General features: G+C 56.8%; 46 protein-coding genes and 1 riboswitch (1 of these 47 running past the window's edge). Of the genes, 38 read left to right on the top strand and 8 right to left on the bottom strand.

Features of this window, described 5'->3' with window-relative positions:
• A protein-coding gene (gene rpoC, locus HMPREF1153_RS06880) for a DNA-directed RNA polymerase subunit beta' (RefSeq protein WP_232208240.1) crosses the window boundary here: on the top strand, nt 1-3,963 show its 3' portion. The gene continues 93 nt to the left of window position 1, outside the view; the window shows 3,963 of its 4,056 coding nt (coding positions 94-4,056); its start codon lies beyond the left edge, outside the window; it ends in the stop codon at nt 3,961-3,963.
• Between the two features lie 73 nt (nt 3,964-4,036).
• Here the strand turns inward: rpoC and HMPREF1153_RS06875 are convergent, their stop codons facing one another.
• Both HMPREF1153_RS06875 and HMPREF1153_RS06870 read right to left on the bottom strand, forming a co-directional pair.
• The gene (locus tag HMPREF1153_RS06875) at nt 4,037-5,275 is read right to left on the bottom strand and encodes an aspartate aminotransferase family protein (protein ID WP_232208239.1); all 1,239 of its coding nucleotides are present in this window, start codon (nt 5,273-5,275) and stop codon (nt 4,037-4,039) included.
• A gap of 112 nt (nt 5,276-5,387) precedes the next feature.
• A complete protein-coding gene (locus HMPREF1153_RS06870; protein ID WP_037370147.1) occupies nt 5,388-7,337 on the bottom strand; it encodes a peptidase U32 family protein in 1,950 nt (649 codons plus the stop codon).
• Nucleotides 7,338-7,595: 258 nt separating this feature from the next.
• Between HMPREF1153_RS06870 and pheS the strand changes: the two genes are divergently transcribed.
• The 13 genes from pheS (at nt 7,596) to pepD (ending at nt 24,793) form a co-directional block, all read left to right on the top strand.
• The gene (gene pheS / locus HMPREF1153_RS06865; protein WP_009646181.1) at nt 7,596-8,624 is read left to right on the top strand and encodes a phenylalanine--tRNA ligase subunit alpha; all 1,029 of its coding nucleotides are present in this window, start codon (nt 7,596-7,598) and stop codon (nt 8,622-8,624) included.
• A gap of 17 nt (nt 8,625-8,641) precedes the next feature.
• The gene (pheT, locus tag HMPREF1153_RS06860) at nt 8,642-11,074 is read left to right on the top strand and encodes a phenylalanine--tRNA ligase subunit beta (protein ID WP_009646220.1); all 2,433 of its coding nucleotides are present in this window, start codon (nt 8,642-8,644) and stop codon (nt 11,072-11,074) included.
• 19 nt (nt 11,075-11,093) lie between these two features.
• On the top strand, nt 11,094-11,342 hold the full coding sequence (locus HMPREF1153_RS06855; RefSeq protein ID WP_009646223.1) for a cell division protein ZapA: 249 nt from the start codon (nt 11,094-11,096) through the stop codon (nt 11,340-11,342).
• Nucleotides 11,343-11,522: 180 nt separating this feature from the next.
• The gene (cobI, locus tag HMPREF1153_RS06850; protein WP_009646204.1) at nt 11,523-12,224 is read left to right on the top strand and encodes a precorrin-2 C(20)-methyltransferase; all 702 of its coding nucleotides are present in this window, start codon (nt 11,523-11,525) and stop codon (nt 12,222-12,224) included.
• A 14-nt stretch (nt 12,225-12,238) separates the two neighbouring features.
• Nucleotides 12,239-13,195, top strand: a complete 957-nt coding sequence (locus HMPREF1153_RS06845; RefSeq protein WP_009646249.1) for an ABC transporter substrate-binding protein — start codon at nt 12,239-12,241, stop codon at nt 13,193-13,195.
• Complete coding sequence (locus HMPREF1153_RS06840; RefSeq protein ID WP_009646211.1) at nt 13,192-14,202, top strand: FecCD family ABC transporter permease; 1,011 nt, start codon at nt 13,192-13,194, stop codon at nt 14,200-14,202. The genes HMPREF1153_RS06845 and HMPREF1153_RS06840 overlap by 4 nt, the downstream gene beginning before the upstream one ends.
• Nucleotides 14,202-14,984 carry an ABC transporter ATP-binding protein gene (locus tag HMPREF1153_RS06835; protein ID WP_009646216.1) on the top strand — a complete coding sequence of 261 codons (783 nt, stop codon included), beginning with the start codon at nt 14,202-14,204 and terminating at the stop codon, nt 14,982-14,984. Before HMPREF1153_RS06840 ends, HMPREF1153_RS06835 begins: the two co-directional genes overlap by 1 nt.
• Before the next feature lie 110 nt (nt 14,985-15,094).
• On the top strand, nt 15,095-16,000 hold the full coding sequence (locus HMPREF1153_RS06830; protein ID WP_009646243.1) for a LysR family transcriptional regulator: 906 nt from the start codon (nt 15,095-15,097) through the stop codon (nt 15,998-16,000).
• A gap of 34 nt (nt 16,001-16,034) precedes the next feature.
• The gene (smc, locus tag HMPREF1153_RS06825) at nt 16,035-19,580 is read left to right on the top strand and encodes a chromosome segregation protein SMC (protein ID WP_009646248.1); all 3,546 of its coding nucleotides are present in this window, start codon (nt 16,035-16,037) and stop codon (nt 19,578-19,580) included.
• A 28-nt stretch (nt 19,581-19,608) separates the two neighbouring features.
• The gene (gene ftsY, locus HMPREF1153_RS06820) at nt 19,609-20,532 is read left to right on the top strand and encodes a signal recognition particle-docking protein FtsY (protein WP_009646257.1); all 924 of its coding nucleotides are present in this window, start codon (nt 19,609-19,611) and stop codon (nt 20,530-20,532) included.
• 123 nt (nt 20,533-20,655) lie between these two features.
• On the top strand, nt 20,656-22,473 hold the full coding sequence (gene typA, locus HMPREF1153_RS06815; RefSeq protein WP_006193030.1) for a translational GTPase TypA: 1,818 nt from the start codon (nt 20,656-20,658) through the stop codon (nt 22,471-22,473).
• 200 nt (nt 22,474-22,673) lie between these two features.
• A complete protein-coding gene (locus tag HMPREF1153_RS06810; RefSeq protein ID WP_009646252.1) occupies nt 22,674-23,234 on the top strand; it encodes a cell division protein SepF in 561 nt (186 codons plus the stop codon).
• 110 nt (nt 23,235-23,344) lie between these two features.
• Nucleotides 23,345-24,793, top strand: coding sequence for a beta-Ala-His dipeptidase (gene pepD, locus HMPREF1153_RS06805; protein WP_009646185.1), 1,449 nt, complete (start codon nt 23,345-23,347; stop codon nt 24,791-24,793).
• Nucleotides 24,794-24,817: 24 nt separating this feature from the next.
• Here pepD and HMPREF1153_RS06800 read toward each other — a convergent pair whose 3' ends face one another.
• On the bottom strand, nt 24,818-25,948 hold the full coding sequence (locus HMPREF1153_RS06800) for an acyltransferase (protein WP_009646200.1): 1,131 nt from the start codon (nt 25,946-25,948) through the stop codon (nt 24,818-24,820).
• A gap of 210 nt (nt 25,949-26,158) precedes the next feature.
• Between HMPREF1153_RS06800 and murI the strand changes: the two genes are divergently transcribed.
• Genes murI through HMPREF1153_RS06780 form a run of 4 tightly spaced genes read left to right on the top strand, consistent with a single transcriptional unit; the run spans nt 26,159 to nt 28,425 of the window.
• Nucleotides 26,159-26,929 carry a glutamate racemase gene (gene murI / locus HMPREF1153_RS06795; RefSeq protein ID WP_232208237.1) on the top strand — a complete coding sequence of 257 codons (771 nt, stop codon included), beginning with the start codon at nt 26,159-26,161 and terminating at the stop codon, nt 26,927-26,929.
• A 53-nt stretch (nt 26,930-26,982) separates the two neighbouring features.
• On the top strand, nt 26,983-27,375 hold the full coding sequence (locus tag HMPREF1153_RS06790; protein WP_009646268.1) for a thioesterase family protein: 393 nt from the start codon (nt 26,983-26,985) through the stop codon (nt 27,373-27,375).
• A complete protein-coding gene (locus HMPREF1153_RS06785; RefSeq protein WP_009646215.1) occupies nt 27,372-28,124 on the top strand; it encodes an AzlC family ABC transporter permease in 753 nt (250 codons plus the stop codon). The genes HMPREF1153_RS06790 and HMPREF1153_RS06785 overlap by 4 nt, the downstream gene beginning before the upstream one ends.
• Nucleotides 28,114-28,425 carry an AzlD domain-containing protein gene (locus tag HMPREF1153_RS06780; RefSeq protein ID WP_006193038.1) on the top strand — a complete coding sequence of 104 codons (312 nt, stop codon included), beginning with the start codon at nt 28,114-28,116 and terminating at the stop codon, nt 28,423-28,425. The genes HMPREF1153_RS06785 and HMPREF1153_RS06780 overlap by 11 nt, the downstream gene beginning before the upstream one ends.
• Before the next feature lie 57 nt (nt 28,426-28,482).
• Here HMPREF1153_RS06780 and HMPREF1153_RS13165 read toward each other — a convergent pair whose 3' ends face one another.
• The 4 genes from HMPREF1153_RS13165 to hypF all read right to left on the bottom strand — a co-directional run bounded on the left by HMPREF1153_RS13165 (nt 28,483) and on the right by hypF (nt 34,097).
• On the bottom strand, nt 28,483-29,337 hold the full coding sequence (locus HMPREF1153_RS13165) for a methyl-accepting chemotaxis protein (protein ID WP_009646240.1): 855 nt from the start codon (nt 29,335-29,337) through the stop codon (nt 28,483-28,485).
• Nucleotides 29,338-29,440: 103 nt separating this feature from the next.
• Nucleotides 29,441-30,289, bottom strand: coding sequence for a methyl-accepting chemotaxis protein (locus HMPREF1153_RS13160; RefSeq protein WP_009646258.1), 849 nt, complete (start codon nt 30,287-30,289; stop codon nt 29,441-29,443).
• A gap of 216 nt (nt 30,290-30,505) precedes the next feature.
• On the bottom strand, nt 30,506-31,705 hold the full coding sequence (hydF, locus tag HMPREF1153_RS06765; protein ID WP_009646214.1) for a [FeFe] hydrogenase H-cluster maturation GTPase HydF: 1,200 nt from the start codon (nt 31,703-31,705) through the stop codon (nt 30,506-30,508).
• A 28-nt stretch (nt 31,706-31,733) separates the two neighbouring features.
• Complete coding sequence (gene hypF, locus HMPREF1153_RS06760; RefSeq protein ID WP_009646262.1) at nt 31,734-34,097, bottom strand: carbamoyltransferase HypF; 2,364 nt, start codon at nt 34,095-34,097, stop codon at nt 31,734-31,736.
• A gap of 261 nt (nt 34,098-34,358) precedes the next feature.
• Between hypF and HMPREF1153_RS06755 the strand changes: the two genes are divergently transcribed.
• On the top strand, nt 34,359-36,245 hold the full coding sequence (locus HMPREF1153_RS06755) for a glutamine synthetase (RefSeq protein WP_037370139.1): 1,887 nt from the start codon (nt 34,359-34,361) through the stop codon (nt 36,243-36,245).
• Nucleotides 36,246-36,300: 55 nt separating this feature from the next.
• Here HMPREF1153_RS06755 and HMPREF1153_RS06750 read toward each other — a convergent pair whose 3' ends face one another.
• The gene (locus tag HMPREF1153_RS06750; protein WP_009646205.1) at nt 36,301-36,564 is read right to left on the bottom strand and encodes a hypothetical protein; all 264 of its coding nucleotides are present in this window, start codon (nt 36,562-36,564) and stop codon (nt 36,301-36,303) included.
• 139 nt (nt 36,565-36,703) lie between these two features.
• Nucleotides 36,704-36,878: riboswitch (cobalamin riboswitch) on the top strand.
• A gap of 232 nt (nt 36,879-37,110) precedes the next feature.
• Between HMPREF1153_RS06750 and HMPREF1153_RS06745 the strand changes: the two genes are divergently transcribed.
• The 19 genes from HMPREF1153_RS06745 to HMPREF1153_RS06655 all read left to right on the top strand — a co-directional run bounded on the left by HMPREF1153_RS06745 (nt 37,111) and on the right by HMPREF1153_RS06655 (nt 57,144).
• Nucleotides 37,111-39,309: a methylmalonyl-CoA mutase family protein gene (locus HMPREF1153_RS06745; RefSeq protein ID WP_009646267.1), complete on the top strand. Its 2,199-nt coding sequence runs from the start codon at nt 37,111-37,113 to the stop codon at nt 39,307-39,309.
• A complete protein-coding gene (gene scpA / locus HMPREF1153_RS06740) occupies nt 39,309-41,504 on the top strand; it encodes a methylmalonyl-CoA mutase (protein ID WP_009646212.1) in 2,196 nt (731 codons plus the stop codon). Before HMPREF1153_RS06745 ends, scpA begins: the two co-directional genes overlap by 1 nt.
• 5 nt (nt 41,505-41,509) lie before the next feature.
• On the top strand, nt 41,510-42,694 hold the full coding sequence (gene meaB, locus HMPREF1153_RS06735) for a methylmalonyl Co-A mutase-associated GTPase MeaB (RefSeq protein WP_006193052.1): 1,185 nt from the start codon (nt 41,510-41,512) through the stop codon (nt 42,692-42,694).
• Nucleotides 42,695-42,697: 3 nt separating this feature from the next.
• Nucleotides 42,698-43,267, top strand: coding sequence for a peptide-methionine (S)-S-oxide reductase (locus tag HMPREF1153_RS06730; RefSeq protein WP_009646231.1), 570 nt, complete (start codon nt 42,698-42,700; stop codon nt 43,265-43,267).
• 167 nt (nt 43,268-43,434) lie between these two features.
• The gene (gene cbiD, locus HMPREF1153_RS06725) at nt 43,435-44,538 is read left to right on the top strand and encodes a cobalt-precorrin-5B (C(1))-methyltransferase CbiD (protein WP_009646255.1); all 1,104 of its coding nucleotides are present in this window, start codon (nt 43,435-43,437) and stop codon (nt 44,536-44,538) included.
• Nucleotides 44,538-45,146 carry a precorrin-6y C5,15-methyltransferase (decarboxylating) subunit CbiE gene (cbiE, locus tag HMPREF1153_RS06720; protein ID WP_009646225.1) on the top strand — a complete coding sequence of 203 codons (609 nt, stop codon included), beginning with the start codon at nt 44,538-44,540 and terminating at the stop codon, nt 45,144-45,146. Before cbiD ends, cbiE begins: the two co-directional genes overlap by 1 nt.
• Nucleotides 45,143-45,730, top strand: a complete 588-nt coding sequence (gene cbiT, locus HMPREF1153_RS06715) for a precorrin-6Y C5,15-methyltransferase (decarboxylating) subunit CbiT (RefSeq protein WP_009646264.1) — start codon at nt 45,143-45,145, stop codon at nt 45,728-45,730. The genes cbiE and cbiT overlap by 4 nt, the downstream gene beginning before the upstream one ends.
• A 13-nt stretch (nt 45,731-45,743) precedes the next feature.
• The gene (gene cobM, locus HMPREF1153_RS06710; RefSeq protein WP_009646273.1) at nt 45,744-46,502 is read left to right on the top strand and encodes a precorrin-4 C(11)-methyltransferase; all 759 of its coding nucleotides are present in this window, start codon (nt 45,744-45,746) and stop codon (nt 46,500-46,502) included.
• A complete protein-coding gene (locus HMPREF1153_RS06705) occupies nt 46,499-47,551 on the top strand; it encodes a cobalt-precorrin 5A hydrolase (protein ID WP_009646183.1) in 1,053 nt (350 codons plus the stop codon). Before cobM ends, HMPREF1153_RS06705 begins: the two co-directional genes overlap by 4 nt.
• A complete protein-coding gene (gene cobJ, locus HMPREF1153_RS06700) occupies nt 47,539-48,279 on the top strand; it encodes a precorrin-3B C(17)-methyltransferase (RefSeq protein WP_006193062.1) in 741 nt (246 codons plus the stop codon). Before HMPREF1153_RS06705 ends, cobJ begins: the two co-directional genes overlap by 13 nt.
• A complete protein-coding gene (cobK, locus tag HMPREF1153_RS06695; RefSeq protein WP_009646226.1) occupies nt 48,276-49,040 on the top strand; it encodes a precorrin-6A reductase in 765 nt (254 codons plus the stop codon). Before cobJ ends, cobK begins: the two co-directional genes overlap by 4 nt.
• Nucleotides 49,041-49,049: 9 nt before the next feature.
• A complete protein-coding gene (locus tag HMPREF1153_RS06690; RefSeq protein ID WP_006193064.1) occupies nt 49,050-49,682 on the top strand; it encodes a precorrin-8X methylmutase in 633 nt (210 codons plus the stop codon).
• 12 nt (nt 49,683-49,694) lie between these two features.
• Complete coding sequence (locus HMPREF1153_RS06685; RefSeq protein ID WP_009646208.1) at nt 49,695-51,101, top strand: cobyrinate a,c-diamide synthase; 1,407 nt, start codon at nt 49,695-49,697, stop codon at nt 51,099-51,101.
• Nucleotides 51,094-51,651: a bifunctional adenosylcobinamide kinase/adenosylcobinamide-phosphate guanylyltransferase gene (gene cobU / locus HMPREF1153_RS06680; protein WP_009646213.1), complete on the top strand. Its 558-nt coding sequence runs from the start codon at nt 51,094-51,096 to the stop codon at nt 51,649-51,651. The genes HMPREF1153_RS06685 and cobU overlap by 8 nt, the downstream gene beginning before the upstream one ends.
• A gap of 259 nt (nt 51,652-51,910) precedes the next feature.
• A complete protein-coding gene (locus HMPREF1153_RS06675) occupies nt 51,911-53,446 on the top strand; it encodes a cobyric acid synthase (protein ID WP_009646238.1) in 1,536 nt (511 codons plus the stop codon).
• Nucleotides 53,440-54,405, top strand: coding sequence for an adenosylcobinamide-phosphate synthase CbiB (cbiB, locus tag HMPREF1153_RS06670; RefSeq protein ID WP_009646206.1), 966 nt, complete (start codon nt 53,440-53,442; stop codon nt 54,403-54,405). Before HMPREF1153_RS06675 ends, cbiB begins: the two co-directional genes overlap by 7 nt.
• 29 nt (nt 54,406-54,434) lie before the next feature.
• The gene (locus HMPREF1153_RS06665) at nt 54,435-55,262 is read left to right on the top strand and encodes an adenosylcobinamide-GDP ribazoletransferase (RefSeq protein ID WP_009646242.1); all 828 of its coding nucleotides are present in this window, start codon (nt 54,435-54,437) and stop codon (nt 55,260-55,262) included.
• A gap of 170 nt (nt 55,263-55,432) precedes the next feature.
• Nucleotides 55,433-56,506 carry a threonine-phosphate decarboxylase CobD gene (gene cobD, locus HMPREF1153_RS06660; RefSeq protein WP_071530763.1) on the top strand — a complete coding sequence of 358 codons (1,074 nt, stop codon included), beginning with the start codon at nt 55,433-55,435 and terminating at the stop codon, nt 56,504-56,506.
• 8 nt (nt 56,507-56,514) lie between these two features.
• A complete protein-coding gene (locus HMPREF1153_RS06655; RefSeq protein WP_009646241.1) occupies nt 56,515-57,144 on the top strand; it encodes a histidine phosphatase family protein in 630 nt (209 codons plus the stop codon).
• The last annotated feature ends 527 nt before the right edge of the window (nt 57,145-57,671 follow it).

Raw genomic sequence — 57,671 nt, 5'->3', positions numbered from 1 at the left:
CCCGAGCGCGACGGGCTCTTCTGCGAGCGCATCTTCGGACCGACGCACGATTGGGAATGCCACTGCGGCAAGTACAAGAGGATTCGCTTCAAGGGCGTCGTCTGCGACCGCTGCGGCGTCGAGGTGACGCGCGCCAAAGTGCGTCGCGAGCGCATGGGCCACATTGAGCTTGCTGCTCCTGTTTCCCATATCTGGTACTTCAAGGGCATACCGAGCCGCATGGGACTCATCTTGGACATTTCCCCGCGCGCGTTGGAAAAGGTTCTCTACTTCGCTTCCTACATCGTCCTTGACCCAGGCGATACGCCGCTCATCAAGAAGCAGCTCTTGACGGAGAGCGAATACCGCGATAACCGCGCCAAATATGGTAGCGCCTTCCGCGTCGGCATGGGTGCTGAGGCCGTGAAGGAGCTTCTCGTGGAGCTCGATCTCGATAAGATGAACGAGGAGCTCAGGAAAGACTTGCGCGAGGTCAGCGGACAGCGTAAGATTCGCGCGATCCGCCGCCTGGAAGTCGTCGAGGCATTCCGCAAGTCGGGCAATCAGCCCTCATGGATGGTGCTCGACGCCGTTCCCGTCATTCCACCTGAGCTTCGCCCCATGGTGCAGCTCGACGGCGGACGCTTTGCGACGAGTGATTTGAACGATCTCTACCGCCGCGTCATCAACCGCAACAACCGATTGAAGCGTCTCCTCGATCTCGGTGCGCCGGACATCATCGTGCGCAACGAGAAGCGCATGCTGCAGGAAGCCGTCGACGCCTTGATCGACAATGGCCGCCGCGGCCGCCCCGTCACGGGACCGGGCAACCGCCCGCTGAAGTCGCTTTCCGACATGCTCAAGGGCAAACAGGGACGCTTCCGTCAGAACCTTCTCGGCAAGCGCGTCGACTACTCGGGACGCTCCGTTATTGTCGTCGGCCCTGAGCTAAAGCTCCACCAGTGCGGTTTGCCGAAGGAGATGGCGCTCGAACTCTTCAAGCCTTTCGTCATGAAGCGGCTCGTGAGTTCCGCTCTCGCACAGAACATCAAGAGCGCCAAACACATGGTTGAGCGCGCACGCCCAGAGGTCTGGGATATGCTCGAAGAGGTCATCAAGGAGCATCCTGTCCTCCTGAACCGTGCCCCGACGCTGCATCGTCTCGGCATCCAAGCGTTTGAGCCTGTGCTGACGGAAGGCCGTGCACTGAAGCTCCATCCGCTCGCGTGCACGGCGTACAATGCCGACTTCGACGGCGATCAGATGGCGATTCATCTGCCGCTGTCGGCAGAGGCGCAGGCAGAGGCGCGCATCCTCATGCTCGCCGCGAACCACATCCTTGCGCCGAAGGACGGCAGACCGATCATTGTGCCGACGCAGGACATGGTGCTCGGCTCCTACTATCTGACGATCCTGCGTCCTGGCGCCCTAGGCGAAGGCAAGATCGTCACGGGCATCGAGGAAGCGCTTTTGATGTATCAGCATCAGGAGCTTGCGCTGCAGGCGGAGATCCAGGCGCGCATCGAGGGATACGGCCTTGTCAAGACTTCGCTCGGGCGCATGATCTTCAACGAGATCCTGCCGCAGGAGCTTCGCTATTACCACAAGGATGAAGAGACGGGGCAGTGGTGCCTCGGCATCCGTATGGACAAGAAGCAGCTCGGCAAGCTCGTGGCAAACTGCTTCGACCACTTCGGAGCAGCACGTACGGCCGTCGTCATTGACGACGTCAAGAACCTCGGCTATCACTATGCGTGCCTTGCGGGCATGACGGTCGCGATTTCCGACATCATCGTGCCCGAGAAGAAGCAGGACATCCTCGCGGCGACGAAGAAACAGGTCAACGGCATCGAGCGCCAGTTCAGCCGTGGTTTGATCACGGACGAAGAGCGCTACAACAAGGTCATCGCGCTTTGGACGCAGGCGACGGACGATGTGACGGACGCCATGATGGACAACATGGATGCCTTCAACCCCATCTTCATGATGGCGGATTCGGGCGCGCGTGGCAACAAGCAGCAGATGCGTCAGCTCGCCGGCATGCGCGGCCTCATGGCCGACCCGTCGGGCAAGATCATCGACCTGCCGATCACGGCGAACTTCCGCGAGGGTCTTACGGTTTCCGACTACTTCATCTCCTCGCACGGCGCGAGAAAGGGTCTTGCCGATACGGCTCTTCGTACGGCGGACTCGGGCTACCTCACGCGCCGTCTCGTCGATGTCGCACAGGACGTCATCGTGCGCGAGGACGACTGCGATGTGGAGAGCATCAACTTGCTGCGTGAGCGAGCACGCCTCGCGGAGTCGGCGGCAGACGCCATCGAGATCCTCGATGAGCAGCTCGTCGGCCGCCTGACGGCAGCGGACATCATGAGCCCTGCGACGGATGAACTGCTGCTGCCGAAGGACACGGTGCTGACGGAAGGCGATTTGGAACTTCTTGCCGAGGAAGATGTGCATGAGATCGTCCTGCGCGGCTCTTCCCTGACATCCGAAGCCATCATCAGCAGCACGATGGTCTCGGAGAAGATTGCCCTTGGCGAGCCGGACGAGGCGCGCCGTGCGGAAATCAAGCACGCTATGATTCACGAAATGCTCGGCAAGGAAACGCGCTATGCCGTCACAGACAGCGAAGGCACGGAGATCGTTCCCGCCGCCGTCGATTTGACTGAAGAGCAGATCGAAGCCATCCTTGCGAGCGATGCCAAGGAGCTCAAGGTGCGCAACAACAATGTGCGCGGCATCGAGGTCGAAGCCATCAAGGAAGGCAACGGCATCATTGAGTCGTTGGAGGATCGCATCACAGGCCGCGTGCTGGCAGAGGACATCTTCAATCCCGAGACGGGCGAGAAGGTCGCTTCGCTCAACGATGCGATCGACGAGGCGCTTGCCAAGAAGATTGCGGCGGTGCGCGAGCGCGTGTCCATCCGCAGCGTCTTGACATGCAAATCGCAGTTCGGCGTCTGCGTCAAATGCTACGGACGCGATCTCGCGAACCAGACGGAGGTCGAGGTCGGCGAGGCGGTCGGAACGATTGCCGCGCAGTCCATCGGCGAGCCGGGCACACAGCTCACGATGCGCACGTTCCATACGGGCGGCGTTGCGGGTGAGGACATCACGCAGGGTCTGCCGCGCGTTGAAGAACTGTTTGAAGCGAGAAAGCCCAAGCACCATGCGATCATTGCTGAGATCGAAGGAACGGTTGAGATCACGGATACGGGCAAGGGCATGAGAAAGCTCCTGATCGTTCCCGAATCGGGCGAATCGCGCGAGTACGCGATTCCCTACGGTGCACGCCTCGCCCTGCACGACGGCGACCATCTCATGCCGGGCGACCGTCTGACGGAAGGATCGATCAATCCGCACGACATCCTGCGCGTCTGCGGTCTGCGCGACACGCAGCGCTACCTTGTCTATGAGGTGCAGAAGGTCTACAAGTCGCAGGGCGTTGAGATCAACGACAAGCACATCGAGGTCATGGTGCGTCAGATGCTGCACAAGGTGAAGATCGAGGAGGCGGGCACGACGAGTTTCCTGCCCGGCGAATACGTCGACATCAACTCCTTTGAAGCGGCGAATGCCGTCGCCATCGAGGCCGACGGCGAGCCTGCCGTCGCGAAGCCGATTCTCCTCGGCATCACGAAGGCGTCGCTCGCGACGGATTCCTTCCTGTCGGCAGCCTCTTTCCAAGAAACGACGCGCGTTCTCACGGACGCTGCCATCAAGGGCAAGGTCGATCCTCTGATCGGTCTGAAGGAAAATGTCATCATCGGCAAGCTGATTCCTGCCGGAACGGGCATGGGACGCTACCGCAACATCGCGGTTGTCGATCCGAACCCGCCCGCGCCTGAGCCGCCCGAAGGCGACGGCGAGGAAATGGCGGCTGAGTCCGAGGAAACGTTGACGGAAGAGCCGACGCTCAATGCGGAAGAAGCTGTCGAAGAGAAGGAAGACAAAGCGACAGAAGAAAATATCAGCGCTTGAGAGCGATTTTCCTGTAAAAAAATCCCGCGAGTTTTGGCACTCGCGGGATTTTTTATGTGGAAGACTGCTGTTTCTACAACTTGAACTTCACCAACACGTGCTCAAGGGCATTGAGCACGTCGTTGATATTCTCTTCCGTGATGATGAGCGGCGGCTGGAACGCCATGACGTTTCTGGCGACGCCGTTCTTGCCGACGATGAAGCCGCGATCTTTGAGCTCTTCGAGCACTGTGTCCAGCTCTTCAGGGGCGGGGCGCTTGTCGCTGTGGACGAATTCTGCGCCCGTCATAAGGCCGAGGCCGCGGATGTCGCCGATGATCGGGTGGCGCTTCTGAATTTCGGCGAGTCCCTTGCGCAATTGTTTGCCGCGCGCTTCGGCATTTTCGGCGAGGTGATGCTCCTCGATGTAGTTGAGGACGGCGAGTCCTGCCGTACTCGAAACGGGGTTGCCTCCCAAGGTTGAGGCGCCGGGCTTCGTGTAGCTGTCAGCGACCTTGGCACTCGCGATGAAGGCGGAGATGGGCTGTCCGTTGCCGAGCGCCTTGGCGACGCACATGATGTCGGGCACGACGCCCGCGTGCTCGATGGCGAACATCCTGCCCGTGCGAGCAAATCCCGTCTGTACCTCGTCCGCGATGAAGAGACCGCCGTAGGACGAGATGATTTCTTTGACGCGCTGGAAGTATCCTTTAGGTGGCACGATGATGCCGGCGTTGCCCTGGATGCTTTCGGCGATGAAGGCGGCGGGCCTGCCGCTCGTCGCCGTCCGGATGATCGTCTCGACCTCATCGGCGCAGGCAAGGTCGCATTCTGGATGCGTCTTGCCGAGCGGACAGCGGTAGCAGTAGGGGTTCGGTGCAAACTGGATGCCGCCGACAGGGTTCGGATCGGTGCGCCACATGCCGATGCCCGTAAGGCTCATCGTGAGCTTTGTGCGCCCGTGCAGACCGTTTCGGAGTGCGATGAACTCGCTGCTTCCCGTGTGAATGGTCGCGAGCAGCGCAGCGCCCTCCGTCGCTTCCGTGCCCGTCGAGCAGAAGAAGCTCTTCTGCAGGTCGCCGGGCGTGATCTCGGCGAGTTTTTCGGCGAGGTTCACGAAGTTCTCCGTCAAGTAGATGTTGCAGACATGCTGCAATGTTTCGACCTGCTTTGTGACCTTCTCCGTAATCTCGGGATTGCAGTGGCCGCAGTTGATGACGGAAACACCCGCGAAACAGTCGAGATACTTCCTGCCCTCGCTGTCGAAGAGGTACTGCATGGAGCCGCGCACGATTTGGCGCGGCTCACGGTAGAAGTGGCCGAGACAGGGCATGATGTACTTCTTCTTCTTTTCGAGGATGGCTTCGGCACCGATGTATTCTTTCAAATAATGACCTCCTTAGGGGAGCGTGAACGAAATGAGCGTTGGATTCATCCGCGCTTTTTTAGATCGAATCCTTTGACTCGCGGAAACGGTAGATGCCGAGACCGAAAGCGCGCGGACTCTTTTCGGCGAGTGCGGCGAGCGCGGATTCATCGAAAGCCTTTTCCCCGCGCGAGAGCGCATCGAGCGCCTCGCGGTACGTCTTCGTGACGAGAGAGACAAGCGCAGGCGCGTAGTCCTGCGCCTCAATGCGGTAGGAGGCGATGCCGTTGAACTTCTCAAGGTACGGATAAAGACACAGATCCTTCGCGAAGTAGAGGTGGTTGCGCCCGAACTGGTCGATGCGGATGGAATGAACCTCGCCCGCCCTGTCGCGCAGTGCATAGCGGCGATCGAGAAATTCGGGATTCTTCAGCGGGTCGTAGTTGCCCAAGGACATCTCGGGCAGGTTGTGATCGAGGATCATGGATTCGTAAGAGCCATGCACGACCGTTTCGATGGGAAGTTCCGAGGCTTCAACGAGGCTTCGAAGCTGCTCGAAGGAAAGCTCGAAGGAGGATGCCGCCATGGCAAGACCGTTTTCCTTGAGGAACTTCGCGGCGAGATGGTTGAAGAGGTTGAACGAGAGATCGGCCTGCACGGGCAGGCTCGTGATCGTCTGGGCGAGGCGCAGCGAGCCGAGGTTGCTGACGAGGACACCTGCGGGCTGCAGGCGTTCGAGTGCCGTGAAGAACTGCTCGAGCTCGCCGCATTCGCGGCGCATCGTTGTGCGCGGCGTATTGACAAAGACCTTTGCGCCCGATTCATTCGCCGTTTCGATGACAGATTCGATGTCCGTGAGCCGCCACGGCTTCTTCGGGCGGAATGCCTCGCCGCCGACGTAGACGGCATCGGCGCCGCTCTCGATGGCGGCGCGTGCGCCTTCGATGTCGCCGACGCGCACCGAGAGACGGCGATGGGGCGCATTCTCGCGTGCGATGGGGCGCTCCGCCTTCAGAATGTCGTCCTGGAAGCCCGGCTCCTTCACGGCCTCGCTGAAGAAGCGAGGTTCTCGCGTGCCGTCAAAGCCGATGTCGCGTGCTGTCGTCGGCCCTAAGGCGAACGTCGTCGTGAAGTCGCGCGCACGGTTGTCGAAGAGGTCGCGCCAGCCCGCTTCGTCGACTTGGTAGCCGAAAGGATCGGCGATGTAGCTGTCAATCGCCTTGCGGTAGGTGCGCACGATGCGGCGGATGAACTCCGCCGGGCGCATGCGTCCCTCGATCTTGAAGGAGTGAACGCCTGCCTGAATGAGCTCGGGGATGTTGCGATACATGCACATGTCCTTCAAAGCGAGCTTGTACGGGCCTTCGCTCTCGGCATCCAAGACCTCGCCCGTCTCCTCGTCGATCAGCTCATACGCCCAGCGGCAGGGCTTCAGACAGCGGCCGCGGTTGCCGCTCTGACCGAAGAGCACGCCCGAATGGATGCACTGGCCGCTCTCGGACATGCACATGTCGCCGTGCATGAAGTATTCGACTTCGAGCCCCGTGCGTTCCTTGAAGAGGCTCAGTTCAGAGAGCGTCATCTCGCGCCCGACAACGATGCGCGTGATGCCGTATTCCTTGAGTTTTTCAATTGCCGCCTCGTTGTGCGTATTCATCATGACCGAGGTGTGCAGCGGGATGTCGATGCCCAGTTCCTTTTTCAGCTCAAGCACGGCGAAGTCCTGCACGAGGATCGCGTCGGGGCGGATCTCCTGCAGGTAGAGCAGATATTCGCGCAGGGCGGGAAGCTCTTCCTCGCTGATGAGATTGTTCAAGGTGATATAGAGCTTGACGCCGTGTTCGTGCGTAAAGTCGACGGCTTTTTTCAGCATCTCGTTGTCGAAATTCGTATCGCCGTGGTGCATGCGCATATTGAAGTGCTTGCCGCCCAGATAGACGGCATCCGCGCCCGCCTCGACAGCCGCGACGAGGGCATCCCAGGTGCCGGCTGGTGCGAGAAGCTCCACGCAATTACGGGTTAATAGCATATTTTTTTCATGCTCCTTTGCTCATGATTTTTCCGTTTAACGTATAGTATACCATATTTCTAGCCTTTCTGGCGAATTTCCGTAAAAGATTTGCCTTTTCTTCCCTTCTGTAATATACTTTTATCAGTATTGCAACAATAATGAACGGCTGGGCGCGATGCCCCGAAGTGCTTGGGGGCGGCGACACGAACCTTCGCCCCTTGGCGGGGGCGGAGGTTTTTGCTTTGCCGTTTTGCAGCTTGGGAGGTCATTTCATTTATGGAAGGCAAGATAGCGAAGATTCGCGAGGACGCCGTTGCAGCCATCGAAGCGGCGGGCGTGACGCTCGCAGATCTTGACGGCATCCGCGTCAAGGTGTTCGGCAAGAAGGGCGAGCTGACGGCGATCCAACGCGGCATGGGAAAGCTCGACACTGCGGAGAGACCGCGTCTCGGGCAGATCGTCAATGAGGCGCGCGCGGCGATTGAAAGCGCGTTGGAGAAGAAGCGTGCGGCGCTTGCCGAAGAGGCGCTTGCCGCGAAGCTTGCAGGTGAGAAGATCGACGTGACGCTTCCCGGGCGGCGCGAGCCTCTGGGGCATCTGCATCCTCTGACGGTCACGATGGAGCGCATCAAGAGCATCTTCATGGCGATGGGCTACAGCGTCGAAGAGGGGCCGGAAATCGAACGTGACCACTACAATTTCGAGGCGCTGAACTTGCCCAAGGATCATCCGGCGCGCGATATGCAGGATTCCTTCTACATCACGGAGGACATTCTCATGCGCACGCATACTTCTCCCGTGCAGGCGCGCACGATGCAGGCGCACGAGCCGAATTCGCCGATCCGGATGATCGCTCCCGGCAGGGTCTATCGCCGCGACGATTACGACGCGACGCATTCGCCTATGTTCACGCAGGTCGAGGGTCTTGTCGTCGACAAGGGCATTCGTTTCTCTGACCTCAAGGGAACGCTCGAAGACTTTCTGCGTCAGATTTTCGATGAAAAGGCTCGCGTGCGCTTTCGTCCGAGCTTCTTCCCATTCACCGAGCCGAGCACGGAGGTTGACATCTCGTGCGTCATGTGTCACGGTGAGGGTTGCCGCGTCTGCAAGGGCACGGGCTGGCTAGAGATCCTCGGTGCGGGTATGGTGCATCCGAACGTCCTCAAGATGAGCGGCTACGATCCCGAGAAGGTCGCGGGCTTCGCCTTCGGCATGGGGGTCGAGCGCATCGCCATGCTTTCCTACGGCATCGACGATCTGCGGCTCTTCTATGACAACGATGTGCGCTTTTTGCATCAGTTCTGAGGGGGAGGAAAAGTTTCATGCAGGTATCGATCGAATGGCTTCATGACTATATAGATTTCAAGGAGACGGCGGAAGAACTCGCCGACAAATACACGATGGCGGGCGTGCCAGTGGAGAATGTCGTGCGTGCGGACAGAGGACTGGACAAGGTCGTCACGGGACGCATCGAACAGCTTGAGCCGAACCCCGATTCTGACCATCTTCTCGTCTGCCGGATGAATGTCGGGCAAAAGGAACTCGTCACGATTCAGACGGGCGCGGACAACGTGCATGAAGGCGATATCGTTCCCGTTGCGCTCGTTGGCGCACATCTGCCAAACGGCTTGAAGATTGCGAAGGGCAAACTGCGCGGCATCGTGTCGAACGGCATGCTTTGCTCCGCCGGCGAGCTGAAGCTCGATGAATCGAATCTGACAGAGGAGCAAAAGGACGGCATCTACATCCTGCCGCCCGATACGCCCGTAGGGATTCCGGCGAGCAAGGTGTTGGGACTCGACGGCGTCGTCCTGGAATTCGAGCTTACGGCGAACCGCGGCGACTGCTTCAGTGTCTTGGGGCTTGTGCGCGAAGCCGCCGTGCTCACGGGAGGCGAGGCGAAGTTCCCTGAGATTCGCGTCGAAGAAGACGCCTCCGTCAAGGCTTCTGACCTCATCGAGATCGGCATAGCGGCGCCCGAGCTTTGCAGTCGCTTCTCCGCGCGCGTCCTGCAGAACGTCAAGATCGCGCCGTCGCCCGCATGGATGGCGAAGCGGCTGGAAGATGCAGGCATCCGCGCCATCAACAATGTCGTCGACGTCACGAACTTCGTCATGTTGGAATTCGGCCAGCCCATGCACGCCTACGATTGGGCGCAGATCGCGGGGAAGAAGCTCACGGCGCGGCTTGCGGCAAAAGGCGAGGAGCTTCATACGCTCGACGATTCCTCGCGCCGGGCCAAGGGAACGGAACTCGTCATCGCCGATGCGGAAAAGGCTGCGGGTCTTGCCGGCGTCATGGGCGGTCTGGAATCGGAAGTCACCGACGCGACGCAGACCGTCGTCCTGGAGGCTGCCGCGTTCAACGGCGCGAGCATTCGCCGCACGAGCCGCGCTCTCGGCCTTCGCTCCGAGGCGTCGGGGCGCTTCGAGCGCGGCGTTGACGTCGCGCATACGGTGCGTGCGCTCGATCGTGCAGCGCAGCTCCTGCAGCAGATGGGCGCCTGCACGGTTGCCTCGGGCGTCGTCGACGTATATCCCGCGCCGAAAGAGCCAGTGGAAGTCACGTTCACCGCGGCGGCGGTCAATGCGCGTCTCGGTACGGAGATCGAAGGTGCGGAGATGAAGCGCATCCTCGAAAAACTCGGCTTCGCCGTGCGCGAGGAGGGCAGCTCGTACATCGCATGTGTGCCCTCGTGGCGCAGCGATGTGACCTTGATGGAGGACATCTCTGAAGAAGTCGCGCGCATCCACGGCTACGACAAGATTGCCGCGACGCGCCCGCGCGGCGAAGCCGTGCAGGGACGCCAGAGCGAGAGGCTCGCATTCATCGGCCGCATCAAGGAGATTCTCACAGGACTCGGCATGACGGAAACCGTGTCCTTCAGCTTCACGCATCCGAGCATGTTCGACAAGATGCAGGTGCCGCAGGCGAGCGTCCTGCGCCGCGCCGTGCCCATCATGAATCCGCTGACGGACGAATATCCGCTCGTGCGCACGACGCTCCTTTCCAACCTCTTGGAAAACGCACAGCGCAACTTCTCGCGCAAGAACGAAGATCTGCGCCTCTTCGAGGTCGCGCCGATCTTTGTGCCGAAGGAGCTGCCCGTGACGGAGCAGCCCGAGGAAATCATGAAGCTCGCAGGGTTTCTTGCAGGCAGACGTCATCCGATCGGCTGGAATCAGGACAATGAAGCCGTCGATTTCTACGACGTCAAGGGCGTCGTGGAAGAACTCCTCGCGCGTCTTTCCATCGCCAATTATACGGTGGAACGCGGCGAACACTTCGCGTTGCATCCGGGGAAGACGGCATTCTTCAAGAAGGGCAGGGAGGTCATCGCCGTGCTCGGCGAGGTGCATCCCACTGTCCTGAAAGCGCTTGATATCCACAAGAAGGCATACATCTTCGAGATGGACGTCGAAACCTTGCTCAAGTATCGCGCGAAGAACTTCCGCTATGAGCCGCTGCCGCGCTTCCCCGCGATCTCGCGCGACCTCGCGCTGCTCGTCGACGAGCAGACGGATGCGGCGCGACTCGCACGCACCATCGAAAAGAGTGCGGGCAAGTTCTTCAAGGATCTGCACCTCTTCGACGTTTACACGGGCGAGCAGGTCGCCGAGGGCAAGAAGAGCATGGCATTCAGCGTCGACTTCCAGTCGGCGGACAAGACCTTGAAGGATGAAGAAGCCGACGAAGCCGTAGCGAAGATCTTGGCGGCGCTCCAAAAAGAATGCGGCGCTGAGCTTCGCGCCTGAAGAGACAGCGGGTGAAACGATGGAAAAGAAGAAGGTAGTCGTTGAGATATTCGGCGAAGTGTATCCGCTCAAGAGCGATGAACCTGCCGACTATGTGCGCCAGCTTGCCAAGCTCGTGGATGACAACATGCGCGACGTCGCCAAAAAGACCCGCAGTTTCTCGGGCACGAAGATCGGCGTGCTCGCCGCTTTGCAGCTTGCCGATGAATACTACAAGCTGAAGAAGGATTACGACGAATTGCTCGCCCTTTTGGAAGAGCCGAAATAGGCAAGAGATGAATGTTTGTGATGCCTCTGCAGTCTCCTAAACATGACCTTGCCATTCCTTGAAGGAATGGTATATAATGGCGAGAGGGAATTGCCCCCAGAGGCGAATATGAACCGCTCGAAGCTGGTGCAGTTGTGCCCGCTCGGGCGGTTCTTTTGTAGAAGCAATAGGAGGTATGGTATGAAGGGAACATTTTTCGGCATTGGCGTGGGACCGGGTGATCCCGAGCTTTTGACGGTCAAGGCAATTCGTGCGATGGAGAAGGCAGATGTGCTCATCGCGCCCAAGACGGAGAAGAAGGACGGTAGCGTCGCGCTTTCCATCGCGCGTCCTTACTTGAAGAAGGATATCGAGATCGTCTATCAGGTCTTTCCGATGGTTGCGAATTTTGCCGAGTCCACGAAAGCATGGGAGGAGAACAAGACGGAGATTCTCGCACTCTTGGAGGCGGGAAAGAATGTGGCGTTCCTGACCTTGGGCGATCCGATGTTTTACAGCACTTACATCTATGTCTATCGTCTGCTTGAGCATGAAGCGGTGACGATCGAGACGATTCCGGGGATTCCGGCGTTCTGCGCCATTGGCAGCAAGCTCGGCTATCCGATCGTCGAGGGAAACGATATTCTTTCCATCATTCCGGCGACGGCTTCGCCCGAGAAGATTGCCAAGATCCTGCCCGTGACGGACAATGCCGTCCTGATGAAGGTATACAAGAACTTCCCCGAAATCGCTGATATGCTCAGCGAAAGCGGCTTGGCGAAGGATGCTGTGATGGTGAGCCGCTGCGGCCTGCCCGATGAGGAACGCATCGATGATATCGAGGCGCAGAAGGATAAGAAGGTCAATTACCTGTCGACGATTCTGACGCGACGCAATGCTTGAAGGAGGTCTTGAACATGTGCGGAAATTTTTATAGGGCGTTTGCTCTTTCCCTTTTGGTCGTGATGCTTGCAATTCTTGCAGGATGCGGTGCGAAGGAAGCGGCGAAGACGGAACAGGGCACAAATTTTGCCGTAATCAAGGACGATATGGGGCGCGAGGTCGCACTTGGAAAGAAGCCGGAGCGCATCGTCGTGCTGTCGGCATCGTTCCTTGAGCCGCTTCATGCCGTGGGCGGCGATGTCGTTGGCCGGCCGGATTCCAAGACGAAGATGCCCGATTATGCCAAGGACAAGGCAAGCGTTGGCGAGGTCTACCAGATCGATGTGGAGAAGGTGCTCGCTTGTCAGCCCGATCTCGTCATCGTCAACAAGGGCATGAACGAAAAGCTCCTGTCGACGCTTGAGGCAAATGGGATTCCGTCCATCGTCATCGACATGAAAAGCTACGAGGACGTGAAGCGCGAGGTCAGGATTTTTGCGCAGGTCACAGGAGAAAAGGAGAAGGGCGAGACGCTTGTCAAGGAGATGGACGAGAAGATTCAGGGCGTCCTTGCACGCGTGCCAAAGGAGAAGAAGCGTGTCGCCATCCTGCACAGCACGTCGCAGGGCTTGAGCGTGCAGCTCGACGGCAGCATCGCAGGCTCCATCGTCAAGATGCTCGGCTGGGAGAACGTGGCGAGCGGTATGACGCCGCTGGAGAAGAATCCCGATGCTGCGCCATACAGCATGGAAACTCTCGTCGAGCAGAATCCGGACATCATCTTTGTCACGAGCATGGGCAAGATGGATGAGATCAAGAAAAATATGGAAAAGACGATCGCTGAAAGTCCCGCGTGGCAGAGCATTCCTGCAATTCAGCAGGGAAAACTCTATTACCTGCCGCAGGATCTCTTCCTTCTGAGTCCCGGACTGCACTATCCTGAAGCCTTCGAGATGATGGCGAAGCTCATCTATCCTGAGGTATTTCCATGAGCGGTGCGGAAGGTGCGGAAACAAAATTCAGCGCTTTCAGGCGGCGAATATCCATCGTGGCGGTATTCGCCGCTTTGGCATGCGTCGGCTTCGTCTTGAGCATCATGAAAGGATCTGTCGAAATTCCCGCAGCGGAAATAGGACAGACGCTCACAGAGGGCGTTGAGGGTGTGCACGCGCAGATCCTCATGAATATCCGTCTGCCGCGCACGATCGTGGCGGCGCTCGTCGGCGTCCATTTATCGCTTTCAGGTGCTATTTTGCAGGCGATCATGAAGAATCCCCTCGCCGACCCGCACATCATCGGCATCTCGTCGGGGGCGGGACTTGCGGGCATCTTTGTCATGCTCGTCTTTCCCGGGCACGAGGCCTTCGTGACGCCCGCCGCCTTTCTCGGCGCGATGGCGGCCGCTGTCGCCATCTACTTGCTCGCTTGGAAGAATGGCATCCGGCCGATCCGCATCATCCTGGCGGGCGTCGCCGTCTCGGCTTTTCTCGGCGCGGGCATCTCCGCCCTGATGATCTTTTACAGCGACCGCGTGCACGGCGCCTTGATGTGGATGGTAGGCGGTCTGTCGGCGCGCAGCTGGCCGCAGGTCGACATGATCTTCCCGTATACGATTGTCGGTCTCGTGCTCGCCCTCGCCTTCTCGCGTAAGCTCAATATCCTGCTCCTGGGCGATGAGATCGCGCGGAGTCTCGGCCTTCGCGTCGAGGTCACGCGCCTTTTGCTTACGGCGATCGCGGCTCTTCTGGCAGCGAGCGCCGTTGCCGTCGTTGGACTCTTGGGCTTTGTCGGACTCATCGTGCCTCATGCGGCTCGGCTTCTGGTCGGCTCGGACTATCGCTTCCTTCTGCCCGCGTCCGCGCTCTTGGGCGCGGCTGTCGTGACTTTGAGCGATACGTTCGCACGCACGGCATTTGCGCCTGTCGAACTGCCCGTCGGCATCCTCATGGCTGTCCTCGGTGCGCCGTTCTTCTTGTTTCTGTTGAGGAGGGAACTTTGATGTCTGTGACGGTTCGCCATCTTTCGGTGGCGCTCGCAGGAAAAACAATCCTGCACAATCTGAACGTCGAATTTCCCGTCGGCAAGCGCACGGCGATCATCGGCCCGAACGGCGCGGGAAAGTCGACGCTTCTGCGCGTGCTTGCTGCCTTGAATCCCAAGTATGAGGGCGAGGTGCTGCTGGACGGTACGGACATCCATGCCATCCCGCGAAAATCGTTGGCGAAGCGCCTCGCCATCCTGCCGCAGGGACTTGCCGCTCCGCCCGATCTCACGGTGGAGGCTCTCGTCGACTATGGCCGCTATCCGTACCGCAGCTGGCGCACGATCGGCCGTTCGAAGGAGGATCGCGAGGCTGTCGCACAGGCGCTGGCCGAGACGCGGCTGGAAGCGATGCGCACCCGTCAGGTCATGTCGCTTTCGGGCGGCGAGCGTCAGCGCGCCTGGATCGCCATGGCGTTGGCTCGCCAGCCCGAATACCTGCTGCTCGATGAGCCGACGACATACCTCGACATTGCGCATCAGCTTGAAGTCATGGAAATCATCAAGCGGCTCAATCGAGAGCATGCGATGACCGTCATCATGGTGCTGCATGACATCAACCATGCTTTGCAGTATGCGGACGAGATCGCCGTCATCAAGGATCGACAGATTTTCAGCACGGGAACGCCGCACGATGTGCTGAACGTCGCGATGCTTGCTGAGGTCTTCGGCGTGCGCGCCGACATTTTTACCAATAGTCAAGGAGCGCAGGTGCTGTCGCCTGTTTCGCTCGTGCGGTAAATGTCGTGTCAGGATTTTAATGACGATATGTCGGTTCCTATGGAATTTTCTCTATAAGATTCCTCACAGTTATGGTATAATACCTAGTGAGAACTGGAGGAGGGAATAGCTTGGAAATTCGACAATTGGAATATTTTTGCACGCTCGCCCATCTCGAAAACTTCACGCGCACGGCGGAGGCTCTCCACGTTTCCCAGCCGTCTGTCACGAAGGCGATCAAATCGTTGGAGTCCGAGATTGGCCTGATGCTCGTCGATCGTCGGCAGAAGCGTGTGTCTTTGACGATGGAGGGAAGGGCATTTCTGCTTCATGCGGAGGAGATCATGCAGGCGGTCGAACGTGCGGAGCAGGATATGTTGCGCTTTCGTCCCGATGCCAGGCGGACGGTTCACTTCGGTCTGCCGCCGATGCTTGAGGCGTATCTTTTTCCGGACTTTTTTACGAAGTTTACGGCGGCACATCCCGACATCAATCTCGATGTCTGCGAATACGTTGATTCCGTCGAGGTCAGGGCGAAGGTGGAGGAAGGGCTGCTCGACTTCGGTGTCGTGCTTGCGCCCGCAGTTAAGACGCACCGCAATGAGATGGCTGTGCTCAAGGATAAGATGGAGTTGTGTCTGCCGCTCGATCACCCGCTGACGGCGCGCGAGCATGTGGCTGTCGCTGATCTCCGTCGTGAGAAGTTCATCATGCAGCAGCCGAATACGTATCAATACGATACGGTTTATCGCAGCTGCGTGGAAAACGGTTTTACGCCCGAGATTTTGCTTTGTACGTCGCAGCTCAAGACGATCAAGCAGCTCGTCGCGAACAGCCTCGGCATATCGATTTTGCCGGATTTTGTGACGCGCAGCGAGACGATCTTTGCACGTCGTCCCCTTGTGCCGGAGATGGAAATCCAGGTCAATCTTTTCTGGAGTCCGCAGAAGCGCCTGAGCGAGACGGGGCGCAAGGTCGTTTCCTTCATGGAGGAGTACACGATGACGGATGAGTTCAGGGAACGTTTTCGCCAGTGAGGCGATGTAAGAAATATGGGCTGGTGAAAAAGTTTTGCAGTTGAAACGCCTCGAAGCCTATGGCTTCAAATCGTTTGCCGATAAAGTCGAGATCGAGTTCCATGCGGGCGTTACGGCGATTGTCGGGCCGAACGGCAGCGGCAAGAGCAACGTCACAGATGCGGTGCGCTGGGTGCTCGGCGAGCAGAATGTGCGCGCCCTGCGCGGTTCGAAGGCCGAGGACATCATCTTTACGGGCAGTGCGACGCGGCGTGCCATGGGCGTTGCAGAAGTCTCCCTCTTCTTTGAAAATGAAGGGGATATGCCCGTTGATTACCGCGAAGTCGTCGTGACGCGCCGTCTTTTCCGCTCGGGTGAGAGCGAGTTCTTCATCAATAAATCGCGCTGTCGCCTGAAGGATATCAGCAACCTTTTCGCCGATACGGGACTCGGGCGCGATGGCATGAGCGTCATCGGTCAGAACCGCATCGATGAGATCCTGAACAGCAAGCCTGAGGAGCGCCGCCTTTATTTTGAAGAAACGGCGGGCATCACGAAGTACCGCAACCGCAAGCGCGAGTCGATGCGAAAGCTGGAAGACATGCAGGGGAATCTCGTGCGCGTCAGCGACATCATGCAGGAGATCGAAGGGCAGCTCGAACCGCTTGCCGAGAGCGCAGAGAAGACGCGCCGCCACGATGAGCTGCAGACGGTCTACAGGCGCTGCGCCTTGACGGAACTTTTCCAGCGTGAGGGTCAGCTCAAGAAAGAGCGTGCAGACAGCGCGGGCAAGATTGAGGCGATGCGCGATGAGGCTCTGGCTGCCGAGACGCAGGTGCGCTTGCTGGATGTGAAGAAGGAAGAACTCGATCAGGCGATCCTCGTTCTGGAAGAAAAACTGCAGGAGCAGGCGGAGAAGAACAACGCGCTGAGGACGCAGATCGAGCAGGCAAACAGCGAAATCGCCATCCTGGAGGAGCGAGCACATCAGCATGATGCCTTGAAGGCGCGTCTCCTCCAACAGCGTGCGGATTTCGAGAGCACTGCTGGAGAAGCTGCTGCTGAGAAGCAGCGGCTCTTTGCTGTCGAGAAGGAGCTTCTTGAAAAGCATGCGGCGATCAATGCCGCCATAGCGAAGGATCGCAGCTCGCTCAAGGCCCTGGGCGAGAAGCTGCGCGAGGTCAAGGAGAAGCATCGCACGCTCGCGGACAAGAAGGATGCGGCGCAGCGCGACATGCTCGCGCGGGAAAATGAGCTTCTGCTCATTGAGCATGAGCTGGAACGGTATTCGACGAGCGGCACGGAACGTACCGATGAGCTGAAAAGAGCGATAGCGGCAGTTGACGCTCTGACGACTGAGGCGAAGGCAATCGGCGAAGAGCGACGCAGGCTCGAAGAAGAGCGCAGGACGCACGAAGAAGAACGCACGAAGAAGACACAAGAGAAGGAGCGTTTGGACGAGAAGCTTCACACGCTGCTTCATGCGGAGAACCGTACGAAAGAAGAGCTGCACGCAGATGAGAACAAGCTCAAGTTCCTGCGCAACATGCAGGCGTCGTACGAAGGTTTCGCACGCGCGCCGAAGGCTGTACTGCAGGCGAAAGAACCTTGGCAGAAGGGCGTCGCGGGCGCTGTCGCCGAGCTTGTTTCCGTGCCGCATGAGTACATCCGCGCCGTCGATGTCGCCTTGGGCAGCAGTCTGCAGAACATCGTGACGGAGGATACGGATACGGCGAAGGCCGCCATCGCCTTTCTGAAACGCGCACGTTTGGGACGCGTGACGTTCCTGCCGCTTTCGACGCTCGTCGTGCGCCGCTCGCAGGATGAGGCGGCGAAGAGGGAAGCGGGTGCCATAGGCTTTGCCAATGAGCTGGTCGGTGCGGATGCGAAGTACCGAAAAGTCGTGGACTTTCTGCTGGCCCGCACGCTCGTCGTCGATACGCTCGATCACGGCCTTGCCATCGAGAAGAAGATGGGGTGGCGGCTGCGCATCGTGACGCTTGACGGCGAATTGCTGAATCCCGGCGGCTCGCTTTCGGGCGGCGGCAGGCAAGGGCAGGAGACGAGCTTTCTCAATCGCGGCGGTGAGATCGAGCGCTTGGAAAAGAGCGTGCGGGACGCGGAAGAAAAGCTTGCTGCGCTTTTGAAAGAGCGCACGCTTTTTGACAAGGCGGCGAAGGAAATGGCCGAGGCGCTGGAATTTATTGCCCGCTCTTTGCAGCAAAAGGATGTGTATGCAGCGGAACTGCGCGTCAAGGATGAACGCATCGCCGAGGCGCGAAAAGAGAAGGAAAAGGCGAGAGAGACGCTCAAGAAGCTTGCAGAAGAGGCTGAAATGACCTTTTCCAAGGCGCAGGCGAAGAAGAATGACGCCGTGCAGCAGGCGAAGGCCGCGCGCCGCCTGTACGAGAAGATGGAGCGGGAGACAAAGGAGAGCGAGGAAGAGCTCGACGATCTTGAGCAGGATGCTGATGACCTCAGCAAGTATATCAACGAGCGGGAGCTAAAGCGCGCCGTCCTTGAGCAGGAGAAAATCCGTGCGCGTGAGCAGGCGCTCCTAAAAGAGAAGGAAGAGACGAGAGCGAAGGAGCAGGCGGAAAAAACGCGCGAGGAAGAAATTGCGCTGGATGAAGAACAGAGCAACGGCGGCACGAAGCGCGAGGCAATCGCCGCGCGGGTTGCCGCCTGGCAGGAAAAGCATGCCGAGGGAAAAGCCGCCTACGACAAGCAGTATCAGGAAAAGCTCGAACGTCATGCGGAAAACCAAGAGAATGACAAGGCGGCGAGGGCAGCAGGACAGCGACTCTCAGAGATGCAGGGCAAGCTGCATCAAATGGAAATTGCTGCCGCCGAGGTGCATGTGAAGATTGAGCAGGTGCAGGCGGAGCTTTTGGAGCAGTATGGGCATACATGGGAAACGGCAGCGGAAGAGGCGCTCGATCTGACGGGCACGGAGCTTAAGAAGAAGATGCAGGACATCTCCCGTGCGCTCGCAGAACTCGGCCCCGTCAATCCCAACGCCATACGCGAGCATGAAGAGCTTGTGGAGCGCCATGCGTTCATGGGCAAGCAGGCGGCGGATCTCGAAGCAGCGCGCGAAAATCTCATGGCGATGATTCATGAGATGGACGTGACGATGACGCGCCAGTTCAAGGTGGCGTTCGAAGAGATTCGCGGCTATTTTGCCGACATCTTCGTGCGCCTCTTCGGCGGCGGCAAGGCGGAGCTTTTTCTGACCGATGAGAAGGATGTGCTCCATGCTGGTGTGGAAATCGAGGTGCAGCTGCCGACGAAGAAGCGCCAGAATCTCTCCGTGCTCTCGGGTGGTGAGCGTGCCCTGACGGTCATCGCATTGCTCTTTTCCTTTTTACGCTACCGTCCCGCGCCATTTTCCGTGCTCGATGAGATCGATGCACCGCTTGATGAGGCGAATGTCGCTCGTTTCGGCAAGTTCCTCGGTGAATTTGCTGAAAATACGCAGTTCATCGTCGTCACGCACCGAAAAGGGACGATGGAAGCAGCTGATTTCATGTACGGCATCACCATCGAGGATGCAGGCGTGTCGCGCGTTCTTTCCGTGCGCCTCGACGAAGCGATTTGAGGGAGCACGTTGATAAATTGGAGGTATTATGGGATTTTTTGACCGATTGAAAAAGGGGCTTGCCAAGACACGCGAGACCTTTACGAACAAGATTGAAAAACTCATCATCGGCTATGCAGATATCGATGACGATCTGCTCGATGAGCTGGAGGAAACTCTGATCATGTCCGATGTCGGCGTGAAGACGACAGAAAGACTCATGGCAGATGTGCGAAAGGGCATCAAGAAAAAAGACATCAATACGCCGGAAGATTTGAAGCCCTTCCTCGCTGAGAAGATTTCCGAAATCCTTTCAACAGGTTCGGACGAAACGCGTATCGCTTCGGCAGGGCCTACGGTGCTCCTCGTCATCGGCGTCAACGGCGTCGGCAAGACGACGACGATCGGCAAGCTCGCCGCCTACTACAAGGAGCAGGGCAAGTCGGTCATGCTCGCTGCCGCCGATACCTTCCGCGCTGCCGCTATCGATCAGCTGCAGATCTGGGGTGATCGCACGGGGGTTCCTGTCATTCGCCACGAGGAAGGCTCCGATCCTGCCGCCGTCGCTTTCGATGCGGTCAAGGCGGCGAGGGCGCGCAGCATCGACGTCTTGATCATTGATACGGCGGGGCGTCTGCATACGAAATCGAACCTCATGGAAGAGCTGAAGAAGATTAATCGCGTGATCCAGCGTGAGATTGCTGAGGCGCCGCATGAGACGCTGCTCGTCCTCGATGCGACGACGGGGCAGAATGCGATCAGTCAGGCAGATCTCTTCCAAAAAGCGGCGGCAATCACGGGCATCGTTCTGACGAAGCTCGACGGAACGGCGAAGGGCGGTGTCATCATCGGCCTGAAATCGGAGCTTTCCATGCCGGTGAAATGGATTGGCGTCGGCGAGGGAGTCGACGATCTGCGCCCGTTCATCGCCAAGGATTTCGCGTGCGCCCTCTTCGGGCTGAATGTAGAATGAATCGCTGCAGGATGCAGAAAGCAAATGTATTTTCGGCAGGGAAAATGATTTGACATTGCAGGACAACTATAATAAAATTGTACTGCTATAGGTGAAACGTATTTAGGAGGACATCGGACAAAAATGAGTGTAAATGAAAAGTTGAGGAATATCGCGATCATCGCCCACGTCGACCATGGAAAGACGACGCTGGTTGACGCCATGCTGCGGCAGAGCCATGTTTTCCGCTCGAATGAGCAGGTGGCAGAGCGCGTCATGGATTCCGGAGATTTGGAGCGCGAGCGCGGTATTACGATTCTTTCCAAGAATACCTCGATCCTCTACAATGACGTGAAGATCAATATCGTCGACACGCCGGGTCATGCGGATTTCGGCGGCGAGGTGCAGCGTGTGCTCAACATGGTGGACGGCGTGCTGCTGCTTGTTGACGCCTTCGAGGGTCCGATGCCTCAGACGAAGTATGTCTTAAGAAAGGCGCTTGAGCAGAAACTTAAGCCCATCGTCGTCATCAACAAGATCGATCGCCCCGATCAGCGTGTCGATGATGTTTATGATGAAGTTCTTGAGCTTTTCATGGAGCTTGATGCGGACGATGAGCAGCTGGACTTCCCTTGCATCTACGCAACGGCGCGCGAAGGCATTGCGAAGTACAACATGGAAGACGAGAGTGACAACCTCGTCCCCTTGCTGGAAACCATCATTAAGGACATCCCTGCCCCTTCGGGTGATGCAGATGGTGCGCTGCAGATGATGGTTACGACGCTCGAAGCCGATGAGTATGTCGGCAAGGTTGCCGTCGGCCGAATTATCCGCGGCGGTGTGAAAACGAACCAGAGCGTCGCTCTCTTGAGCGGCGACCATGAGTCGAAGGCGCGCGTCGGCAAGATCTTCGTCTATCAGGGTTTGAAGCGTGTCGAGGTACCTGAGGCACAGATGGGCGATATCGTTGCCCTGACTGGTCTTGGTGATGTCAGCATCGGTTATACGGTAGCGGATGCAGAAAATCCCGAAGCTTTGCCGACGATCAATATCGACGAGCCGACGCTTTCCATGACCTTCGGCGTCAATACGAGTCCCTTTGCCGGCAGGGAAGGACAGTTTGTGACCTCGCGCCATCTGCGTGACCGTCTCTTCAAGGAAGTGGAGACGAATGTCAGCCTGCGCGTGGAGGAGACAGATTCCGCCGATGTCTTCAAGGTATCGGGACGCGGCGAACTGCATCTTTCCATCCTCATCGAAACGATGCGCCGCGAAGGCTATGAACTTCAGGTCGGCAAGCCCGAGGTCGTCTACAAGACGATCAACGGGCAGAAGTGCGAGCCGATGGAAAACTTAACGATCGAAGTTCCCCAGGAGTATATGGGGGCGGTCATGGAGTCTCTGGGCACGCGCAAGGCGGAGCTTTCCAATATGACGGAGGTTTCGGGCTACATGCGCATGGAGTTCGTCATTCCTGCACGCGGACTCATCGGTTTCCGCTCGGAACTTTTGACGAATACGAAGGGCAACGGCATCATGAACCATGTGTTCTGCGGCTACGTCCCTTTCAAGGGAGACATTCCCGGGCGCACGCGCGGCTCGCTCGTGGCGTTCGAGCAGGGTGAGACGACGGGCTACGGCATCTACACGCTGCAGGATCGCGGCACGATGTTCATTTCGCCGGGTCAGCAGGTCTACGAAGGCATGATCGTCGGCGAAAATTCGCGCGAACTCGACATCGACATCAATCCGTGCAAGAAGAAGAATGTTTCCAACATGCGCACGTCTTCTTCCGATGAGGCAATCCGCCTTGTGCCGCCGCGCATCTTGAGTCTTGAGCAGGCGCTTGAGTACATCAACGAGGATGAACTTGTCGAGGTCACACCGGAAAATATCCGCTTGCGCAAGGCGATACTCGATCGTACGGCTCGCGGACGTGCGAATAAAAATGCACGAAAGTAACAGCAATGGCAGGACTTTTCGATGGGAATATCTATCTTATGCGCCCATCGGGAAAACTTTTTCCAGAGGCTTAACTTTTTTTAGAGGATTTCCGAAAGAAAGAGCGAACATAATAAGCATGATTCATTAAGAGGTTTCCAATCATTTGTTCGGTTTATTTTGTCGCTATCATGGAATTATTACGCTGGAGGCGGAGTGCGGTGGATTTTTTGAAAAGGGTGACGGACTTCCTCATGCCCGTGGAGGAAGAAGAAGTCGTCAAAACAGAGTCGGCAAGGAAAGAGGAGCAAGAAGAGGAACGTATGATGAGCGCTGACTCTTATGAGGAACGCAAGGTTTCTAACGGTGCATCAATTTCCTATGCGTCGGCAGAGCCGCCGATGTATCCATCTGCGTCGGAGCTGCGCCGCCCGCGCTATACGACGGCGGTGCATGCGCCGCGCACGCGTGTGACGGTTCAGCAGGAGCGTCCGAAGCTGACGGTTCATACGACGCAGATTCCTTCGCTCAACGTGAAGATCTATGTGCCGCGCAGTTTCGATCAGGTTCAGGAAATCGCCGATGATTTGAAGGCCGGCAGGGCGGTGCTCGTGAATTATGAGCGCGTTGAGCTTGAGGAGCAGCGCCGTCTCTGCGATTTCATCAATGGTGTGTGCTACATTATGAACGGTGAAGTCAAGCGCGTTTCCACGGCCATGGTGCTCTATGCGCCGGATGGCGTGAACGTCTATGAGGCCGAGCCGATTCCCTTGCAAGATTGAATATGAGGTGTCAGGAGGCTTTCCTTGCGGATGCAGGGAATGGATGCTTCCTTGGGCAGGGCAGTCAGGCTTGATTGCCCTGCCTTTTCTATGGAAAGAAGGAGCGACTTATGAAAAAGAGCGATATTTTAGAAAGTGTCATGAAAGAGTTTCGTGCCCTCGCCGCGATTCCGCGCCCATCGGGACACGAGAAGGCAGTCAGCGACTATCTCCTCGCACATTTGCGCGAGATGGGGCTTGAGGTCGTGCAGGATGAGAGGAACAACATCATCGCCGATCTTGCCGCTGCGCCAGGCAGAGAGAATGCCCCGCGCGTCATTCTCCAAGGGCACATGGATATGGTTTGTGTCGCTGCACCGGGCGTCGCTTATGATCCGCTGCACGATGCCATCCGACTTGTGGAAGAGGGCGATGTCCTGCATGCGGAAGGGACGAGCCTTGGGGCGGATGATGGCATCGGCGTCGCCATCATCCTGCACATCTTGCGCCACGTGAAGGAGAACGGCCCCGTGCGTGCGATCTTCACCGTTGACGAAGAACGCGGCATGACGGGCGCCATCCACTTGTCGGAGAAATATCTGAAGGATGCGCAGTATCTGATCAACTGCGATTCGGAGAATCTCGATGAGCTTTGTGTCGGCAGTGCGGGCGGAGTCGATCTGACATTTTCGCGCACGATGAAGTTTGTTGCTGCTGCGAAGGGAAAAGCGTGGCAGATTGCCGTCGAAGGACTAAAAGGCGGGCACTCGGGCGAGGAGATAGGTGAAGGACGCGCCAATGCACTGCGTCTATTGTCCTTGGCGTTGGCAGGACTGCAGGAGGCAGGCGTGGATTTCTCACTTGCCTCGCTTACGGGCGGCAAGGCGAAGAATGCGATCGCGTCGGAGGCGGAGGCAATCGTCGTGACAGAGGCGACGGAGGAAGCCCTGCGCGAAGCCTTGGGGCAGGAAGAAGAGAAGTTTCGTCGGACGTACAGCGTAACAGAGCCGTCGCTTAAGTTGTCACTTGCAGAAGCGCCGCATACAGAGAAGACTTTTGCGCCAGAGGATGCAGCAAACTTGCTGCGCATCCTGCGCCTTTTCCATACGGGCGTCTACCAGATGTCCGCCGTCACGCCGGGCATGGTGGAAACCTCTGCGAATCTCGGCGTCGTGCGCATGGAGGGTGCGGATATCGACATCGACTTTTATCCGCGTTCCAGTGTGGAGGGCAAGCTCTTTGAATTTTGCCGCATGGCGAAGGATCTGGCAGAACTTACGGGTTTTGCGCTTCATATCGGCACGATTGCGCCGAGTTGGGACGAAGACATGGACAATCCGCTCGCGAAACTCATCGCGGAGGTTTTTGAGCAGCGCATGGGCAAGCCGATGAAAGTCGAGACAATTCATGCGGGGCTGGAGTGCGGTTGGTTCTATCGTAAGAATCCGCAGATGAAGTTCGTTTCCGTCGGCGTGACGACGCACGACATTCACAGTCCTAAGGAAAGTCTTGAACTATCAACCGTAGCGCCGTTGGTAGAAATTCTTTCTCAGACATTGAAAAAACTCGCTGAGCAATAACGCTCGGCGAGTTTCCTCGAATGTTTATTTTTTCTTTGAAGCGGCAATGCCTAAGGTGAGCATGTTCAGCATGGGGAATCGTTCTCCGATGGAGCGAGTGATCGCGGCCGTCGCTATGGAAAGGACGACAGTTGCGAGATAAAATGCGATTGCCTTGGGTGCTGTCATGATGATGCCGCGCCTTTCGAGCGCAAGCATCATGTAGCCGATGAAGAGAGGGTGGACGAGGTAGGCGAAATACGAGTGCCTGCCTAGGAGAGAAAAGAGGGAGTTGAGTATCTGCGGATACCGCTGCTCGGTGAAAATCGTGAAGAAGAAGAGGGACGCGGCTAGGGTGTAGACGATACCGAGCGGACAAAGCTGATGCGCCGTGTTGATGGCGTCCATCTGCGTGTAATTGCGGAAGGAGAGCAGAAAGTAATAATAGCTGAGCAGTCCTATGAGGGACACCGCGAAGAAGAGACAGATGCTCTTTCGCTCGTTGTGCATGAATGCCTTGAAAGCGTCGAAATGCACGGCGAGGTAGCCGCCGATGATGAAGATGAAGACATAGTGGAGCACCCAATAATTGAGGCGATAGAGCAGGAAACTCTTGAGCACGGGATTTTCCATGCCGTAAACCATGGTATTGAAAGGGACATTGAAACTTGAAAAGTAATCGAAGGCGACCTGCAGCGCGAAGAGGAGCAGAAGCCCCTTGCCGTTGATATGCTTTACTACGGAAATCCAAAGCGGCATGAGGAGGTAGAACCAAATGAGGATTACGAGGAAGTAAAGCTGGTACTTGGCATTGCCGAAGAAAATGAGGGACGCGAGCGAGAGCGGCGCTGGAAAGCCGACGCCATAAAGCCAGCCGTCATGCAGGAGGTAGAAGAGAGACCAGACGAGATACGGCAGGACGACGGCACGCGAGCGCTTTTGCAGGAAGTGGCGATAGCTGAAAGGCTTGTCCAAATCCATATTGTAAAAGATGCCGAAAGCGGAAATGAAGAAGAAGATGGGCACGCTGAAGCGTGTGGCAATCTCGAAAAGCGCTGTCAGATGTGCGTTGGATGCGGGATTCATCAAGTATTGTGAGCCGACATGGATGCCGATGACGCCGAGCATGGAAATGCCGCGGATATATTCGATGGCGGCGAGATGTTGTTTTGCCATAGAGAAACCTCCTGCAGGGATTTTTGTGTGATGTGCTTTTTAGGGAGCGCTGATAAATGAAGTCGCCAGCTTTGCTGTCCTCAAAGGTTACTATATATTTTTTCTTCCGTCTTGTAAAGGAAACAATGCTTGCGGTTGATTTTTCGCGACAAACTCATTAGAATATGTAAGAGGCGGATTCTTGCGTATGGGAAGGATGCATTGGACGACGTGAAAAAGGAGCAGCCCATCGGTGTTTTTGATTCAGGACTCGGCGGCATCAGCGTGCTGCGCGAGCTTGTTTCTCTTTTGCCGAAGGAGGATTTCATTTATTTTGGTGATGCCGCCCATGCGCCTTATGGCGAGCGAACGGAGCGAGAGATTCGCGCCTTGACGACGGCGCAGATCGACCGCATGGCGGCAGAGGGTGTCAAAGCCGTCGTGCTTGCCTGCAATACGGCGACGAGCGCCGCCTGTGCGCCGCTGCGCCGAAGATACAGGCAGATGCCGATCATCGGCATGGAACCTGCGTTGAAGCCTGCAATCTTGAGCGGTGAAAAGCCGCGCGTCGTCGTCATGGCGACGCATGCGACGCTTAGACAGAAGAAGTTTGCACGTCTCATGGAGCGATTCAAAGATGCAGGGGATATCGTCAAGCTGCCATGCCCTGAGATTGTGGAATTCGTCGAGTGTGGCGAGATTCACTCGGCAGCTCTGCACGAGTATCTGGAAGAGCGGTTTTCGAGCGTATCGCAAGATCCTATCGATTGCGTCGTCCTTGGCTGCACGCATTTTCCTTTTGTGCGCGATGTGATTCAAGATGTCGTGGGTCAGGCCGTGCAGATTTTTGACGGTGCGGCGGGTACGGCTCGCGAACTCAAGCGTCGCCTGTTGGAAGCCGATGCTCTGCGGGAAAGCGGGCAGAAGGGTGTGATCGAGTGGCTGAGCAGCAGCAGCGATCCGAACTATATCGAGCGTGCAAAGATGCTCTATGCGTTATGAGGGTCAGATAATTCTTAGGATGCTGTGGAAAATTTTTATAGGGGGAATTCACCATGGTGGAAACGAAGATTGAAGTAGGTATGAAGCGCGAAGCTGCAGCAAAAGTGACGGAGGAGAACACCGCCATCGAGATGAAGAGCGGATCTTTGCCCGTATTCGCCACACCTGCGATGACGGCTCTGATGGAGCAGGCGGCGGCGGAACTCGTCGACGAACTTGTGCCGTCCGATTGGACTTCGGTGGGCATTTCGCTCAATATTCGTCATAAGGCGGCGACGGCTCTGGGACGCAGTGTGCACGCCGAAGCGGAGGTCAAGAGTTTCGACGGACGTCAGGTTACATTTGCCGTCAAGGCTTTTGACGAGGCGGGGGAGATCGGTGAGGGGCTTCATGAACGCGTTCTCGTGAACCGCGAGAAGTTCATGAGCAAAGTGTCGGCGAAATGACGGGAGCGCCCATCGGTGAGAAAACGAATCGGCAGCTTTTCCGCGAAGGCATGCGCGACGGCACTCCGATTGCGCTCGGATATCTCGTCGTGAGCTTTACGCTCGGCATAACGGCGCATAATGCGGGGCTTGATGCTGTTGACGGCTTTGTTGTGAGCTTATTTAACCTCGCTTCGGCGGGAGAGTATGCAGCATTCACCGTCATCGCTGCGGACGCTCCGTATTGGGAAATGGCGGCGATCACGCTCGTGGCGAATGCGCGCTACATGCTCATGAGCTGTGTGCTCAGTCAGAAGTTTTCACCTGCGACGCCTTTTTATCACCGTATGGGAGTAGGCTTCGGCATTACGGATGAGATCTTTGGCATATCGATTTCGCGTCAAGGTTTCCTGCGGCCCGCTTACAATTACGGTGCGATGTCGCTCGCCGTACCCGTTTGGGCTTTGGGGACGTCACTCGGCATTGTGGCGGGCGACATCTTGCCGCCGTCCTTGCTCAGCGCATTGAGCGTGGCGCTCTACGGCATGTTCATCGCCATCATCATTCCACCAGGGAAAGAGAACAAGATTGTTTTGGCGCTTGTATTCATCAGTTTCGCCATGAGCTTCTTGGCGGCGAACCTGCCTTTTGTTTCGGAGCTTTCCGCATCGTCGCGGACGATCGTTCTTACGGTGCTTCTTTCAAGTGCAGCGGCATGTCTCTTTCCTTTGCGGGAGACGGAGGAAGGGGAAATGATGGATGAAGCATGACGTTTTCCTTTACATCCTCGTCATGACTGCCGTGACACTCGCCATCCGCCTCGTGCCGCTGACGCTTCTGCGCCGCCCGATCAAGAGCCGTTTCCTGCGCTCTTTTCTCTATTATGTGCCTTATGTGACCTTGGCCGTCATGACCTTTCCTGCCATTGTCGACGCTACACAGATGCCGGCAGCAGGCGTGGCGGCTCTTTTGGCCGGCATTTCGCTCGCTTGGGTGGGCGCGAGCCTTTTTCAAGTTTCCGCTGCCTGCTGTGTTGTCGTTTTCCTGTTTGAACTTGTTCTCCTTAAATAAAAAAGAGCCGCACAATGCTTCTTGTATTTGGCATTGTGCGGCTCTTTTATTGTTGACTTATTTCTGCAGCCCGTTGACAAAGTTCTGCAGTTCTGTGATGATGTCACGCACGCGCGAGAGGTTGGCTGTGATTTCCTGCGTGGAAGCAGCCTGTTCTTCGCTGATCGCGCCCGTTGATTCGATGGATTTGGAGATTTCCGCGACGGATTTATTCATCTCGGAAAGGGTTTCTTGAATTTTCTCTGTGGCTGTACGGGACTGCTCAGCAAGTTTTCTGACCTCTTCAGCGACGACGGCGAAGCCTCTGCCTTGCTCGCCGGCGCGCGCGGCCTCGATGGCGGCATTGAGGCCCAAGAGATTCGTTTGCTGGGCGATTTCGTTGATGAAGTCGATGACCTTGATGGTCTCTGCGTTTCGCTCCTGCAGCGTGCCTGCCTGCGAAACGGATTCCTGCCCCGTGCGGGCAAGCTCGCTTGCGCTGTTGGCGACTTGTTCGATGGACTGATATACGGTTTCCGTTGCATTGGCGATGCGGTCGATGTTTTCGGCAATTTTGTTCAGCGTATCACTGATTTCGTAGCTGGAAGAAATGACGATGGGAACATCGCCGTTCGGTCCCGTGACGGGCGCCGCCGTGACATGAATCGGTACGCCGTATACGCTGGAATCAAGCGCCGAAGATGTCGTGCGGCGCTCCTTGAACGCCTGCTGTACGACGGCGATGTTGCGCACCGAGTCTCCAGGAGCGCTCTTGATCTGCAAGTGTTTTGCAGGTGCGACGTCGAGGATGGCTTCGGGCGACGATATGACGAGCCGCGTATCGTCCGGCAGGATGGGATTCAGATAGGGCAGTACGAGTTTGAAGGCGTCGATAAGCTGTTCGTTCGTCTGGATATTTTCCGGCAGTGCCATAGGGATGTTCCTCCTCCATATCAGTCGTTTCTTGCATGAAACGGGGATTCTTTCATTAAAAGCGGCGCACAATGTCCACGAGGCGGATACTTGTGCGTGTAGTTTATTTCAGTTCGTTGACGAAGCGCTTGAGATCTTCGATGATGTCGCGCGCTCCTGCAAGGCTCGCCGTGATTTCTTCGGTTGAGGCGGCCTGCTCCTCGCTGATGGTGCCGGTCGATTCGATGGATTTGGAGATTTCCATGACAGCCTTGTTCATTTCGGAAAGAGTCGCCTGAATCTTCTCCGTGGCCGTGCGCGACTGCTCTGCCATCTTTCGTACCTCTTCAGCAACGACGGCGAAGCCTTTTCCCTGCTCGCCTGCACGCGCCGCTTCGATGGCGGCATTGAGGCCGAGGAGGTTCGTCTGCTGGGCGATGCCGTTGATAAAGTCGATGACCTTGATCGTTTCCGCATTGCGTTCCTGCAGGATAGCGGCTTGGGAAACGGATTCCTGCCCGGATTTTGCAAGTTCGTTGGCACTTTCCGCGACCTGCTGAACGGAAGCATGAATCGTCTGTACGGCGGATGATATGCGCTCGATGTTCTCAAGCACGGTTTCTGTGGCGCTCGGACGGAAGCCGGCAGCGACGACGCCGATCGCCTCGCCGTTTATGCCGAAGATCGGCGCTCCGGCAGTGCGAAGCGCGACGCCGGCAACGGAGGCGGGCATTTCGACGATCGATGGACGCTTGGTACGCATTGCGTCCTGAATTGCCGGATGTTCGAGCATGGAGTCGCCTACGTTCAGCGGGATGGAAAAACTCTTGGCGGGTACGAAGGCAAGACATTTCGTTCCGTCCGAGAGAACAGAGGCGATATCAGCTTCCACCACTTCATTCAGATAGGGGAGCACGGCCTTGAAGGCGTTGATGATGTCTTCATTTGTCTTGATGGTTTCTGGCAGAGCCATGAAATATTCCTCCTCAAAGTTGGGGTATGGCTTCGTACTCTGTTTTGCCCCTTGTAGTTGTACTTAGGTCAAAGGACGGATAAGCCTTCTCCTGAAAACGCTTTTCTGCTATTCTTTCTAGATAAAAAGAGAAATCCCTGCAAAAATATTAGGTAAATTATAAGGGAAATAAAGAAAAAGCATATCTTTTTCAAAAGTTAATAGAAAAGTCCTAACCTATAACCTTTTTGCAAGATGCGGGAAAAGTCCCAAACTGCGCTGCAGGATACCGTGCAGGTGAGCGATGAGCGTGCCGTAGTTCGTCATGGGCACGCCCTGATCCTTGGCACATTTCATGCGGTAGAGCATCTCGCGCTGATTGAGCATACAGCCGCCGCAATGGATGATGAGCCGATACTTCTGCAGATCCTCGGGGAAGGTCTGGCCGCTTGAGGTTTCAAAAAGCAGCTTCTTCTTTGTGTGCTCGGTGAGCCAATACGGAATCTTGACCGTGCCGATGTCGTTGCATTGACGGTGATGCGTGCAGCCTTCGGAAATGAGTACGGTATCGCCGTCCGCGAGGCGAGGGAGAGCGGCGATGCCGTTTACGGCCTCAGAAAGAAAGCCTTTGTAACGCGCCATAAGGATGGAGAAGGAGGCTAGAGGGATGGGCTCGGGTATGAAAGAAGCAGCTTTTTTGAAGATCTGACTGTCGCAGATAACGAGATCGGGCGCGTTCTTCAGGCTGTCAAGTGCAGCGGAAATCTCCGTCTCCTGACAGACGAGCGGAAGGGCTTTTGCTTCCAAGATGTCCCGAATCGCTTGCTGCTGCGGCAGGATGAGCCGGCCTTTCGGCGCCGCCTTGTCCATGGGCGTGATGAGCAAGACGAGGGCGTGCGGAGAAATCAGATCGCGCACGAAAGCGCGAGGTTTTTCTTGCGGCGCAATCTGGCTCAAGCGTTCTTTCAGCTCGTTTATGCCGAGGTTTTTCATAGCGCTGACTTGGAGTATGCTTTCCTTGCCGGCAGAGGAAGGACGCTTTTCGTCCTCGCATTTGTTGCAGACGATGAGATGGGGGATGTCCTTCTCGCGAAAAATCTGCATCAGTTCTTCGTCGACCGCTGTCATGCCTTCAGCGGCATCGAGGACGAGAACGGCGATATCCGTCTTGTTCAGGATGCGGCGCGTCCTCTTGACTCTGAGTTCGCCCAGGCTGCCCGTGTCGTCAAAGCCCGGCGTGTCAATGAGGAGGACGGGGCCGAGCGGAAGAAGTTCCATCGCTTTCGTCACAGGGTCGGTCGTCGTACCCTTTTCGGGGGAGACGACGGCGACTTCCTGTCCCGTGATGGCATTGATGAGGCTGGATTTTCCCGCATTGCGGCGGCCGAAAAAGCCGATGTGCAGGCGTTCGCCCGAGGGTGTGTCGTTAAGTCCCATGAAAAGTTCCTTTCTATTCGTGACTGCTCTATTTGTCCTTCAGGCACTGCATGGCGAAGAGCGCCTGTCCGACGGCGATGCCGCCGTCATTCGACGGGATGATGCTGTGATGCAGGACATGAAACCCGTCTTTTTCCAAGGCGTTTTGTGTCAGGCGCAGCAGCAGGGTGTTTTGAAATACGCCGCCTGTCAGTGCCGCCGTGCTGCAGCCTGTCATTTCACGCGCGTTTTTGCAAGCGTCGCGGATGGCGGCGGCAAGTCCGCGATGAAAAGCGAGCGATAGAATATCGCTTGATACATTTTGCAGGCGATATTGCAGCAGATGGCAGAATAAATCGTTTGAGGTCAGCAGGAAGCGACCGTCCGTAATCGTAATGGCGCTTTCTGCCAGCGGCGCTTGGAGCGTGCCGTCCGCTTTCCAGCGTGCGAGCAGCGCGTCCGCTTGTGCAGATTTTCCAGCCTTTTCGGCGGTCTCAGCTGCGAATTGCAGGTATATGGCGGCTTCCCCCTCATAGGTGGAGATGCGGCGGATGCCGAGCAAGGCGCTGACGGCATCGAAGAGCCGTCCCGCGCTCGTCGAAGTCGTCGTATGCAAGCCATGCTCCAGTTGGAAGATGACGGAGGCAGCTTCTTTTTCTGTCGCAAGGCCGAGTTTTTTGCTGTGGAGGAGGGCATCCTCCCTGCCGCAGTAAAGATGGAGCAAGGAAACGGCAAGACGCCAGCCTTCTCGCGCGGCGAGGTCGCCGCCTGCATGGAAGAAAGGCGCAAGGGAGGCGAGCCTTTGAAAATCACGCGTTGTAGCGAGCATGATTTCGCCGCCCCAGATCGTTCCGTCCGTACCGTAGCCTGTGCCGTCGAAACTCACGCCGATGACGGGGGAGAGGTGATCGTTCTCCGCCATGACGGAGAGCACATGTGCGTGGTGATGCTGCACCTTGAAGATGGGAAGCCCCAAGGTTTCGGCGAAGCGGCTCGTTTCGTAGCGCGGATGAAGGTCGGCGGCAACGGCGGCGGGAGTGATGGCAAGCAGACGCTCCATGCGCGGCAGGGTTTGGCGCAGAGCTCGGAGAGTGCGCAGATCGCTCATATCGCCGAGATAGGGCGAGGGGTAGAAGAGTGAATTCTTGGCAAGGCAGAAAGTGTTCTTGAGTTCGCCGCCAATGCCGAGAACCGAGCCTTGGAAATCGGCAGAGAGCATCAAGGGAAGCGGTGCGTAGCCGCGGCTGCGTCGAATCATATAAGGCGCACCTTCGTAGAAATCCATGACGCTGTCATCGGCGCGCAGACGAATCTCGCGGTCGTGCGAGAGGATGAGGTCGGCGATGGAAGAAAGCGCGTCGAGTGCGTCCTCGTCCGTACGGCAGATCGGCGCTCCCGAAGGGTTGCCGCTCGTCATGACGAGGCAATCTGTGAAATCAGCGAGTTCGTCGGGCAAGGAAAAGAGCAGAAGGTGCAGCGGCGTGTAGGGCAGCATGACGCCGAGGGAGGGCATTGCGGGTGCGACGCTCGCAGCGATTTTTCCGCTGCCGCTTTTTTCCAGCAGTACGATGGGCTTTTGGTGATTGTCGAGGTGCGCTTTCTGTGCGTCGCTGAGGCGGCACTCGCGCCGCACGACGTCGAGGCCGCGCAGCATGACGGCGAAGGGCTTCTGCGGGCGGCTTTTGCGCTCGCGCAGCCGCTGCACGGCCGCCTCATTTCTTGCGTCACAAGCGAGGTGAAAGCCGCCGATGCCCTTGACGGCGACAATGCCGCCCGCCTGCAGCACATGCCTTGCGCGTGTGATTGCAGCATGGTCGCGCTCTTCACCGCCAAGGAGATAGACGTGCGGTCCGCAGTCGTTGCAGCATACGGGCTGCGCGTCGTAGCGGCGCGTCTCGGCATGGGTGTATTCGTAACGGCACGCCGGGCACATGGGGAACGCTCCCATGCTCGTACGCTCGCGGTCGTAGGGCATGGCGTCGAGGATCGTGAGCCTGGGACCGCAAGAGGTGCAGTTGATGAACGGATGGAGGTAGCGGCGGTCGCTTTTATCGAAAAGTTCGGTTTGACACTTGGGACAGACGGCGATGTCGGGTGAAACAAATACGTCGCCGCTCTCATGGGCGCTTTCGATAATTTGGAAATTGTGAAACAAAGGGGCTTTTTCCATAGAATCTTGCAGGATTTTCAGTATGACTGCGCGTTCGGGCGGCTCTTTTTCCAGTTTCTTGCGAAAATCTTGCAGAGCGTCCTTCGTGCCTTGGGCATGAACTTCTACATAGGAGCCCTTGTTGCAGACGTCTCCCGTGATGCCGAGCGCATTTGCCGTGCGGCTGACGAAGGGGCGAAATCCGACGCCCTGCACGATGCCGAAGATTTTGAATCGACTGGTTTGCAAAACTTTTTTTGCCATGCGGATGCTGCCTTTCCTTGAGAGGTGTCTTTCAGCGATTATACCACGCCAGCGGAAAAAGTTCCTGCTTTTGGCAGAATTTTGCTGGACAGAAGGAGAAGGAGGTGCTATGATAGTTGCATGGATAAGTATGTTGGCAGCGTTGCCGTATAGCTTTGTTTTCCGCGCATGTACGGGAAAGCTTTGCTGTGCGGTTTTTTTTGTGCCGCTGTCGTTGCAGCGAATGAAATGTCTGCCCACGAAAGGAAAAGGATGGTTGAAATGGAAGACTTGTTGTATGTGATTCCAGCAAATTCCTCGAAGAAAGAAATCGTTCGTCTCTTGGAGGCGCATCCGGAGATAAAGTTTGTTTCTCTCGTCGGCATCGATCTCGCAGGCAATGATACCGATGAAAAGATACCGATGCGCATCTTCCTCAAGGATATGGATGATTTCTACAATGGTACGGCGGTGCAGACGGACGGTTCTTCGGTCGTGCTGACGGGCATTGCCATCTTGAACAACGCGAAGGTCGACATGCCGATCGATCCGGAAGCGAACTGGTTCATTGATTACAATCTTGAGCATTTCGATGAGGAAACGGGCAAGCCCATCGGCACGCTGCGCATTCCGTCCTTCCTCATTCATGACGGCAAGCGCGTCGATTCGCGTGCCATCTTGAAGGATACCCTGGTCTACTTGAAAAAGGAACTCTTGCAGATGTTCAAGGAGCATCCGCACGTTTCGGGCCTTGAGCATATCGACGGCTCGAAGATTGTCGATTTCCAGTTCACTTCGGCTACCGAGTTGGAGTTCTGGGTCAAGACGCCTCTCGAAGAGACGAATGTGGAGGAACTTTCGGCTTCTCAGGTCATGCAGGAGCAGTATTGGCAGCGTACGCACGGCGCTGTGCGCACGGCGTTGGAGCAGGCGGTCATGCTGCTCGATCGCTACGGACTGCAGGTTGAGATGGGGCACAAGGAGGTCGGCGGTCTCAAGGCGCAGATTGACGAGTCGGGCAAGATGACGCATGTGTGCGAGCAGATCGAGATCGACTGGCGCTTTTCTGACGCCCTGCAGGCGGCGGACAATGAATTGATCGTGCGCACGATGGTGCGCGAGGTCTTCCGTGAGAACGGCCTTGAGGTGAATTTCAAGGCGAAGCCGATGATCGGCCTTGCGGGCAACGGCGAGCATACGCATTTCTGCATCGCCGCCGTCATGGAAGACGGCAAGGTGCACAATCTCTTCACGCCGCAGGATATGACGAAGGACTACCTGAGTGCCGTCGGTTATGGCGCGATCATGGGGCTTTTGAAGAATTATGAGGTCATCAATCCCTTCGTGTCGGCGACGAACGATTCGCTCAACCGCTTGAAGCCCGGCTTTGAAGCGCCCGTCTGCATCGTCACTTCGCTCGGCTATACGCCGGAAATTCCGTCGCGCAACCGCACGATACTTGCAGGATTGATTCGCGATTTGGCGAATCCCTATGCGACGCGCTTCGAACTGCGCGCCTGCAATCCGTATTCCAATATATACCTTGTTTTGGCTGCGGTCTATTCTGCAGTGCTTGACGGTGTGAAGACCTCGATTCACCATACGACGGAGGAACTTCTGGCAGAACTTTCCAAGGAAGCGGGGAAGGAAGGCTTTTATCTTGAAAAGGATCGAGCTTATCGTAGCGAGGTCGACGTCTTCGAGGATTACACCGAAAAGGAAAGAAATCGCCTCTTCGGCGCACCACCGGCGACGGTTTGGGAAAATATGCAGGGGTTTGAGAATCATCCCGAGAAGGTCGCCGCCATCACGGTGGGCGGCGCTCTGCGTCCGCAGATCATCGAGGCGTTCAAGGCGGGCGCTCTCCTGCGCTGGAAGACGGAACTCATCAGCCGCATCATTCCTGAGAACCGCGACATCGTGCGCAAGGCAAAGGAAGTGCAGGCGACCTTCGTGACGGATCAGGATTCCTACAACTGGAACAAGATCAACGGCATTCGCTCGTATCTCGCGAAGGACAGCATCGACGAAAAATCTCTGTTCACGCTTCTCACCAAGGCCTTGCACGAAGGCGATTACGCCGTGGCGTCGGGTCTGCAGGTGGAGATGTATGACAAGATCGAGGAACTCAAGGCGCTTTATGACGCCTATATCAAGAATATGATCTGATGGATTGCCGCCAAAAAGCGCCTTTGCGGGCGCTTTTTGGCGGCAATTGCGTTTCTTAATAAATATGGTACGTCTTCCAGGGAATCTGCTCGACCTTGATCGTCTTTAGAAAATCGACGATGTCCTTTCTGCCATAGTAGCGCGGATTGCCGTCCTTGTCCTGCGACATCAGTACGATGGGCATGTTGCGGAAGAAGGGGGCGATCTCATTGCGGAACGATACGGCGCGAGCCGTGTACTGCGTGACGTGGGGCTTGACGACGACGATGGCGAAGGTCACGCCCTGCTCGATGATGACGGATCCATGAACTTTGATCATGCTGTGTCTCCTTGTGCAATTTTGAAGAATCGTAGAAAATCGTAGAAAATCTATGCAGAATCAAACCATATTTTTATTGTAAAAGACTTCGGGAGTATTGACAATCCCCAATAAACAGAGTTAATATAAAGATGAAAACAACATATTGTTGGAGACAGGTGTCGCAAGACTTAATAGGGAATTCGGTAGAAGCCGGAGCGGTCCCGCCACTGTAAGAGGAGTCCTTCATAAAAGGCCACTGGAGAAATCTTTGGGAAGGCATGATCGGACGATGAATCTGAGCCAGGAGAACTGCCTGTTTTGACATCACCGTCAGCGCGATTTGCGCTGGTACCTGCGAGCGATGGGTAGGGGATTTTGTCGTTTCACGGCAGGCTCTCCGGCGCAGATTTGCACCGGATTTTTTATTGGAAAATGCACTTTGCACGGACATGATGTGCAGAAGAGATTTCCTGCAAGCCTGTTCACGAAAATGATGAAGCCGCCCTCGACTGCAGGGCGGCTTTTTGTTGTATTCCGTATTATTTCAAGGGAGGCTGTGGAAATATGAGCAATGAGACAAAGGGTCAGGACGAGAATCTTGACCTGCAGGCCATCTTGAAGAAGGCCGAACAGCAAACGAGTTTCCCCGATGTGCCGCTCGACGAATTCGAACCGCCGACGTATGACGAGTGGAAAGAGGCATGCGTCGCACTCTTGAAGGGGGCGCCCTTCGAGAAAAAGATGTTCACGAAAACGTACGAGGGCATCACATTCGAGCCGATGTACACCCACAAGATGACGGACGAGATCCTGCCGAGGACGGACTTTCCCGGCATGGACAACTTCCTGCGCGGTGTGCGTCCGAACGGCTATATCGAACAGCCTTGGGGCATCGCGCAGTCGTGCGACGAGACGCTGCCCGAGGAGAACAACGAACTCTTGCACCGCGAAGTGGACAAGGGTTCGACGATCTACAACATCCGCCTCGATTCGGCAACGCTCCTCAACAAGGATGCCAAGGATGCTGAAAAAATCGGCGATGAAGGCTGCAATATCACAACGGTTGAGGATATGCACACGACGCTCAACGGCTTGAAGCTCGACCAGCATCCGCTCTACATCTATGCGGGCGCTTCGTCCCTGCCGATGCTGTCTCTCGTCGCTGCGTCCGTCAAGTCTGACGGCGGTGACCTCGCAAAGCTCGGCGGCTTCGTGGGAGCAGACCCCTTGGGCGAGTTGATTCAGCGCGGCGAGAATTACGCTTCGCTGCCACAGCTCTATGATGAGATGGCGGAGGCTGCTCTCTGGGCAAAGCAGTATGCGCCGAATCTCAAGACGATCATGGTGCGCAGCGATGCCGTTTCGCGCGGCGGCGCCAACGATGTGCAGGAAGTCGCCTCGACGCTCGCCGTCGGCGTCGCGTACTTGCGTGCCCTCATGGAGCGCGGGCTTACGGTCGACGAGGCGGCAGGGCAGATGATGTTCGGCTTCTCGATGGGCGCGAACTTCTTCCTGCAGATTGCGAAGCTTCGTGCGGTTCGCCCGATTTGGGCGCAGATCGTCAAGGCGTTCGGCGGCGGAGAAGAGGCGCAGCGCATCCACGTACATGCACGTCCCGCACTGTTTTTCAAGACGGTTTACGATCCTTACGTCAACATGCTGCGCAACACGACGGAGATCTTCTCCGGTGTCGTCGGCGGACTTGACTCCTTTGAGAACGCTCCGTTCGATGAGCCGATTCGCAAGGGTGATGAGTTCTCGCGCCGCATCGCGCGCAATGTGCAGATCATGCTGCAGGAAGAATTCGGCCTTATGCAGCCGATTGATCCAGCGGGCGGCTCTTGGGCAGTCGAGACGCTGACGAAAGAAATTCAGGAAAAGATTTGGGCAGAATTCCAGACGATCGAGGGCAAGGGCGGTATCGTCAAGGCTCTCGAAGTCGGCTATGTGCAGGAAGAAGTCGCAAAGACGCTTGAAGATCGCTTCAAGAAGCTCGAACTGCGCAGAGATCGCATCGTCGGCAACAATATGTATCCGAATATGACGGAGAAACTGCTCGATCCGCGCACAGAGGATGTGGCGGAACTTATGGAAAAGCGCAAGAAGGATGTCGAAGCCTATCTCGCCGATGTGGACGAGACATTCAAAAAGGAGTGCCTCACGGCATTGAAGAGTGCGGGCAAGGGCGAGAAGGCGGAGGCTGCTGTCAAGGCGGCGAAGGCCGGTGCGACGATTGCGGAGCTTCGCGAGGCCTTGCAGACGGGCGAGGCAGCCGAGAAGATCACGGCAATTGGAGCGCACCGCTGGAGCGAGCGCTATGAAGCTCTGCGCCGCATCACCGAGGAGTATAGGGACAGCCACGACGGCGATAACGTGAAGATCTTCCTCGCGAATATGGGCCCCATTCCGCAGCACAAGGCGCGTGCCGATTTCTCGACGAGCTTCCTGCAGGTCGGAGCCTTTGAAGTGCTGTTGAACGACGGCTTCAAGACGACGGACGAAGCGGCTGCCGCCGCCAAGGAGTCGGGCGCCGATGCTGTCGTCATCTGCTCGACAGATCCGACGTATCCGGAAATTGTGCCCGAGCTTGCGCCGAAACTGCGCACAGCATTGCCTGCGGCTACGATCTTCCTCGCGGGCGCTGCGCCGAAGGATTTGGAGCCAGTTTATCGCGAAGCGGGTGTGGATGACTTCATTTCCGTGCGTGCCAACTGCTACAAGACACTGCAGATGCTGCAGAAGAAGAAAGGAATGATTCAGTGATGGCACAGAACCCTGATTTCACGAAAATCAACCTTGAGGGTGCGCCTGCTCATAAAGAGGCGGATTGGCGCAAACGCTTGGAAGCTTCGACGGGCATGAGCTATGACTCGCTGATGGAGAGCACGATGGAGAAGATTCCCATCAAGCCTTTCTACAATCACGATGAATACGATCATATGAACCACTTGGAGTTTGCGAGCGGCATCCCGCCGTGCCTCAGAGGACCGTACTCGACGATGTACGTTTTCCGTCCGTGGACGGTGCGTCAGTACGCAGGTTTCTCGACGGCGGAGGAATCGAACGCCTTCTACCGCAGAAACCTTGCGGCCGGTCAGAAGGGTCTTTCCATCGCCTTCGATCTACCGACGCATCGCGGCTATGACGCCGACAATCCGCGCGTCATCGGTGACGTCGGCAAGGCGGGCGTCTCGGTTTGCTCAATGCTCGACATGAACATCCTCTTCTCGGGCATTCCGCTCGACCAGATGTCGGTTTCCATGACGATGAACGGCGCCGTTTTGCCGATTCTCGCCTTCTTCATCCAGTCGGGCGTCGAGCAGGGCGTTGACAAGAAGATCATGGCGGGTACGATTCAGAACGACATCCTCAAGGAATTCATGGTGCGCAACACGTACATCTATCCGCCGGATATGTCGATGCGCATCATCGGCGATATCTTCGAGTACACGACGAAATATATGCCGAAGTTCAACAGCATTTCCATTTCGGGCTACCACATGCAGGAGGCTGGCGCGACGGCAGACATTGAGCTTGGCTACACGCTTGCTGACGGTCTCGAATACATCCGTACGGGCATCAAGGCGGGACTTCCGATCGACGCCTTCGCAAAGCGCCTGTCGTTCTTCTGGGCAATCGGCAAGAACTACTTCATGGAAATCGCCAAGATGCGTGCGGCGCGCGTCCTCTGGGCGAAGATCGTCAAGTCGTTCGGCGCGGAAAATCCCAAATCCATGGCGCTTCGCACGCATTCGCAGACTTCGGGCTGGTCGCTTACGGCGCAGGATCCGTTCAACAACATCGCGCGCACGGCGATGGAAGCGATGGGCGCGGCTCTCGGGCACACGCAGTCGCTGCACACGAACGCTCTCGACGAGGCCATCGCTCTGCCGACGGACTTCTCGGCTCGCATCGCGCGCAATACGCAGCTCTACATTCAGGATGAGACGAGCGTCTGCAAGATCATCGACCCGTGGGGTGGCTCCTACTACGTCGAAGCCCTCACGAACGAGATCATTCGCCGCGCTTGGGCGCATATTCAGGAAGTCGAATCCCTCGGTGGCATGGCGAAGGCGATTCCGACGGGTCTGCCGAAGATGCGCATCGAGGAGGCTGCAGCACGTCGTCAGGCGAGAATCGATTCGGGCAACGAGACGATTGTCGGCTTGAACAAGTACCGCTTGGAGAAGGAAGATCCGCTGGAAATCCTCGCGATCGACAACACCGCTGTGCGTCAGGCTCAGGTCGAGCGCCTCGAAAAACTGCGTGCAAACCGCAACGAGGACGACGTGCGCGCCGCCTTGGAAGCCATCACGAAGGCCGCCGAGACGCGCGACAACGGCAATCTCTTGGAATGCGCGGTCGAAGCGGCGCGCGTGCGCTGCTCGCTCGGCGAGATTTCGGATGCCGTGGAAAAGGTTTCGGGTCGCTATCAGGCCGTCATTCATACGATTTCGGGCGTCTACTCTTCGGAGTTTACGGATAAGACGGAGCTGGACAAGGCGCGTGCGCTTGCCGATGATTTTGAAAAGCTCACGGGTCGCCGGCCGCGTATCTTTGTCGCCAAGATGGGTCAGGACGGTCACGATCGCGGACAGAAGGTCATCGCCTCCTCCTTCGCTGACATGGGCTGGGACGTCGATGTCGGACCTCTGTTCCAGACGCCGGATGAGACGGCGCAGGATGCCGTCGATAACGACGTTCACATGGTTGGCTTCAGCTCGCTGGCTGCCGGTCACAACACGCTCCTGCCGGCTCTTGTGGAAGAACTCAAGAAGCTTGGGCGCGAGGACATCATGGTCTGCATCGGCGGCGTCATCCCCGTGCAGGACTATGACCACCTCTACAAGAGCGGCGCGGTCGCTATCTTCGCTCCGGGAACGAACATCCCCGAGGCGGGCGTCAAACTCCTGAAACTCTTGATTGGACGTGCAAAGGAAGAAATGGCTGCGGGGTAACGACCATGGCGAAATACACGAACACGAAGCCGGACTGGGTACCGGAGAACGCGGACAAGAATTTTGCCACGAGTGTCATGAGCGGCATTGACGGCATCAAGGACCTGACGGTCGGCAACATCAACCCGGATCTTGGAAAGACAGGTTTCCGAAGGAATCGCATGATTCTTGATGTGGAAGACTATGTGAAAGGCGTGGCCGCGGGGGATCGCATGATCCTCTCGCGCGCCATCACGCTCATCGAAAGCAACAGCCCGCGTCATTTCCCGAAGGCGCAGAGGGTGCTGCAGGATCTCCTTCCCCATACGGGGAAGGCTCTGCGCATCGGCATCACAGGCGTCCCGGGAGCGGGAAAGAGCACGATGATCGAGGCTTTTGGCAACATGCTCTGCGACATGGGGCATCGCGTCGCAGTCCTGACGGTCGATCCGACAAGCTCGGTGACGAAAGGCTCGATTCTTGGAGACAAAACGCGCATGGGCACGCTTTCGCGCAGGGAAGAGGCATTCATTCGCCCGTCGCCTGCCGGAGGCACTTTGGGCGGTGTCGCGAGGAAGAGCCGTGAGACAATGCTTCTTTGCGAGGCGGCCGGCTATGATGTCATCCTCATCGAAACCGTCGGCGTCGGACAGTCGGAAACGACGGTTCGCTCGATGGTCGACTTCTTCCTGCTCGTCGTTCTGACGGGGGCAGGAGATGAGCTGCAAGGCATCAAGAAGGGCATCATGGAACTGGCGGACGCCATCGTCATCAACAAGGCAGACGGAGACAATCGTACGAAAGCTCAGGTCGCACGCGGCGAGTACGAGCGTATGATCGAGTACATTCGTCCCGCGACGCCGGGCTGGCAGACGCATGCCTACCTCGTTTCTGCCTTGGAAAAGACGGGATTGAAAGAGCTTTGGGATGTCATTCGCATCTTTGAGAGCACGACGAAGGAGAATGGCGCTTTCCGGAAGCGTCGTGAAAGTCAGCTGCTCGATTGGATGAACAGCATGATCGACGAGCACCTGCACAACCTCTTCTTTGATGATCCTGTGATTCTGGGGCGTATGCCGGAAGTGCGCGATGCCGTGCTCAAGGGGACGGTGTCCCCCTCGCAGGGTGTGGCGGAGCTTATTCATGTCTTCGACATCCATCGTGCTTCGGATCGCCATGTCGATCTTCTGCATCCCCATGAGGAGGGATGATCCTTGTATACGAAACGGCTATATGTCTCTGGCGGCAGCTTCTACGAGCTGCAGGCGGTTTTCGATCATGTGCCCGGCGTCGTCGCGACGCGTACCGGCTATATTGATGCACAGAGTGAGGAGCCGTCGTATGATGCAGTGAAAAGCGGTTGGATCAAGGCTGTCATGGGACTGGAAATCGCCTACAACCCGAAGAAGACAGATATATCGCAGCTTTTGGACATCCTCTTCGCCGTCGTCAATCCCTATGAAAAGGATGGACAGGGGGCGGCGAAAGGGCCGATGTACCAAAGCGGCGTATACTACGTCGATGCAGAGGACGCGCCGCTCGTCGAATATCACATGAATTTCATCGTGAATCGCGGCAGACCTCCTGCCGCGACGGAAGCGAACGTGACGGTCAACGACCCGAATCATAACAAGAAGTTGACGCGTCACTGCTATGCAAAAGCTGCGCCTCTCGTAAGCTTCCATCCAGCGGAGCCTGAGCGGCAGCAGTATCTCGCTCGTCATCCGCATCGCAAGACAACGATTGATTTCAAGCGGCTGCGCGAGCTGGGGATATTGCAATAGGAAAAGCATCGAAGAAGTATGGGAAATATCTGTGCTTCCTCAAGCCCCGGCTGCACTTCTTGTGTGCCGGGGCTTAGATTTTATGGAGACGGTCTGTGCCTTTTGGGCTTGACTTCTCGAAGTTTCCTTGTACAATAAAAGCATTGTAGTGTGGAGGAGTGAGTGCGATGGCGAAGGAGATGCGAAGCGGCTACACGACAGGAGCCTGTGCGGCGGCTGGGACGAAGGCGGCGCTCCTGTTTCTTGACGGAGAGTATTGCGAGAAAGTGACGATCATGGCTCTCGACGGCACACCGCTTCACATTCCGATTCAAGAAGTCATCCGCACGTCGTCGGGAGCGCGCGCCGAGGTCGTGAAGTTCTCAGGAGACGATCCAGACATCACGAATGGCGTTTCCGTCTTTACGGAAGTCGTCGTTCGCCCTGAGGGGAGCGGCGTTCATTTCCATGCGGGGCGCGGCATCGGCATGGTCACGAAGCCAGGGCTTTCCGTGCCGCCGGGCGAGCCGTCGATCAATCCGGGGCCTCGCCAGCTGATTCGCAACGTCATCGAGGAAATCCTCGGCAAGGACGGCAGTGCGGACGTCACGATTTCGATTCCCGCAGGTGAGGAACTTGCAAAACGCACGCTGAATCCGATCCTTGGAATCGTCGGCGGCATTTCCGTCATCGGCACGACGGGCGTCCTGCGCCCTATGTCGGAGGAAGGCTTCAAAAACTCTCTCGTGCCGCAGATGGATGTGGCTCTTGCAGCAGGCTTCGACACGCAGATCTTCGTGCCGGGCAAGATGGGCGAGAATGCGGCGGTGCGCTTCGGCCTGCCGCGCGAGGCTGTCGTGCAGACGAGCAACTTCATCGGTTTCATGTTGGAGCGTGCGGCGGAAAGAAAGCTCAAGCGCGTGCTGCTCTTCGGTCATATCGGCAAGCTCTCGAAGGTTGCGGCAGGTGTCTTTTATACACACAACCGCATAGCGGACGGACGTTTGGAAGCGCTCGCTGCCTACGCGGCGGCGGAAGGCCTGCCGCAGGAAGCGGTGCGCCGCATCCTTGCGGCGACGACGACGGAAGAGGCCTTGCCGCTTTTTGCCGAATACGGTTTGGAGCGGGTCTATGGCATTCTTTGCGCGCGTGCTTCGGCTCGCGCCGAGCGGTACGTATTCCAAGATCTGCGCGTGGGGACGGCGATGACGACGCTGAAGGGGAAGCTCTTGGGCATGGATGATACAGCAAGAGAGATAGGCAGGGATTTTCATTGGAACATAGAATCGTAGTGGCAGGCATTGGACCGGGCAATCCCGATTTTGTCCTGCCGGCGGCACGCGCTGCCATCGAGGGCGCGAAGGTGCTCGTCGGCGGCAGCCGCGCCCTGGCGGATTTCGCCAGGCAAGGGCAGGAGACGATGACGATTCGCGGCGATATAGACGCCGTCCTTTCGTTCATTCGGGAGAAGATTCAAAAGACGCACGTCGTCGTCATGGTTTCAGGCGATCCAGGCTATTATTCGCTGCTCGATGCTCTGCGGCGTGAGTTCCCGCCGCAGGCGCTCGTCGTCATCCCCGGCGTAAGTTCCCTGCAGATGGCATTTGCGCGCCTTGCTCTGCCTTGGCATGAGGCGAGGCTTGCGTCCTTCCACGGGCGCGTGCCGCAGGCGAAAGAGATTGCTTACAAGGAGGGCGCCCTGCTCGGGCTTTTGACGGATCGATCGAACAATTCGCGCACGATTGCACAGCGCCTTATGGAGCTTGGCTGGCCGTCTTCTGCAGAGCTTCATATATGCTCACGGCTGTCTTATGAAGATGAGGAAATCATTCATACGACACTTGCTAAGGCGGCGTCTGCAGCGGAAATCTCTCATGGTGTTTTGGTGGTGAAGGCATGAAACATTTTTTAGGCATCGAAGACGAAGAATTCATCCGCGGCAAAGTGCCGATGACGAAGAAGGAGATCCGCATCCTGACACTGGCGGGGGCGAAGATCGGAAAAAATGATATCGTTTGTGATATTGGCGCCGGCACGGGATCGCTTTCCATCGAGGCGGCGCTTTTGGCGAAGGCGGGTCATGTCTACGCCGTGGAGCGCAAAAAAGAAGCGGTCGAACTCATCCGTCAGAATGCGGCGAAATTTGGCATCGAGAACGTCACGATCATCGAGAGCGAGGCGCCGGCGGGACTGGAGCGCTTGCCCGAAAGACTCGATGCGGCGATCATCGGTGGCACGGGAAGCCATCTGGAAGAGATCCTTGAATTTCTTGACAAACGATTGAAACCCGGCGGCTTCATCGTCATCAACTGCATCACGGTGCAGACGCTCGCGAGTTCACTCGCCTACATGCGAAAGAAGAGCGGCTATCTCTATGATACCGTCCAGGTGCAGGTCAATCGCCTGAAGAAGGTCGGTCCTTACGATATGGCGGAGGCGATCAACCCCGTCTACATCATTTCCTGCCATAAGGCAAACGTGTAACAGGAGGAAGAACATGCAGGTATACATTGTCGGCGCGGGCGCAGGCGATCCCGAGCTCATCACGGTCAAGGGGCAGAAGCTGCTGCAAAAGGCCGACGTCATCATCTATGCGGGTTCGCTCGTCAATCCCGCCCTTTTGGACTTTGCCAAGGAAGGCGCGGAGATTCACGATTCCGCCTCTATGACGCTCCCCGAGGTCATTGAGACGATAGAGAAAGCCGTGGCGAAAGATCTCATGGTCGTGCGCCTTCATACAGGCGATCCGAGCATCTACGGTGCGATTCAAGAGCAGATGGATGCGCTCAAGAAGAAGGGGATTGATTTTGAGGTCGTGCCGGGCGTCAGCTCCTTCCTCGCGACGGCTGCCGCTTTGAAGCAGGAGTATACGCTTCCCGGAATCTCTCAGACGGTCATCATCACGCGCAACGAGGGGCGTACGCCTGTGCCCGAGCGGGAGAAGCTGCGCTCGCTTGCCGCACATCAGGCGACGATGTGCATCTTCCTCAGCATCACGATGCTCGCGGATGTCGTGAAGGAGCTTATCGAGGGCGGCTACGCGCCTGATACGCCGATCGCCATCGTGCAGCGCGCCTCGTGGCCCGAGCAGAAGATCGTGCGCGCGACATTGGAAACCATCGTGGCGGAAATTGCCGACAAGGGCATCGACCGCACGGCGATGATCGTCGTCAGCCGCTGCCTCGGCGCGGACTATGAGCTTTCGCGCCTCTACGCGCCGGAGTTCAGCCATATGTTCCGCGAAGCAAGCAAATGAGATGCGCGGTTTTTACGGCGACGCCGCGCGGCACGAAGACGGCTCTTCGCGTTCGCGCATCACTCGATGCGAGCGTCGACATCTTCGTCAAGGCAGGGCAGGAAATGCCGGCGGAAGTACGCGTTTATAAGCGCCTCGCGCCGCAGGTTGAGGCGGCGTTTCGTCAGTATGATGCGCTTGTTTTCATCATGGCAACGGGAATTGCCGTGCGCATGATTGCGGGTTCTTTGAAGAGCAAGCTGGAAGATCCGGCCGTTCTCGTGCTCGACGAGGAGGCACAGCATGTCATCAGTCTGCTTTCGGGTCACATTGGCGGCGCGAACGAGCTGACGCGCGAGCTTGCGGCATCGCTTGGCGCAGATCCCGTCATCACGACGGCAACGGACGTGCAGAAGAAGCTTGCCGTCGATGTCGCCGCCGCGCGCCTTGCGCTGCGCCCCTCGCCGAAGGAGCAGATCAAGCGGTTCAACAGCGCCGTGCTTGACGGTGAGGCGATTCGCTATGTAATTGATGAGAAACTCGCGCGTGCGAGCTTTTACAAGAAGCGGCTTGACGATATGCGGTTGACGGCGCTGTTCGGACGGGAGCTTCCGCCGAAGGAAGGCTTGACGGCCTTCATCACGGCGGATGAAAGTGTGCGGCGAGAAGATGTGATATGCCTCGTGCCGCGCCGTCTCGTTGCCGGCATCGGCTGCAGACGCGGCACGGAGATGTCGGAGATACGGGCGGCATTGGAAGCGGCTCTCACGAAGATCGGGCGCAACATCGCAGATGTATCGCTTCTCGCGAGTACAGAGGTGAAGGTGGACGAGGCGGGACTTCTTGCTTTGAGCGCGGAACTCAAGCGCGATATTCGCTTCCATTCCAACGAAAAAATGCAGGAGACAATCGACGCCTATGGGCTTTCTGAGTCTCCTTTTGTCAAGAAAAATATCGGCATCGGCAACGTCGCAGAAGCTGCAGCGCTCGCGAGCGTCCCCGCAGGACGACTTGCCCTTGCCAAGACGAGATTTGAGAAAGTGACGGTGGCACTTGTATGGGAAAAATAACAGTGGTGGGCATCGGTCCCGGAAGTTTGGAGGATATGACGCCGCGTGCGAAGCGGGCGATTGAGGAAGCGGCAGTCGTCGCAGGATATACGACGTACATCAAGCTCATCAAAGACCTCATCGGTGAGCGCGAGGTCATCGGCACAGGCATGATGCAGGAGATCGACCGCTGCCGCATGGCGGTGGAAACGGCGGCGAAGGGAAGAGATACCGTCGTCGTTTCGAGCGGCGATTCCGGCGTCTACGGCATGGCGGGACTCGTCTTGGAACTTCTCTTGCAGCGCGAAGCGAGCGATCGCCCCGAGTTCGGCGGCGTCATCGCCGGCATCTCGGCGGTCAATGCGGCGGCTTCGATCTTGGGCGCACCGCTCATGCATGACTTTGCCGTCATCAGTCTCAGCGATCTCCTGACGCCGTGGGAACTCATCAAGAAGCGTGCCAAGGCGGCGGCGGAAGCTGATTTCGTTGTCGCGCTCTACAATCCCAAGAGCAAGAAGCGCGTGCAGAACATCGAGGAGATCCGCGAGATATTCCTTGCCTGCCGTGCGGCAGATACGCCTGTCGGCATTGTGAACCATGCGGCGCGTGAAGCGGAGAGCAAGACGATTTCGACGCTTGAGAACTTCACGAAGGAAACGATCGACATGTTCTCGCTCGTCATCATCGGCAATAGCCGCACCTATGTGAAGGAAGGCTACATGATCACGCCGCGGGGCTACGAAGTATGATCTTCGTGGCAGCAGGTACACAGGACGGCAGGGAGCTTGCGGGTTTTCTGCTGGAAAAGGGGCAGAGTGTCACGGCGTCGGTCGTGAGCCGCTACGGTGAGGAGCTTTTGTCGCGCTATCCGGGCATCGTCATCAACGATCGTCCGCTCGATGAAGCAGCACTGGCAGAGTATTGCCGTGCGCATGGCGTCGCTGTCTTCGTCGATGCAAGCCATCCTTATGCGGCGAATATATCCGAAAATGCCATGCGCGCCTGCCGCGCGTGCGGCATCCCGTATATCCGCTATGAGAGACAGAGTGCGCCGCTCGATTATGAAAAGGCGCATTACGTCGCAAACTACGAGGAAGCGGCGAAAGTTGCGGCGGATTTGGGACGGAACATCTTTCTTACGACGGGCAGTCACAACCTCAAGGCGTTTACAGAAGCGCCTGCACTGAAAAAATGTGTGCTGACGGCACGCGTCCTGCCCGCCCCCGAAGTCATCGAGGAATGTACGGCGCTCGGCTTTCGCCCGAGCCATATCGTCGCCTTGCAGGGACCATTTTCCGAAGCGCTCAACGAGGAGCTTTACAAGAAGTATGAGGCGGACGTCGTCGTCACGAAGAACGGCGGCACGGTCGGCGGCGCCGATACGAAATTTGCGGCGGCAATGAAGCTCGGCCTGCCGCTCGTCATCGTCGAACGGCCGCGCATCGCCTATGACAATATGGCGCAGACCTTTGAAGAGGTCTTGGCGTTTGTTCATAAAGCAGAGAAGTGAGGTTACAGCATGGACTTTATCAAACAGCCGATGGAAATCGAGAACCGCAGCATGGAGATCATCGCACCGTATCTGGCGGAGTATAAACTTTCCGAAGCGGAAATCAAGGTGTATTCGCGCATGATTCATGCGTCGGGCGATGTCGACTATGCGAAGGTGATCCGCGTTCATCCGCAGGCAATCGAGGCGATGCAGCAGGCGCTCAAGAAAGGGGCGCACATCTATACGGACGTCGAGATGGTGCGCACGGGCATCAACAAGAAGAAACTGGCATCCTTCGGCGGTGAGGTGCATTGCCTCGTAGCAGATGAGAAGATTGCCGCCGAAGCAAAGGCGCAGGGCATCACGCGCTCAATGGCTGCCATGCGTTCCTTCGGCAAGGCTCTCGATGGTGCGATCATCGCCATCGGCAATGCGCCGACGGCGCTCTTCGAGGTATTGCGCATGGTCGAGGAGGAAGGCATACGTCCGGCGGCCATCGTCGGCATCCCTGTCGGCTTCGTCGGGGCGGCGGATTCCAAGGAACTTTTGGCTAAGAACGACAAGGTGCCGTACATCACGGTGGAAGGCACGAAGGGCGGCAGCCCGATCGCGGCGTCCGTCGTCAATGCTGTCATGTATCTCATAGACAATACGCGCTGAGGAGATTTTGCCATGGAAGAGAAGATACCGCGCATTGTCATCGCCGCGACGCAGAGCGGCTCGGGCAAGACGACGCTCGTGACGGGCATCCTCGCCGCACTGCGTGCGCAGGGGCTGCGCGTACAGTCGTACAAGGTAGGCCCTGACTACATCGACCCCGGCTATCACGCGCTTGCGAGCGGGCTGCCCGCGCACAATCTCGACACATGGCTTATGCCGGCCGAACGTCTCAAGGAGATTTTTGCACGCACGGCCAAAGGTGCGGATCTTGCCGTTATCGAAGGCGTCATGGGGCTTTATGACGGCGGCAGGAAGGGCGTGAGTTCCACGGCGGAAATCGCCAAATTGCTCGACGCGCCCGTGCTGCTCGTCCTCGATGCGAAGTCGATGGGCGCATCGGCAGCGGCGATCGCGCTTGGTTTCCGCAGTTATGATCGTGAGGTCAAGATCGCGGGTGTCCTCCTGAACCGCTTGGGTTCGGATACGCATGAGGCGATGATACGTGAGGCGATGGCGAAGATCGACATGCCTGTCCTAGGGGCTATGCGACGCGACGAATCGCTGAAGATGCCGGAGCGTCACTTAGGCCTTCTGCCTGCCGAGGAGAACGAAGAGCGCGATGTTGTAAAGAAGATGGGCGAAGCGGCGGCACATTCGGTCGATCTTGCGGCGCTCAGAAGGATTGCAGAAGCAGCCGCGCCATTGGCCTCGACGGAGGAGTTGCTTTTTTCTGCAAGGGAAAATGCAGAGCGACAGCCGTCCAAGGTGCGCCTTGCCGTCGCGCACGATGAGGCCTTTTCCTTTTATTATCCCGAGAGTCTTGATGTGTTGGAATCCTTTGGCGCGGAACTCGTCTTTTTCAGCCCGCTGCATGATACGGCTCTGCCTGAGGCGGCGGGCGTTCTCCTAGGCGGGGGCTTTCCTGAGATGTTTGCCGAGGAACTGATGGCGAATGCGTCGATGCGCCGTTCTCTCGCTGAGGCGGCGGCAGCAGGTGTGCCCATTTATGCCGAATGCGGCGGCTATATGTACTTGATGGAAAAACTCGTGGACTTCGAGGGCAAAGAACATGCGATGACGGGAATCGTTCCTGCCGCCGTGCAGATGAACCGCAAACTGCAGATGGTCGGCTACGTTGAGGCGGAGCTTTGCAGCGATACGGTTCTCGGACCGCGAGGCAGGAAACTGCACGGTCACGAGTTCCATTTCTCGACGGAATTGCCGGGGGAAAAAGCGGATGCGGCGAGGGCCTTTATTTTTACGCGCATGAGGAACGGCGCGCACTATGCGGCAGGCTATGCCAAGGGGGCAGTTCTCGGCTCGTATCTGCACCTGCACTTTGCAGGCTGCCCTGAGGCAGCTGAGGCTTTCGTTGAGGCTTGCCGAGCGAGCAGGGAGAGGAGGAAGATGCATGGGTAAGATCGTCCTCGTCACGGGCGGTGCACGAAGCGGCAAGAGCCGTTTTGCCGAGCAGTACGCGGCGCGTTTTGGGAAGAAGGTCGCCTACATTGCGACGGCGGGCATCTACGACGAGGAGATGGCATTTCGCGTCAAACTGCACCGTGAGCGGCGCCCCAAGGACTGGCATACATGGGAAGCGCCCGAGAACGCGCATCTTGCCATTGAGGAGGCAGGGAAAGCGCACGATATGATCCTCTTCGACTGCCTGACGCTCTACATCAGCAATCTGCTGTGCGCCTTGGAGAATGTCCGAGACTCTGCGGCAAATTATGAACTTATACGTGAGAAAATCAGCCTCCTGCTCGAAGCTGCAAAGAAGCAGGAAGGTACGACGATTTTCGTGACGAACGAGGTCGGCGCGGGCATCGTGCCGGAAAATCATCTTGCACGCGAGTATCGCGACATCACGGGCATTGCCAACCAGCTGACGGCGCGTGCCGCAGATGAGGTGTACGTCGTTTCCTGCGGCATTGCCGTCGATTTCAAGAAATTGGCAGTGTCGTGGTAAACTACACGCACAAACGTCCACTTTGTGGACATTGTGCGCCGCCCTTAAGGAAAGTTGCCTAATCGGCCTGCGCCTTTGGCTTGGCTTCTTGGACTTTCCTAGTAAACTACACGCACAAACGTCCATTTTGTGGACATTGTGCGCCGCCCTTAAGGAAAGTTGCCAATCAGCCTGCGCCTTCGGCTTGGCTTCTTGGACTTTCCTAGTAAAATATACTACAGGAATAGCATACTGCATCGCTTGACAGGAGGAATGGCTTTTGGCGAACTACATCATGATGATGGGGACAAGCTCGCATGTTGGAAAGAGCATCCTGACGACGGCGCTCTGCCGCATCTTTCGGCAGGAGGGGCGGCGCGTCGTCCCCTTCAAAGCGCAGAACATGGCGCTCAATTCCTATGTCACGAAAGATGGCTTGGAGATGGGGCGTGCGCAGGTCGCCCAGGCGGAAGCCGCGGGACTTGAACCGTTTGTCGACATGAATCCCGTCTTGCTGAAGCCGACAGGAAACTCCTGCTCGCAGGTCGTGCTCATGGGAAAGCCTGTCGGCAATATGACAGCGAAGGAGTACCACCAAGGCTATTCGCTCAAAGCGTTTTCGGCGGTCAAAGAAGCGTTGGCGCGTCTCGATGCGGAGTACGAAACCGTCGTCATCGAGGGCGCGGGAAGCCCTGCCGAGGTCAATCTCAAGGCGAACGACATCGTCAACATGCGCGTGGCGAAGTATCTGAATGCGCCCGTTCTGCTCATTGCCGATGTCGATCGCGGCGGTGCGCTCGCTTCGCTCGTCGGCACTTTGGAGCTTTTGGAAGAGGATGAAAGAGCGCTCGTCAAGGGGCTTGTCGTCAACAAGTTTCGCGGCGACATCTCGCTCTTTACCCCTGCTGTCGAATTTTTGGAGAAAAAGACGGGCAAGCCTGTGCTCGGCGTCATCCCGCATATCGAGGAAATGGGCATTGACGACGAAGATTCCGTATCCTTGGAGGATAAGGCAGAAAGGGCGGAAGAGAAGGAACTCAACCTTGCTGTCATCCGCACGCCGAAGATTTCCAACTTCACGGATTTTGACAGTTTGGAAAGCGAGCCGGACGTGGCGCTACGCTATGTGCATGAAGCGGCGGCTCTCGGTACGCCCGACTTGATTCTGTTGCCGGGCAGCAAGAATACGTCGGAGGACATGCGTTGGCTCGAAAAAACGGGACTTGCCTCGAAGATTCGCGAGGCGCACGAAAAGGGAACGGCCGTCATCGGTATATGCGGCGGCTACCAGATGCTTGGCAAGCGCATATTGGATCCGCACCATACGGAATCTTCTTTTGACAGTACGGATGGGCTGGGGCTTCTTGGTCTGCAGACGACATTTCATGAAAACAAGTTGACTTCGCAGGTCGTAGCTTCGGCTAGGGATTTTCCGTTTCTTGGCAAGCGGATTTCTGTCGATGATATCAAGGGCTATGAAATTCATATGGGAACGACGGAGTTCCTGTGCGATAGGGACAGTCATCCGCTCTGCGTGAAAGAGAGACGCGGCGAAGTTTGTGACGCTGCGGAAGGTACGGTAAATGAAGAAGAAAACATCTTTGGTACATACATCCATGGATTTTTCGATCACGATGGACTGCGCCGTGCGATTCTCAATGCCTTGCGCGAAAAGAAAGGGCTTCCTGCGCTCGCTATGACGCGCAATCGCTACCGCGAGAAGGAGGAGAGCTATGACCGCCTTGCTGCCGTCGTGCGTGCGCATCTCGATATGGATAAGCTGCGCGAAATCATGGGGGAGAAGGTCGGATGCTGACGGCTGTCCTTGCGTTCTTCATCGACTGCATTCTCGGCGATCCGCGTTCGCGCTTCCATCCCGTCGTATTGATGGGAAATCTTATCGCTTGGCTGGAGCATTGCTTTTATCGTCCCGAAGATACGAATGAGAAGAAACTGCTCTGCGGCGGCATGCTCGCCCTCATCGTGCTCGTCGTTTGTTACGAGGCTGCATGGTGCATCCTGCGGCTTTTGGGGCTTATCCCCTTGCCGCATGTGGGCATGGTGCTGGAAGCGTTGCTGCTCGCCTTCATGATCTCGCCGAAGAGCCTTGCGGCGGCAGGCATGGAGATACGCGCCCTCCTGAAGGCGGGCGATCTGCCGGAAGCGCGCAGAAAAGTCGGCTGGATCGTGGGGCGTGACACGGAAAAGCTCAGCGTGCCGGAAGTGTCGCGCGCCGCGATCGAGACCGTGGCGGAAAACACGGTTGACGGCGTTCTTGCACCGCTCTTTTTCTATCTGATCGGCGGGCTGCCGTTCGCTGTGCTCTATCGCGCGGCGAATACTATGGATTCGATGCTCGGCTACAAGAACGCGAAGTATTTGTACTTTGGCAGGGTGGCGGCGCGTCTCGACGATGTGCTCAATTACATTCCCGCGCGCATTGCGGGTGTTCTTTTCGTGCTCGCGGCCTTTTTCCTGGGCTTCGACGGGCGCGGCGCTTGGCGCATGCTGCATCGCGATGCGGCGAAGCACCCAAGCCCGAACGGGGGGCACGCCGAAGCGCCTACGGCGGGTGCACTCGGCATACGCTTGGGCGGCAACAACTACTACTTCGGCGAGTCGCATTTTCGCGCCTATATGGGAGAGGCGCGGCGTGAAATTGAAGCCGATGACATACAGAAGACCGTGCGCCTCATGTATACGGTCACGATTCTTTTTCTGCTCTTGACGTATGGCGGGTTCCTTCTTTGGCAGCAGAGGGGGATGCTTTTTTAGTGTAGACGTGAAGCACTGGGGGTGTTTTTTTGCGTGCGTTTTTCATCGGTCTGCAGTTTCTCACGCGCATTTCGATCGTGGAGCAAAAGGATTGGTGTGAGAAGGATTTTGCCGACAGCGTGCGTTATTTTCCGCTGATCGGCTTGGTGCTCGGCATCCTTTATGCGGCCTTTGCCGCACTGCTGTTGAGTTTTTTGCCGCAAAACGGCATTCTTTTGCCGCATCATGTCGTTGCGTCAATCTTGCTGATACTGCCGATTCTCCTGACGGGCGGGCTTCATTGCGACGGCTTCATGGACACGATGGACGGACTGTTTTCGGGACGCTCTCGCGAGCGCATGTTAGAAATCATGAAGGACAGCCGCGTGGGGGCGAACGGTGTTTTTGCCTTCGTCCTGTTGATGATTTTTGACTGGTCGATCCTGCTTGACCTGCTGCAAAGTGCATGGCTTTTTCCAGCTCTGTTCGCCATGCCCATTGTTTCACGTCTGATGATGGTCGTCGCCATTTCCGCCTTTCCCTATGCACGTCCTGTGGGCATGGGCAAGGCATTCAAAGATGGCGGCACGAAGTCAGTCCTTTACGGAGCTTTTTTTTATACGCTTATCCTCGTGTTTTTTCCAGGCATCGTAGCATGTTTTTTCGGCATCATTCCTTTGGACGCTGCGGGACTGTCCTCGTGGCTTCTTTCCATGACGGCGGTCATATTTGCTGCGCTTCTCTTTACGATTTTTTTTGCAAGCTATGCGACGCGTCATCTCGGCGGCTTGACCGGAGATGTCTATGGCGCGATTACGACATTGACGGAAACGCTTGTGCTTTTGAGCTTTTTGGTATTTTCTTCGGTTAGCTGCTAGTGTAATATAAAGACGTTCGGCTTTCTTTCTGCTCCATGCAGGAAGAAGGGAACCCGTTGTAGAAGGAAAAGTACATCGGGTTTCTGTTGTCTTTGAAAAACTATACGCGCAAACGTCCACTTTGTGGATATTGTACGCGGTTCTTACATGAGAGAAGGGAGGACGAGGTTCTGCAAAAATATGAACATGGGGGCAATGTCTATGAGAAATGCCCGACTGGCGGAGCGTGGCTGGATTTCAGTGCAAATATCAATCCTCTCGGCCTGTCACCTCGTGTGCGGGAAGCCATTTTTTCCCATGTTGATGGCATCGTCAATTATCCTGATCCTGAGGCGCGTGCCTTGAAGACGGCGATCGCTTCTTTTTATGATGTGCCGCAGAAAAAAATCGTGCTCGGCAACGGCGCAGCGGAACTCTTTTACTGCTTCTTCTATATCGTGCGCCCGAAGCGCCTGCTCCTGCCCGTCCCGTCCTTCAGCGAATATGAAAGGGCGGCGCGTGCCGCAGGTGTGAAGGTCATATATCTTCCGCTGTTGAAAAAGCATGGGTTTTCTCTTGATTTGGAAGCGGCGGTGCAGCAGTTTTCGAAGGAAGACGTCATTCTGCTTTGCAGTCCGAACAATCCGACGGGACGTCTCTGGGAGCGAAAAGAATTGTGTGTGCTGCTGGAAAAAGCAGAGGAGCGAGGCACATACGTCGTGATGGATGAATCCTTCTTGGATTTTCGTGAAGATGGAGAGGGATATACTTCGCGCCATCTGACGAACGAATATCCGCATCTCTTCGTCGTCCAATCCATGACGAAGTTCTTTGCCCTGCCAGGATTACGACTGGGCTTCGGCATTGCTGAACCGAATCTTTGCCGACAGTTGGAAAGCGGCAAAGATGTTTGGAATGTGAATTTCCTTGCTCAAGCGGCAGGTGTTGCTGCTCTTTCCGACACGGTCTACCATGAAGCGGCACGCTCTTTTGTCCGCAGGGAAAAAAAGTTTCTTGCTGCGGAACTGGCAAAATTGCCAGGGATTGAGGTCTTTGCACCCTCCGTGAATTTTATTCTTTTCCATTTGCAGCAGGGAAAGGTGTTTTTACAACAGCTTATTATGGCTTTGCGAGAGAGAGGAATCTTGCTGCGCGATTGCAGCAATTATTCGGGGTTGGATGGGGCGTACTTGCGTGCAGCTGTACGTTCTCGCGCAGACAATGAACGATTGCTCGAAGTCATGCATGAAGTTTGGAAGGAATGAGATGCAGTATGACAAAGATTTATCTTGTTCGACATGGATTGACCGAGTGGAATTCCGGCGGTCGTTTTCAAGGGCATTCTGATATTGCCTTGGCAGAAAAAGGTGTGAAACAGGCTGAATGCCTCGCCAGGCATTTTCCCGCAGAGAAGATCGATGCCATCTATTCTAGTGATTTGCAGCGTGCCGCTTCGACGGCAGGGTTTATTGCCGAACGCTTTGGCTGCGAGGTAAGGAAGACGGAAAATTTGCGGGAAATGAACTTTGGCGAGTGGGAAGGTCTTACCTTCGAGCAAATCAGCACCAAGTGGCCGGAAGCCGGAAAGCAGATTTTCTTTGCACCGGATGAGCTTAAGCCGCCTGGAGGGGAGACCTTTGAGGATGTAGAAAAAAGAGCCTCGCGAGAATTGGAGAAAATCACTGCCGCTCATGCGGGTGAGCACGTCGTTCTCGTAGCGCACGGAGCCTTTTTGCGCACGATTCTGGCGTATGCCCTTCATATACCGCTGCGATATGTCTGGCGAATCCGACAGGGGAATACGGCGATCAGCCGCCTCACGCACGGCGGCAATCACTTCACGGTTGATTATGTGAATAATGTCGCGCATTTGCAGCATCTCGAATTCACTGATGAAGACTGATTGTGCCGTATGTTTATCCATTGGCACGCACAAGGGATGAAAAATTTTCAAAAAGATGTTGACATCTTGAGTGTGTTCGTGTAATATAACACTCGTTGTCGCACAGGACGGCAGCAAGACGCTCGAAAAAACTTCAAAAAGGTGCTTGACAATCCCTCGAGGATGAAGTAAGATAGTCGAGTCGCCTGTGAAGAACGAGCGGCGAACAGTCGAAGAAATTCGGCGGTGTTCCTTGAAAACTAAACAATGCAGAAATGAATCATCTATATGATTCAAGCCAGATGTCCATCAAGAGGAATCTTGATGAAACATCGATTGTGAACTTGAGGAATCACTGATAAATTCAGCCACCCATCTTCACACATCTGCGCTGTTCTCTCGTCGTCGACAAATCCTCGACGTAGCCCGCTACGTCTCCGGTTTGTCTCCTAGATAGAACTAGCGCATCTGTGCAAATCTGGGCGACTTCATCTTATCAGCGCTTCCTAAATTTGTAAAAGCAATCGACAATTTCTTTATACGATTCG

Source organism: Selenomonas sp. CM52 (assembly GCF_000292955.1).
In the GTDB taxonomy this organism is placed as follows: Bacteria; Bacillota; Negativicutes; order Selenomonadales; family Selenomonadaceae; genus Selenomonas.
The sequence above is the reverse complement of the archived record's forward strand: the minus strand, read 5'-3'. Positions and strand labels throughout refer to the sequence as shown.

Excerpts from the sequence above, each read along its gene's own strand:
- cobJ (WP_006193062.1), top strand. The coding sequence starts at position 47,539 with ATGGGAAAAATAACAGTGGTGGGCATCGGTCCCGGAAGTTTGGAGGAT.
- HMPREF1153_RS06685 (WP_009646208.1), top strand. The coding sequence starts at position 49,695 with ATGGAAGAGAAGATACCGCGCATTGTCATCGCCGCGACGCAGAGCGGC.
- HMPREF1153_RS06655 (WP_009646241.1), top strand. The coding sequence starts at position 56,515 with ATGACAAAGATTTATCTTGTTCGACATGGATTGACCGAGTGGAATTCC.
- meaB (WP_006193052.1), top strand. The coding sequence starts at position 41,510 with ATGGCGAAATACACGAACACGAAGCCGGACTGGGTACCGGAGAACGCG.
- cbiT (WP_009646264.1), top strand. The coding sequence starts at position 45,143 with ATGAAACATTTTTTAGGCATCGAAGACGAAGAATTCATCCGCGGCAAA.
- HMPREF1153_RS06835 (WP_009646216.1), top strand. The coding sequence starts at position 14,202 with ATGTCTGTGACGGTTCGCCATCTTTCGGTGGCGCTCGCAGGAAAAACA.
- HMPREF1153_RS13165 (WP_009646240.1), bottom strand. The coding sequence starts at position 29,337 with ATGGCACTGCCGGAAAATATCCAGACGAACGAACAGCTTATCGACGCC.
- HMPREF1153_RS06750 (WP_009646205.1), bottom strand. The coding sequence starts at position 36,564 with ATGATCAAAGTTCATGGATCCGTCATCATCGAGCAGGGCGTGACCTTC.
- cobI (WP_009646204.1), top strand. The coding sequence starts at position 11,523 with ATGAAGGGAACATTTTTCGGCATTGGCGTGGGACCGGGTGATCCCGAG.
- HMPREF1153_RS06705 (WP_009646183.1), top strand. The coding sequence starts at position 46,499 with ATGAGATGCGCGGTTTTTACGGCGACGCCGCGCGGCACGAAGACGGCT.
- scpA (WP_009646212.1), top strand. The coding sequence starts at position 39,309 with ATGGCACAGAACCCTGATTTCACGAAAATCAACCTTGAGGGTGCGCCT.
- HMPREF1153_RS13160 (WP_009646258.1), bottom strand. The coding sequence starts at position 30,289 with ATGGCTCTGCCAGAAACCATCAAGACAAATGAAGACATCATCAACGCC.
- HMPREF1153_RS06845 (WP_009646249.1), top strand. The coding sequence starts at position 12,239 with ATGTGCGGAAATTTTTATAGGGCGTTTGCTCTTTCCCTTTTGGTCGTG.
- HMPREF1153_RS06785 (WP_009646215.1), top strand. The coding sequence starts at position 27,372 with ATGACGGGAGCGCCCATCGGTGAGAAAACGAATCGGCAGCTTTTCCGC.
- HMPREF1153_RS06745 (WP_009646267.1), top strand. The coding sequence starts at position 37,111 with ATGAGCAATGAGACAAAGGGTCAGGACGAGAATCTTGACCTGCAGGCC.
- HMPREF1153_RS06780 (WP_006193038.1), top strand. The coding sequence starts at position 28,114 with ATGAAGCATGACGTTTTCCTTTACATCCTCGTCATGACTGCCGTGACA.
- HMPREF1153_RS06840 (WP_009646211.1), top strand. The coding sequence starts at position 13,192 with ATGAGCGGTGCGGAAGGTGCGGAAACAAAATTCAGCGCTTTCAGGCGG.
- HMPREF1153_RS06870 (WP_037370147.1), bottom strand. The coding sequence starts at position 7,337 with ATGCTATTAACCCGTAATTGCGTGGAGCTTCTCGCACCAGCCGGCACC.
- pepD (WP_009646185.1), top strand. The coding sequence starts at position 23,345 with ATGAAAAAGAGCGATATTTTAGAAAGTGTCATGAAAGAGTTTCGTGCC.
- cbiB (WP_009646206.1), top strand. The coding sequence starts at position 53,440 with ATGCTGACGGCTGTCCTTGCGTTCTTCATCGACTGCATTCTCGGCGAT.
- HMPREF1153_RS06875 (WP_232208239.1), bottom strand. The coding sequence starts at position 5,275 with ATGCCCTGTCTCGGCCACTTCTACCGTGAGCCGCGCCAAATCGTGCGC.
- cobK (WP_009646226.1), top strand. The coding sequence starts at position 48,276 with ATGATCTTCGTGGCAGCAGGTACACAGGACGGCAGGGAGCTTGCGGGT.
- HMPREF1153_RS06855 (WP_009646223.1), top strand. The coding sequence starts at position 11,094 with ATGGAAAAGAAGAAGGTAGTCGTTGAGATATTCGGCGAAGTGTATCCG.
- pheS (WP_009646181.1), top strand. The coding sequence starts at position 7,596 with ATGGAAGGCAAGATAGCGAAGATTCGCGAGGACGCCGTTGCAGCCATC.
- HMPREF1153_RS06690 (WP_006193064.1), top strand. The coding sequence starts at position 49,050 with ATGGACTTTATCAAACAGCCGATGGAAATCGAGAACCGCAGCATGGAG.
- hydF (WP_009646214.1), bottom strand. The coding sequence starts at position 31,705 with ATGGGACTTAACGACACACCCTCGGGCGAACGCCTGCACATCGGCTTT.
- pheT (WP_009646220.1), top strand. The coding sequence starts at position 8,642 with ATGCAGGTATCGATCGAATGGCTTCATGACTATATAGATTTCAAGGAG.
- hypF (WP_009646262.1), bottom strand. The coding sequence starts at position 34,097 with ATGGCAAAAAAAGTTTTGCAAACCAGTCGATTCAAAATCTTCGGCATC.
- cobM (WP_009646273.1), top strand. The coding sequence starts at position 45,744 with ATGCAGGTATACATTGTCGGCGCGGGCGCAGGCGATCCCGAGCTCATC.
- cbiD (WP_009646255.1), top strand. The coding sequence starts at position 43,435 with ATGGCGAAGGAGATGCGAAGCGGCTACACGACAGGAGCCTGTGCGGCG.
- HMPREF1153_RS06755 (WP_037370139.1), top strand. The coding sequence starts at position 34,359 with ATGGAAGACTTGTTGTATGTGATTCCAGCAAATTCCTCGAAGAAAGAA.
- HMPREF1153_RS06790 (WP_009646268.1), top strand. The coding sequence starts at position 26,983 with ATGGTGGAAACGAAGATTGAAGTAGGTATGAAGCGCGAAGCTGCAGCA.
- cobU (WP_009646213.1), top strand. The coding sequence starts at position 51,094 with ATGGGTAAGATCGTCCTCGTCACGGGCGGTGCACGAAGCGGCAAGAGC.
- HMPREF1153_RS06800 (WP_009646200.1), bottom strand. The coding sequence starts at position 25,948 with ATGGCAAAACAACATCTCGCCGCCATCGAATATATCCGCGGCATTTCC.
- ftsY (WP_009646257.1), top strand. The coding sequence starts at position 19,609 with ATGGGATTTTTTGACCGATTGAAAAAGGGGCTTGCCAAGACACGCGAG.
- typA (WP_006193030.1), top strand. The coding sequence starts at position 20,656 with ATGAGTGTAAATGAAAAGTTGAGGAATATCGCGATCATCGCCCACGTC.